This is a genomic window from Streptomyces sp. NBC_01381, from assembly GCF_026340305.1.
GTDB lineage: Bacteria > Actinomycetota > Actinomycetes > Streptomycetales > Streptomycetaceae > Streptomyces.
In genome coordinates this window covers 218,821-273,571 of the sequence record NZ_JAPEPI010000003.1, presented here as the reverse complement: position 1 = coordinate 273,571, position 54,751 = coordinate 218,821, and the positions used below count along the sequence as shown (strand labels likewise).

Annotated in this window: 57 protein-coding genes (1 of these 57 cut by a window edge); 22 read left to right on the top strand and 35 right to left on the bottom strand. The window is 71.3% G+C overall.

Annotated elements, in window-relative coordinates; all coding sequences use genetic code 11:
* On the bottom strand, positions 1-1,108 hold the 5' portion of the coding sequence (locus tag OG453_RS39485; protein ID WP_266873545.1) for a carotenoid oxygenase family protein. The gene continues 401 nt to the left of window position 1, outside the view; only the first 1,108 of its 1,509 coding nucleotides appear in the window; the start codon lies at positions 1,106-1,108; the stop codon falls past the left edge of the window.
* A gap of 257 nt (positions 1,109-1,365) precedes the next feature.
* Here OG453_RS39485 and OG453_RS39480 point away from each other — a divergent pair, with 257 nt between their 5' ends.
* Positions 1,366-1,647: a hypothetical protein gene (locus tag OG453_RS39480; RefSeq protein ID WP_266873544.1), complete on the top strand. Its 282-nt coding sequence runs from the start codon at positions 1,366-1,368 to the stop codon at positions 1,645-1,647.
* A gap of 57 nt (positions 1,648-1,704) precedes the next feature.
* On the opposite strand, the gene OG453_RS39475 is transcribed toward OG453_RS39480, so the two are convergent.
* From OG453_RS39475 to OG453_RS39460, 4 genes are all read right to left on the bottom strand, one after another.
* A complete protein-coding gene (locus OG453_RS39475; protein ID WP_266873543.1) occupies positions 1,705-2,121 on the bottom strand; it encodes a hypothetical protein in 417 nt (138 codons plus the stop codon).
* Between the two features lie 49 nt (positions 2,122-2,170).
* Entirely contained in the window at positions 2,171-2,572 is a 402-nt protein-coding gene (locus OG453_RS39470; RefSeq protein ID WP_266873542.1) for a hypothetical protein, read from the bottom strand.
* Between the two features lie 96 nt (positions 2,573-2,668).
* On the bottom strand, positions 2,669-3,337 hold the full coding sequence (locus OG453_RS39465; RefSeq protein WP_266873541.1) for a hypothetical protein: 669 nt from the start codon (positions 3,335-3,337) through the stop codon (positions 2,669-2,671).
* Positions 3,334-3,951, bottom strand: coding sequence for an RNA polymerase sigma factor (locus OG453_RS39460; RefSeq protein WP_266873540.1), 618 nt, complete (start codon positions 3,949-3,951; stop codon positions 3,334-3,336). Before OG453_RS39460 ends, OG453_RS39465 begins: the two co-directional genes overlap by 4 nt.
* 330 nt (positions 3,952-4,281) lie before the next feature.
* Between OG453_RS39460 and OG453_RS39455 the strand changes: the two genes are divergently transcribed.
* Complete coding sequence (locus OG453_RS39455) at positions 4,282-4,620, top strand: hypothetical protein (RefSeq protein ID WP_266873874.1); 339 nt, start codon at positions 4,282-4,284, stop codon at positions 4,618-4,620.
* Positions 4,621-5,368: 748 nt separating this feature from the next.
* On the opposite strand, the gene OG453_RS39450 is transcribed toward OG453_RS39455, so the two are convergent.
* From OG453_RS39450 to OG453_RS39425, 6 genes are all read right to left on the bottom strand, one after another.
* Entirely contained in the window at positions 5,369-5,986 is a 618-nt protein-coding gene (locus OG453_RS39450; RefSeq protein ID WP_266873539.1) for a TOPRIM nucleotidyl transferase/hydrolase domain-containing protein, read from the bottom strand.
* Positions 5,987-6,084: 98 nt separating this feature from the next.
* On the bottom strand, positions 6,085-6,432 hold the full coding sequence (locus tag OG453_RS39445) for a VOC family protein (protein WP_266873538.1): 348 nt from the start codon (positions 6,430-6,432) through the stop codon (positions 6,085-6,087).
* Between the two features lie 73 nt (positions 6,433-6,505).
* Positions 6,506-7,162, bottom strand: coding sequence for a maleylpyruvate isomerase N-terminal domain-containing protein (locus tag OG453_RS39440; RefSeq protein WP_266873537.1), 657 nt, complete (start codon positions 7,160-7,162; stop codon positions 6,506-6,508).
* An 85-nt stretch (positions 7,163-7,247) separates the two neighbouring features.
* A complete protein-coding gene (locus OG453_RS39435; RefSeq protein WP_266873536.1) occupies positions 7,248-7,796 on the bottom strand; it encodes a YciI family protein in 549 nt (182 codons plus the stop codon).
* A 41-nt stretch (positions 7,797-7,837) separates the two neighbouring features.
* Positions 7,838-8,506, bottom strand: a complete 669-nt coding sequence (locus OG453_RS39430; protein WP_266873535.1) for a haloacid dehalogenase type II — start codon at positions 8,504-8,506, stop codon at positions 7,838-7,840.
* Between the two features lie 172 nt (positions 8,507-8,678).
* Positions 8,679-9,401, bottom strand: coding sequence for a TioE family transcriptional regulator (locus OG453_RS39425; RefSeq protein ID WP_266873534.1), 723 nt, complete (start codon positions 9,399-9,401; stop codon positions 8,679-8,681).
* A gap of 58 nt (positions 9,402-9,459) precedes the next feature.
* Between OG453_RS39425 and OG453_RS39420 the strand changes: the two genes are divergently transcribed.
* From OG453_RS39420 to OG453_RS39400, 5 genes are all read left to right on the top strand, one after another.
* The gene (locus OG453_RS39420) at positions 9,460-10,677 is read left to right on the top strand and encodes an erythromycin esterase family protein (RefSeq protein WP_266873533.1); all 1,218 of its coding nucleotides are present in this window, start codon (positions 9,460-9,462) and stop codon (positions 10,675-10,677) included.
* A 128-nt stretch (positions 10,678-10,805) separates the two neighbouring features.
* The gene (locus OG453_RS39415; RefSeq protein ID WP_266873532.1) at positions 10,806-11,357 is read left to right on the top strand and encodes a tellurite resistance TerB family protein; all 552 of its coding nucleotides are present in this window, start codon (positions 10,806-10,808) and stop codon (positions 11,355-11,357) included.
* Positions 11,358-11,500: 143 nt separating this feature from the next.
* Complete coding sequence (locus OG453_RS39410; RefSeq protein ID WP_266873531.1) at positions 11,501-12,286, top strand: DeoR/GlpR family DNA-binding transcription regulator; 786 nt, start codon at positions 11,501-11,503, stop codon at positions 12,284-12,286.
* A gap of 68 nt (positions 12,287-12,354) precedes the next feature.
* Complete coding sequence (locus OG453_RS39405; protein WP_266873873.1) at positions 12,355-12,708, top strand: DUF4406 domain-containing protein; 354 nt, start codon at positions 12,355-12,357, stop codon at positions 12,706-12,708.
* The gene (locus OG453_RS39400; protein ID WP_266873530.1) at positions 12,705-13,385 is read left to right on the top strand and encodes an NUDIX domain-containing protein; all 681 of its coding nucleotides are present in this window, start codon (positions 12,705-12,707) and stop codon (positions 13,383-13,385) included. Before OG453_RS39405 ends, OG453_RS39400 begins: the two co-directional genes overlap by 4 nt.
* Positions 13,386-13,392: 7 nt before the next feature.
* On the opposite strand, the gene OG453_RS39395 is transcribed toward OG453_RS39400, so the two are convergent.
* Entirely contained in the window at positions 13,393-14,001 is a 609-nt protein-coding gene (locus tag OG453_RS39395) for a dihydrofolate reductase family protein (protein WP_266873529.1), read from the bottom strand.
* On the bottom strand, positions 13,998-14,879 hold the full coding sequence (locus OG453_RS39390) for a metalloregulator ArsR/SmtB family transcription factor (protein WP_266873528.1): 882 nt from the start codon (positions 14,877-14,879) through the stop codon (positions 13,998-14,000). The genes OG453_RS39395 and OG453_RS39390 overlap by 4 nt, the downstream gene beginning before the upstream one ends.
* A 145-nt stretch (positions 14,880-15,024) precedes the next feature.
* On the opposite strand from OG453_RS39390, the gene OG453_RS39385 reads away from it, so the two are divergent.
* A complete protein-coding gene (locus OG453_RS39385; RefSeq protein ID WP_266873527.1) occupies positions 15,025-15,219 on the top strand; it encodes a hypothetical protein in 195 nt (64 codons plus the stop codon).
* A gap of 95 nt (positions 15,220-15,314) precedes the next feature.
* Here OG453_RS39385 and OG453_RS39380 read toward each other — a convergent pair whose 3' ends face one another.
* Positions 15,315-16,031 (bottom strand): TetR/AcrR family transcriptional regulator, encoded by a 717-nt coding sequence (locus OG453_RS39380; RefSeq protein WP_266873526.1) that lies wholly within the window; start codon positions 16,029-16,031, stop codon positions 15,315-15,317.
* 103 nt (positions 16,032-16,134) lie between these two features.
* Between OG453_RS39380 and OG453_RS39375 the strand changes: the two genes are divergently transcribed.
* On the top strand, positions 16,135-17,322 hold the full coding sequence (locus OG453_RS39375) for an FAD-dependent monooxygenase (RefSeq protein ID WP_266873525.1): 1,188 nt from the start codon (positions 16,135-16,137) through the stop codon (positions 17,320-17,322).
* 30 nt (positions 17,323-17,352) lie between these two features.
* On the opposite strand, the gene OG453_RS39370 is transcribed toward OG453_RS39375, so the two are convergent.
* Positions 17,353-17,907 carry an SgcJ/EcaC family oxidoreductase gene (locus OG453_RS39370; RefSeq protein ID WP_266873524.1) on the bottom strand — a complete coding sequence of 185 codons (555 nt, stop codon included), beginning with the start codon at positions 17,905-17,907 and terminating at the stop codon, positions 17,353-17,355.
* Positions 17,908-18,079: 172 nt separating this feature from the next.
* On the bottom strand, positions 18,080-18,514 hold the full coding sequence (locus tag OG453_RS39365; RefSeq protein ID WP_266873523.1) for a MarR family winged helix-turn-helix transcriptional regulator: 435 nt from the start codon (positions 18,512-18,514) through the stop codon (positions 18,080-18,082).
* A 168-nt stretch (positions 18,515-18,682) separates the two neighbouring features.
* Here OG453_RS39365 and OG453_RS39360 point away from each other — a divergent pair, with 168 nt between their 5' ends.
* Entirely contained in the window at positions 18,683-20,173 is a 1,491-nt protein-coding gene (locus OG453_RS39360; RefSeq protein ID WP_266873522.1) for an MFS transporter, read from the top strand.
* Positions 20,174-20,238: 65 nt separating this feature from the next.
* Here OG453_RS39360 and OG453_RS39355 read toward each other — a convergent pair whose 3' ends face one another.
* The gene (locus tag OG453_RS39355) at positions 20,239-21,681 is read right to left on the bottom strand and encodes an APC family permease (protein WP_266873521.1); all 1,443 of its coding nucleotides are present in this window, start codon (positions 21,679-21,681) and stop codon (positions 20,239-20,241) included.
* Positions 21,682-21,725: 44 nt separating this feature from the next.
* Entirely contained in the window at positions 21,726-23,033 is a 1,308-nt protein-coding gene (lysA, locus tag OG453_RS39350) for a diaminopimelate decarboxylase (RefSeq protein ID WP_266873520.1), read from the bottom strand.
* 109 nt (positions 23,034-23,142) lie between these two features.
* Between lysA and OG453_RS39345 the strand changes: the two genes are divergently transcribed.
* The 3 genes from OG453_RS39345 to OG453_RS39335 all read left to right on the top strand — a co-directional run bounded on the left by OG453_RS39345 (position 23,143) and on the right by OG453_RS39335 (position 25,913).
* On the top strand, positions 23,143-24,378 hold the full coding sequence (locus OG453_RS39345) for a CdaR family transcriptional regulator (protein ID WP_266873519.1): 1,236 nt from the start codon (positions 23,143-23,145) through the stop codon (positions 24,376-24,378).
* Positions 24,379-24,446: 68 nt separating this feature from the next.
* A complete protein-coding gene (locus tag OG453_RS39340) occupies positions 24,447-24,773 on the top strand; it encodes a cupin (protein ID WP_266873518.1) in 327 nt (108 codons plus the stop codon).
* Between the two features lie 141 nt (positions 24,774-24,914).
* Positions 24,915-25,913 (top strand): mechanosensitive ion channel family protein, encoded by a 999-nt coding sequence (locus tag OG453_RS39335; RefSeq protein ID WP_266873517.1) that lies wholly within the window; start codon positions 24,915-24,917, stop codon positions 25,911-25,913.
* 32 nt (positions 25,914-25,945) lie between these two features.
* Here OG453_RS39335 and OG453_RS39330 read toward each other — a convergent pair whose 3' ends face one another.
* The 10 genes from OG453_RS39330 to OG453_RS39285 all read right to left on the bottom strand — a co-directional run bounded on the left by OG453_RS39330 (position 25,946) and on the right by OG453_RS39285 (position 37,791).
* Complete coding sequence (locus OG453_RS39330) at positions 25,946-26,878, bottom strand: glutaminase (RefSeq protein WP_266873516.1); 933 nt, start codon at positions 26,876-26,878, stop codon at positions 25,946-25,948.
* Positions 26,879-27,032: 154 nt separating this feature from the next.
* Positions 27,033-28,430, bottom strand: a complete 1,398-nt coding sequence (gene aspA / locus OG453_RS39325) for an aspartate ammonia-lyase (protein WP_266873515.1) — start codon at positions 28,428-28,430, stop codon at positions 27,033-27,035.
* A gap of 39 nt (positions 28,431-28,469) precedes the next feature.
* Complete coding sequence (locus OG453_RS39320; protein ID WP_266873514.1) at positions 28,470-29,525, bottom strand: asparaginase; 1,056 nt, start codon at positions 29,523-29,525, stop codon at positions 28,470-28,472.
* A complete protein-coding gene (locus tag OG453_RS39315) occupies positions 29,522-30,973 on the bottom strand; it encodes an amino acid permease (RefSeq protein WP_266873513.1) in 1,452 nt (483 codons plus the stop codon). The genes OG453_RS39320 and OG453_RS39315 overlap by 4 nt, the downstream gene beginning before the upstream one ends.
* Complete coding sequence (locus OG453_RS39310) at positions 30,970-31,704, bottom strand: FadR/GntR family transcriptional regulator (protein ID WP_266873512.1); 735 nt, start codon at positions 31,702-31,704, stop codon at positions 30,970-30,972. The genes OG453_RS39315 and OG453_RS39310 overlap by 4 nt, the downstream gene beginning before the upstream one ends.
* A gap of 110 nt (positions 31,705-31,814) precedes the next feature.
* The gene (locus OG453_RS39305) at positions 31,815-33,347 is read right to left on the bottom strand and encodes an aldehyde dehydrogenase family protein (protein ID WP_266873511.1); all 1,533 of its coding nucleotides are present in this window, start codon (positions 33,345-33,347) and stop codon (positions 31,815-31,817) included.
* A 41-nt stretch (positions 33,348-33,388) separates the two neighbouring features.
* A complete protein-coding gene (locus tag OG453_RS39300) occupies positions 33,389-34,789 on the bottom strand; it encodes a VOC family protein (protein ID WP_266873510.1) in 1,401 nt (466 codons plus the stop codon).
* Between the two features lie 32 nt (positions 34,790-34,821).
* Positions 34,822-36,015 (bottom strand): FAD-binding oxidoreductase, encoded by a 1,194-nt coding sequence (locus OG453_RS39295; protein WP_266873509.1) that lies wholly within the window; start codon positions 36,013-36,015, stop codon positions 34,822-34,824.
* 178 nt (positions 36,016-36,193) lie between these two features.
* Positions 36,194-37,147 (bottom strand): DMT family transporter, encoded by a 954-nt coding sequence (locus tag OG453_RS39290; protein ID WP_266873871.1) that lies wholly within the window; start codon positions 37,145-37,147, stop codon positions 36,194-36,196.
* 32 nt (positions 37,148-37,179) lie between these two features.
* Positions 37,180-37,791: a TetR/AcrR family transcriptional regulator gene (locus OG453_RS39285; RefSeq protein WP_266873508.1), complete on the bottom strand. Its 612-nt coding sequence runs from the start codon at positions 37,789-37,791 to the stop codon at positions 37,180-37,182.
* A gap of 169 nt (positions 37,792-37,960) precedes the next feature.
* Between OG453_RS39285 and OG453_RS39280 the strand changes: the two genes are divergently transcribed.
* The 5 genes from OG453_RS39280 (at position 37,961) to OG453_RS39260 (ending at position 43,132) form a co-directional block, all read left to right on the top strand.
* Positions 37,961-38,809 (top strand): class I SAM-dependent methyltransferase, encoded by an 849-nt coding sequence (locus OG453_RS39280; protein ID WP_266873507.1) that lies wholly within the window; start codon positions 37,961-37,963, stop codon positions 38,807-38,809.
* An 11-nt stretch (positions 38,810-38,820) separates the two neighbouring features.
* Complete coding sequence (locus OG453_RS39275) at positions 38,821-39,453, top strand: GNAT family N-acetyltransferase (RefSeq protein ID WP_266873506.1); 633 nt, start codon at positions 38,821-38,823, stop codon at positions 39,451-39,453.
* Between the two features lie 225 nt (positions 39,454-39,678).
* Positions 39,679-40,986, top strand: coding sequence for an MFS transporter (locus OG453_RS39270; RefSeq protein ID WP_266873870.1), 1,308 nt, complete (start codon positions 39,679-39,681; stop codon positions 40,984-40,986).
* Between the two features lie 89 nt (positions 40,987-41,075).
* A complete protein-coding gene (locus OG453_RS39265; protein WP_135334879.1) occupies positions 41,076-41,747 on the top strand; it encodes a response regulator transcription factor in 672 nt (223 codons plus the stop codon).
* Entirely contained in the window at positions 41,747-43,132 is a 1,386-nt protein-coding gene (locus OG453_RS39260) for a HAMP domain-containing sensor histidine kinase (RefSeq protein ID WP_266873505.1), read from the top strand. Before OG453_RS39265 ends, OG453_RS39260 begins: the two co-directional genes overlap by 1 nt.
* A gap of 484 nt (positions 43,133-43,616) precedes the next feature.
* On the opposite strand, the gene OG453_RS39255 is transcribed toward OG453_RS39260, so the two are convergent.
* From OG453_RS39255 to OG453_RS39245, 3 genes are read right to left on the bottom strand one after another with little or no spacing between them, the layout of a single operon-like run.
* Positions 43,617-44,591, bottom strand: a complete 975-nt coding sequence (locus tag OG453_RS39255; protein WP_266873504.1) for a TAXI family TRAP transporter solute-binding subunit — start codon at positions 44,589-44,591, stop codon at positions 43,617-43,619.
* The gene (locus tag OG453_RS39250) at positions 44,588-45,253 is read right to left on the bottom strand and encodes a GntR family transcriptional regulator (protein ID WP_266873503.1); all 666 of its coding nucleotides are present in this window, start codon (positions 45,251-45,253) and stop codon (positions 44,588-44,590) included. The genes OG453_RS39255 and OG453_RS39250 overlap by 4 nt, the downstream gene beginning before the upstream one ends.
* A 57-nt stretch (positions 45,254-45,310) precedes the next feature.
* Entirely contained in the window at positions 45,311-46,519 is a 1,209-nt protein-coding gene (locus OG453_RS39245) for a CaiB/BaiF CoA-transferase family protein (RefSeq protein ID WP_266873502.1), read from the bottom strand.
* 157 nt (positions 46,520-46,676) lie between these two features.
* Between OG453_RS39245 and OG453_RS39240 the strand changes: the two genes are divergently transcribed.
* Both OG453_RS39240 and OG453_RS39230 read left to right on the top strand, forming a co-directional pair.
* Positions 46,677-47,843 (top strand): acyl-CoA dehydrogenase family protein, encoded by a 1,167-nt coding sequence (locus tag OG453_RS39240; protein ID WP_266873501.1) that lies wholly within the window; start codon positions 46,677-46,679, stop codon positions 47,841-47,843.
* Positions 47,844-47,957: 114 nt separating this feature from the next.
* A complete protein-coding gene (locus OG453_RS39230; RefSeq protein ID WP_323178736.1) occupies positions 47,958-48,464 on the top strand; it encodes a substrate-binding domain-containing protein in 507 nt (168 codons plus the stop codon).
* Here OG453_RS39230 and OG453_RS39225 read toward each other — a convergent pair.
* Positions 48,442-49,011, bottom strand: coding sequence for a cupin domain-containing protein (locus OG453_RS39225; RefSeq protein ID WP_266873500.1), 570 nt, complete (start codon positions 49,009-49,011; stop codon positions 48,442-48,444). The genes OG453_RS39230 and OG453_RS39225 overlap by 23 nt on opposite strands.
* A 125-nt stretch (positions 49,012-49,136) precedes the next feature.
* Here OG453_RS39225 and OG453_RS39220 point away from each other — a divergent pair, with 125 nt between their 5' ends.
* Positions 49,137-49,634 carry a hypothetical protein gene (locus tag OG453_RS39220; protein ID WP_266873499.1) on the top strand — a complete coding sequence of 166 codons (498 nt, stop codon included), beginning with the start codon at positions 49,137-49,139 and terminating at the stop codon, positions 49,632-49,634.
* A 16-nt stretch (positions 49,635-49,650) separates the two neighbouring features.
* On the opposite strand, the gene OG453_RS39215 is transcribed toward OG453_RS39220, so the two are convergent.
* Positions 49,651-50,010, bottom strand: coding sequence for a zinc ribbon domain-containing protein YjdM (locus OG453_RS39215; RefSeq protein WP_266873498.1), 360 nt, complete (start codon positions 50,008-50,010; stop codon positions 49,651-49,653).
* Positions 50,011-50,064: 54 nt separating this feature from the next.
* Positions 50,065-51,096 (bottom strand): trans-acting enoyl reductase family protein, encoded by a 1,032-nt coding sequence (locus OG453_RS39210; RefSeq protein WP_266873497.1) that lies wholly within the window; start codon positions 51,094-51,096, stop codon positions 50,065-50,067.
* Between the two features lie 97 nt (positions 51,097-51,193).
* Here OG453_RS39210 and OG453_RS39205 point away from each other — a divergent pair, with 97 nt between their 5' ends.
* A complete protein-coding gene (locus tag OG453_RS39205) occupies positions 51,194-52,147 on the top strand; it encodes a GlxA family transcriptional regulator (RefSeq protein ID WP_266873496.1) in 954 nt (317 codons plus the stop codon).
* 20 nt (positions 52,148-52,167) lie between these two features.
* Here OG453_RS39205 and OG453_RS39200 read toward each other — a convergent pair whose 3' ends face one another.
* Positions 52,168-54,489, bottom strand: coding sequence for a LuxR C-terminal-related transcriptional regulator (locus OG453_RS39200; RefSeq protein WP_266873495.1), 2,322 nt, complete (start codon positions 54,487-54,489; stop codon positions 52,168-52,170).
* Positions 54,490-54,751 lie beyond the last annotated feature (262 nt).

Here is a 54,751-nt window from a genome sequence, read left to right as displayed (position 1 = left end):
CCTGCGGTAGATCGTCGATGCGGCTGCCGCGGACCCGGCCGGCGCGCAGATCGACCGTCCAGCGGTCGAGCGCGGGCGCGCCGGTCGCGGAGGGACCGCCGCTGCCCCGGCCCGCCGCGTAGAACGGGGCGGGCATGGAGGTGTACTCGACCACCACCTTGTCGCCCTGGTCATAGGCGTTGAGCGTGTGCGAGAAGTAGACCGGGTCGATCTCGAACCAGCGCGTGGTGCCTCCGGCCCGCGGCAGGATCCCGATGCGCATGGGGTGTCGCTCGTTCCAGATGTACGGCACCGTGGCCCCGGCCTCGGCGGCCGCCGCGTCGAACGTGATCGGGACGTCCACGATCACCACGTACTTCTCGGTGAGGGCGAAGTCGTGCATCATCGGCGCGTCCGCCACGGGGACCTTGGTGGTCCGCGCCACCCGCCCGGTCCGGTCGATCATGATGTGCCGTACGTGGTCCCAGGTCGGGTAGTACGCCACCGCGTGCAGCTCGTCCGCCGCCGCGTCGTACTTGGTGTGCGCGGTGAACGCGCCCCGCAGCGTGGACCGGAAGTCGTACGGGCGCACGGTGGCAAGCTCGCCGTCCAGTTCGTACGGCAGCGGCCCGCCCTCCTGGAGCGCCAGGATCCGCCCCTTGTAGGGGATCACATGCGTGTTGCACGCGAAGTCGTCCGGCGGCGCATCGCCCGGGTAGGGCTCGCCCAGCTTCTTCGCCACCTGCGAGGAGCGCACCCAGCGGTTGCGGTACCACTCGGCGCGCCCGCCGCGCAGCCGCACCCCGTGCACCATGCCGTCGCCCAGCATCCAGTGGTGCGCCCGCGGATCCTCCAGGCCCAGAGCGTTCGGGCCCGTGCGCAGGAAACGGCCGTCCAGGTCGCGCGGCACACGGCCGGTCACCGGCAGGCCGAACGCGGTCAACTCCTCGGTGACCGGCGCGAACGCGCCCTCCAGGAAGGGGAGCGACTTCTTGCCGCCGCCCGCCGCACCGGGCGTGGCAGCATGCGCCGCCGCTGCGCCGTGGCCGAGCCCGTACCCGCCGACCACACTGCCCGCAGCCGCGAGCGCCGCACCCTGGAGAATCCTCCGCCGCGTATGACTGGTCACCGTCTCTCCCCGTTCGTCGATTCGGGGCCCGGCCGGAACCGCCGGACCGTCCGCTGGCTACGGGAACAAGCCTGCTCCGATGGGGGCCGCGAGGCAGGAGGTCTGGGGCCCGAGCAGGGGGTGGTGCTGACGCCACCCCGACCGGCGGGAGCCTTCCGTTCTGACCGGGATGGGCAGAGTCGTGCTGGACATGCGGCCGTGCAGGACGTCTGATGGTCCTGCGGTCTTCGGTACCGGACTCCAGCGTGAGAGGACGCATGTCGCACAAGGACGACGAACCACGCGGGGGCGCACCCGGCAACCGACTGGGCGACATCGCCCTTCCCCTGGGCATCGTCGCCCTCGTGGGCTCCTTCATCCCCGTACTCGGCGACTTCGTCGCCGCGCCCCTCGGGCTCCTGGCCCTGGTCCTGGGGGCGTTGGGGGTGTGGAAGAACGAACGGGGCCTAGCGACGAACTTCGGCCCGTCGCTCATCGGCGCCACCCTCGGCGCCCTGGCCCTGCTCATCGTCCTGCTCCTGTTCGCCGTGACCCACTGAACGGCGGTCACCTCCCGCTGCCTTGGGCGGCAGCGGGAGGCGCGTGGCAGAAGGCGGTCAGCAGTCGGGCACGCCTTCGATCTTCTCCCCGCCGACCAGGTAGACATTGCTGATCCACAGGCCGTCACTGCCGCCGGGCAGCTCCACGTACGACCACCAGGTGCTCGACCCCTGGCCCGGCTCGGAGACGAAGTCGCCCTGCCGCTGGCAGAAGTCGATCAGCTTGCCGGGACCGAAGGTCGTCGGCGAGGGCGAATTGACGAGCGGTTCGACGTGCAGGCGTACGTTGCTGGCCCAGACCTGGACCTCCTTGCCCGCCTTGGCCTGCTGCTCGGCCGCGGCCGATGCGCTCTGGGTCGACGCCGACGCCGACGCCGACGCCGACGCTGATGCCGTCACCGGTGCGGCCAGCGCCAGCGCGCCGACGGCCGCCGCCAGCGCCACGGTCCGGCCCGTGCTCCTCAGAATCCTCATGTCTGTCTCCCCGTTGATTGGTTCGCTGGTCGGTTCGGTCGTGTCGGTGTCAGGCGCCGCAGATCGGTACGCCGGGCAGCTGGTCGTCGGGCGTGTCCACGAAGTAGCTGGCGATCCAGCCGCGCGAGTCGCCCCGCTCGATGAAGACCCACCAGTCGTTGCCGCTCACCGTCTCGCCCTTGCGCTGGCAGCGGGCCTCGAACTGCTGCCCGGGCTGCAACTTGCCGGACACGGTCGGGCAGTTACCCGGCGAGGGGAAGCCGTCGCAGGTCGCGGGCGACTGCGGGTTGTCGCGGACGTTCACGTCGGTCGCCCAGACGGTGAAGGCGGCAGCAGCACCGGCGTTCGGCGCCGGCTCGGCTGCGGATGCCGTACCCGCCGTCACGGCGAGGCTGCCCGCGGTCAGCGCAACGGCCGCCGCGGACCTGGTCAGAAAGGTACGTACGCTCATGTCGTTCTCCCCGTGTAGTACGTGCTCTCACGCGCTACACGGAGCGGGGCCGCTTCCCGTATGACACCCCGCACTGTGACCTGCGTCACATGTGCGTCAGTGGGTGTCGCCGCCCCGCGCGCAGTCCGGCACCTCCGCGCTGTTGCGCGTCCGCACACCGGGCAGCCAGCCCTCCACGCCGAGCGCGGTGCGCACCAGGTACCACCGGGTGGACGTGATGCCCTTCTCGTCCTGGACGAGCGTGCCGTCGGTGACCACGCACTGTGCTTCGAGCCGGTCGCCGTGCCAGACGCGGGCCGCGCGGTTTCCGGGCGCGGCGTACCGCTCGTACGGATCCTTGGCGACCCGCAACGCGCACTCCAGGGTGCGCAGTTCACGGCAGGCGGACTCCGCGTTGTGCACCGTTATCGTCACGCCCCGCGTACCTGCGGGCGGTGCCGGCCGGTCCTGCCCGCCAGGGCGCACCAGCCACCACGTCCCCAGGGCGATCGCGCCGACCAGCGCCGCCGCGACGACGAGGGTCAAGCGGGGACGGTGTCGCCCCGGCGTGCCGAGTACGGCGATGCGGTACGGCCTGCGCTGTCGGCGCCCGGCGGGGGAGTCGGCCCGGATACGGTCCCACAGCCCGTGGGGCACCTCGATCGCCTCGTCGGCGGCGCGCAACCGCTCGCGCAGCACGGCGACCGCGGCGTCATCGGCAGAGAAGCCGGCGCTCCCGGTGTCGTCCGGGGGAAGCTGCCCCGGGGGGCCCGGAGTTGAGTTCATGACGCCCTCCCGTCCTCGGGTCGCCGCCCGGGCTGCGATGTCCGCGGATCGGGCGCTTCGACCAGCATGCCGCGCAGGCTCTCCAGCGCGCGGGCGCGGTGGCGGGCCGCCGTGCCCCGGTGCACCTTCATGATCTTCGCGGCCTGGTCGATGGTGTAGCCGTCGAGGTCGACGAGGATGACGACGCCGGCCTGCCGCGGCGAGAGCCTGCTCAGCAGCCGCATCGCCTCCCACTCGCCCTGCCGCCGCTCAAGACCGCCGTCCCAGGCGGCATCGACGAAGGCGCCCCCGTGTGCGCCGCCGCTCTCGAGCGTCCGCACCCCGGTGTGTGCCTCGACGTCCTCGATGAGCACCTGCCGTTTTTCTCGACGGTACGCGTCCCGCACGGCACTCATCAGTGCCGAGAACGCGTAGGCGTAGGGCTCGGGGTGGGCGAGCAGCCGCTCGGGGCGGGTGGCGAGCTTGAGATAGGCCTCGTGCACGGCGTCCTCGGCGAGCTGCCGGGATCCGGAGAACATCACAGCCCTGCGATAGAGCCTGGGCAGCAGGCCGCAGAAGACGTCATCGAACGTTGCCCGGTCGGACTTCGCGCCATCGGTCTGGTCTTTGCGCATAGCCGCGGGAGGCTACCCCGCCACGTGCCGCTCAATCTGGCGGGCCGCCAGTTCGCCCGGAAGATGAACCGGGCGTGAAGCGCCTCGACTTGATGTACCACTATTGCCACACACAATATGCACACCAGGGTGGCCGGCTGCCGGCAAGGGAATTCCCACGCTCCTTCATTTGGGCAAGTTGCCGAATACCTGGCCATATTTGGGATGTTCCGCTGCCCGTGTAACGCGACGGCGGCCATATGGCGCAGATGTACACGGGCCCGCACGACGCCGGTGCGTGTCCCGTAAAGCGACGCGTCAGATTGGACACCCGTGAGCAATATCGACCCGATGCCAGGGCCCCACGGCTACGGCCGGCCCCCGCAGCCTCCACAGCGCCAGGAGCGGAACCCGAGCACTGCTCGGCGGACGGCCCTCGCCGTCCACACCACCGCTGACATCGCCGCCGTGTTCCTCGGTCTGTGGGTCCTGCTCTACCTGCTCGACGCCAACGAGGCCAACGTCTTTGTCGAATTCGTGCACGGGACGGCCGACTTGCTGGCCTGGTGGTCACAGGATGTTTTCACGATGGACACAGAAGGCCTTCGGGTTCTCCTCAATTACGGTCTGCCGGCCGTCATTTATCTACTGGTGGGTCATGGGATCGCCGCGCGCCTCAGCCGGGCGTGACGGCTTGCAGATCTCAAGTACGACAGAAATCAAGAAAGGGCAGCACTGTGACACCCACCTCGGCAGGAACCGATAATTTGCCGGTCTACGAGAACCTGGTTCGGGAACTCGGTGACGTCTTGACGGAGTCCCGCGTGGTGGCCGCACAGACGCTGCACCAGGCGGCGCAAGCCGTCAACGGCCACGGCGGGATTCCCCCGATGGCCGGTCCGGCAGCCGCACGCCCCGCACTGCCTGACGGGTCGGCCGGGGGCAGATAGCCGGCGAGGCCGGCCCGGTCGTCGGGGCAGCGGGTCGTCGGGGGCGGCCGGTCGTCGGGGTCAACGGTTCGTCGGGGTCAGAGGATCCGGGCGGGCCAACGTCTCGGACAGCGGCAGTCCGTCCCTCGCGGCAACGAGCCGACGCTCCCGTAGCTCGGCTCGCGTCCGCGGGCGGTACTTGGGCTCCTTGCCGCAGCCGCACACCGATCGCCCTTCGTAGCGCAGCCCTTCGCCCAGGACCGCCGCGACCACCGACCATCCGCGGGTATCACGCCTGGGAGGCGGAGCGAAGTCGTGGCCGGCGCAGACGAGGGGCCGGGCGCAGTTCGGGCACAGGTGCTCCCGCTGAGGGTCTGCATGCTGCTTGAAGCTGACACGGCATGAGACGCACGCGTAGTGCAGCTTGTAGTAGGTCATGGCGTAGACGCACACCGGATCACCGTACCGAGCAGACCCTCGAGCGGACCATCCGTTTCTCCGGGCAACGATCAGAGGCTGGTGAGCAGGTCGTCCAGCGGGGCGGGTACGCGGTCGGGTTCGAGGGCCTCGACGAGTACGCGACCGTAGTGGATCTTGCGCCCCTTCTTGGTGCCGAGGAAGCGCCGCAGTTGCCCCTCTGCGGTGCGGCCCTGCTGGGCGGGCTGGCGCAGGAAGGTCTCCAGGGCGCGCAAGTCGCCCTCCGCCCGGACGAGTTCCTTCACCCGTGCCACGCCAAGGGCGCGGATGAGCTCGTCCTCCAGATCGGCCGAGCAGACGAAGAACCCGTCCTGTGCCGCACGGGCCCGCTCCAGGCCGCGGGTGTAGAAGCCACGCTCCGCCTCGTCGCACAGGCCCGTGAGGCGCAGGCCCAGGCCGGGCGGACCGAGGAGTTGGGCGAAGCGCGCGATGCTCATCGCGCCGCCCATCGACAGGACGCAGACTCCTTCGGCCGCCAGGTTCCGGCCGCGGCGCACGGCAAGCGCGCTGACCGCCGCGGCATCACTGGGCCCTTCCAGCAGGACGACCGCCCGGACGGGCAGTTGCGCGGCCAGCTCGCGTGCGGGGTCGCCGGGGCCACCGGCCGCCCACGCGGCGACCGCCTTCTGGAACAACCCCATGTCAGCCATGAAGGGAGTCTCCGTCCTTTCCGGCCGGCACGGTAGGGAATTTCGCCGACGAGTCGATCAGCGGTGCGCACTGGACCGTCCGTCGCGGCAGAGGCTGGTCAGCGGTGGCCGAGGACATTGACCACCCGGCCGTTGGGGTCGCGGACGAAGAACCGCCGTACCCCCCACTCCTCGTCCTGCAGCGGGTGCACGATCTCCGCCCCGCTCGCTCGCACCGCCGCGTAGGCCGCGTCCACGTCGTCCACCTCGACGCTCATGTCGGGCACGACCGGCGCGGTCTTGTCCCGCGCCATGAAGGTGACCTGCGCCGTGGGGTTGTCGGGGGACGCGAGCGTCATCACCCAGCCCAGGTTCATGACCTCCTCGAACCCCAGGAGGCCGTAGAAGTCCCGGCTCTCTTCCAGGGCCTCTGACCGGATGTCGGGCATGACCCGGCGGATGGACATCGGCGTCTCCTGTCACGTGACGATGCGGGGCGATGCGGGGCGATGCGGGGCGATGAGGGGCGATGAGGGGCGATCACCCGAGGACGAGCGGGAGTTGCGCGGCCAGCGCACCGAGCTCGGCCTTCTCCGCCTCGCTCGGGGCCCGCCGTCCGGTGCCGACAAGCAGTACGTCCTGGTCGGAGAACGACGCGGGGAACGAGGCACCGGCGATCTCCTCGATCATCTCGCGGCACCGGGCAAGCCCCTCGGCGGGCGGTCCCGCCACGTCCGGGAGGTGCGCGACCAGGTCGAGGTGGTGCAGCGTCCACTCCAGGACGTACGCGGCCAGATAGTCGCCCGTGGTCAGGACGAAGTCGCGGGTGGCCACCCGCAGGGCAGGGGCGGCGAGTTCGGCGGCGCGGCCCGCGGCGGAACCGACGTCGTCGAGGTGGAACTTGAGCAGCCACGGCTCTCCGTACGCGGCGGCAAGACGGACGATCAGCGCGTCGAGCGGGTCGTCGCCGGTCGGCGGCGAGTCGGCGACGTCCCAGTAGGTCACCGCATTGCGGGTCGGTTCGCCTTCGGCCGGGGTCACCAGGGTGATCAGTACGTCCTGGGCGTCGATGACCAGATGGCACACCAGGTCCCGTACGAGCCAGCCCGAACAGCCGGACGGCTGGGCGAAGTCCGCGTCAGAGAGGTCGGCGACCGCCGTCCGCAGAGCTGTCCACGAGCGTGAGAAGAGATCCACATCGGCACGGTAGTGCGGTGCCGCGAGAGCGGACAAGCGCATTCGCCGAGCGGCGGGTCCGTGGCGGCGGACCCGCATCCCTTCGTCACCGCCGCCCGCCGAACTCCCAGGCGTGGACCTCGACGGCGGCGTAGCCGTCCCGGCTCAGGACGGCGCGTGCCGTCTCCGGGTCCGGGGCCCGGACCAGCGCCGCCGTCCCCAGCCAAGTGGTGGCGTCGTCGGACAACAGCGGCCCGTACGCGATCAACTCGTCCCGGTCGGGCGGCACGGCGACGTCGGCGGCAGGCTCCGCGCCGAGGCCGAGCACCAGATACCGGTCGCCACCGGTGCGGCCGCCGGGGAAGTCCCACATGGTGCGCCCCAGCACATTGCGCCACCGGCGCAGCAACACGTCCCGGTACGCGCCGGCCTGGTAGTTGGGCTCGTCGAAAACGAACGCGCGGGCGGCGGCGGGGTCTGGCAGGTCGACGATGTGCACGCTGCCGGTGGGGGTGTCCCCGTCGTCGGCGAACGTCGGCCCGCGAGCGATCAACTGCTTCGCGTACGCGTCCATATAGGACCAGTGGTCTTCCAGCAACTCGCTGCGCAACGCGCCGGAGCCGGGCCGGTCACGGTGGTAACAGAAGAACTCCATCCCCACAGTCTCTCCCCACAACAGGGGCAGCGCGGGGGAATTCAGATGCCCAGAAGATCTACGACCCCGGCGAGGGAGGTGACCTCGTACCCGTGGTAGAAGGGCGCCGACGGCTCGGTCCCTCTGTTCAGATACACCGTGTCTTTCACACCAAGGTCTGTTGCCGACTGCAGGTCGTAACGCGGACTGGACGACACATGCATCGTCTCCTCCGGCCGGCAGCCCAACTGTTCGTACATGAACTCAAAAGCACGCAGCCGCGGCTTGTAGGCCTGTGCCATCTCCGCCGTGTACACCGCGTGGAACGGCGCGCCGAGCTTCGCGACGTTCTGATGGGCGTGGCTGTCCGCGGCGTTGGAGATGATGACGAGAGGGAAATGCTCGGCGAGCTTCGCGAGGGGCTCCGGGATGTCGGGGTGCGGCCCCCATTCCGGGACCTCCGCGAAAACCTTGGCGGGATCGCTCGGCCGGAACTCGACGCCGGTGCTGCGGCACGCCCGCTCGAAGGCTCGGGAAACGACCTCGTCGTACGGTCGCCAATCACCCATCACCTCATCGAGTTGATAGCAGCTGAACCGGTGGAGAAAGGCGTCCAGCTTCTCGGGCGACGCCACGTCCTTGATCACCTCCCTGGCGGCGGACCCGATGGCGAAGTCCGTCAAGGTCCCGTACATGTCGAAGGTGATGAACCGAGGATCAAGACCGCTCAACGAACTTCTCCTTGTCGAAGTTGCCCCTGCCGGCAGCGCCGCTACAGCATGCCGAATCAGCGTCGCTCAAGGGTCAACTGACCTGGCCGACCCGTGATTCCCCGGTCCTGGCCCGGGGGCGGCGACGGCACATGGGCGCCGCGGTCGTGGCCCGCGGCTGACAGCCGCATTCTCATGCGCGTTCGCAGAGGTACGCCTCCAGTTCGGCGGCCCCGGTCAGCATCGCCCGCCCGCGGGCGGACAGCCGGCCGTGCCAGTCGCGCAGTGCGGCCTCCAGCGGATCGACACCGCCGGCCGCCCGCACCTGGGCGATCAGCGGGGCGATCTGCTCAAGGAGGTAGCCGCCCCGCCTGAGCTGGTGCGCAAGGCGGGCGTCCCGCACGTCGGCCTCGTCGTAGACGCGGTACCCGGTGCTCGGGTCGCGGCGTGGACGCACCAGCCCTGCGCGCTCCCACTTGCGCAGCGTCGCGGGCCGGATGCCGAGCTCCCTTGCCAGCGGCCCGATGAACCTGTCGGCAGGCCCGGACGCGGCAGTGGGCTTCCCCGGGGCCAGGCCGCGGAGGGCACTCTCCACGGCCTGGAGGGTCCGCCGGTCGTCGAGGAGCTGGACATGGCTCTCGTCGATGAGGCGGAACGCCTCATCGACCGCGCCCCGGTTCACGGACCGCATGATCGACGTCGCCGTCTGGTGGCCGTGGCCGGACACCAGGGCGAGAAACGCGCGCAGGGCCCTTGCGTGCAGCGAGGTATAGGTGCGGTAGCCGTGGGCCGTGCGGCCTGCGGCCGGAAGGATGCCGGCCTCCTCGTAGTTCCTGACGGCCTGCGTGGACAGACCGTGCCCGCGTGCCAGGTCGATCGGCCTGAGCTGCTCTCCGCTTTGAAGGTTTGGTCCCATAGTCCTGTCGATCTCGCGGAAAAGTTTCAACCGAAAGTTCAACGATAGCGTTGAAGGCATGGCTACTGACATCAAAGACATCGCCCATGCCGTCGAAGCCACAGCCGTCATGAAACTGCTCCCGACCCGGCCCCGGCTGCTCGCCGTGGGCGAGCCAACCCACGGCGAGGACACCCTGCTCGACCTGCGCAACGAGCTCTTCCGGCAGCTCGTCGAGCAGGAGGGCTACCGGACGATCGCGATCGAGAGCGACTGCATGATGGGTCTGGTCGTGGACGACCACGTCACCTCGGGCACGGGCTCCCTCGACGAGGTCATGGAGCACGGGTTCAGCCACGGCTGGGGCGCGTCCGCGGCCAACCGCGAGCTTGTGCGCTGGATGCGGGCCTACAACGTTCGCGCGGACCACGATGGCCGGCCCGCGTCCGACCGGCTCCGATTCGCCGGTGTCGACGGCCCGCTGGAGATCACTCACGCGGCGAGCCCCCGGCAGGCCCTCACCGCACTCCACGGCCACCTCGCGGCCCAGGTGGACGCGGACCTGCTCCCCTGCACCGCGGAAACGCTCGACCGCCTGCTCGGCGCGGACGACCGGTGGACCGATCCCGCCGCGATGATGGACCCGGCCCGGTCCGTGGGACAGTCGGCCGAGGCCGGTCGACTGCGGCTGCTCGCCGACGAGTTGGTCGCCCTGCTCGAGGCGCAGACGCCGCACCTGCTCGCGGCGGCCTCGCGGGACGACTGGGATCGGGCGTGCCTGTACGGGCGCACCGCGACCGGCCTGCTGCGCTACCACCACTGGATGGCCGACGCCTCACCGGCCCGCCTGACCCGGCTTGCGGGCCTGCGGGACCAGATGATGGCCCAGAACCTCCTCGCCCTCGCCGCCCGGGGCCCGGCACTCGTCCACGCTCACAACTCCCATCTCCAGAGGCAGAAGAGCACGGTGCGGATGGGCGGGATGCCGCTGGAGTGGTGGGGCGCCGGTGCGCTGGTGAGCGCCCGGCTCGGCGAGGGGTACGCCTTCGTGGCCATGGCCCTTGGCACGATCCGGCACCAGGGAGTGGACACGCCGCCGCCGGACACCGTCGAAGGCCTCCTGTACGCGCTCCCCGAGGACCACTGCGTCATCGACGCCCCACGGCTCGCCACCACCCTCGACGCCACGCGGCCCGCGCCCCGCGTATCCCCCTGGTTCGGCTACGCCCCGCTCGACCCGGCCCACTTGGCGGACAGCGAGGGGATCGTGTTCGTCAAGGACGTCGCACAGATCTAGTCGCGCAGGTCCCGTCGCACACGTCTGGTTTCGTGCGCGGCCATGGAACTTCGACGGGTGGGAAGGCGTTGGCAGAGGGACGCGCGGAAGGCGCGCGGACGAGCGAACGGTTAGCCGAGGTGGCACGGATGGCGATGTGGGACCGGATCAAGGACCAGGCCAAGGGTCTGCAGCAGCAGTCGCAGGGTGCGCGGAGCTCCGGCGGTCACGGACGGTCGGGTTCGGGGTCCGGCGGCGGGTCGAAGGCTCAGCTTGTGGGCGTGCTCAAGTCCCAGCTCGGCTCCCTCAAGACGGAACTGAAGAGCGGTGCCTACAGGGACGCCAGCATGGCCATGTGCGCCCTGGTCGCGGCCGCCGACGGGTCGGTCGACCCGGCCGAGCGGCAGCATGTGGAGTCGCTGATCCTGCAGAACGACGTCCTGCAGAACTTCCCGCCGGATCAGCTGCGTCAGCGCTTCAACAAGCACGTCGACCAGTTGACGCTCAACTTCCAGCAGGGCAAGGCCCAGGTCATGCAGGAGATCGCCAAGGCGGCGAAGAAGCCGGTGGAGGCCAAGGCGGTCGTACAGACCGGCTTCGTGGTCGCGGGTGCGGACGGGTACATCGCCCCGGCCGAGGAGCAGGTCCTGCGCGAGGCGTGCGCGGCGCTGGGCGTCTCCCCGCAGGAGTTCGGCCTCTGACCGGGATCCGCTTTGCAGTCGGGGCCCGCACCTCCAGTAGGAGGTGCGGGCCCCGACTGGGTCTGGAGCAGGGCCGCGGCTCGCACACCCGTAGCTCACGCATTCAGCTGTTCATTCGAACACTGCAGTGATAGAAAAGGGTCATGGGTGTCGCCAATCGTTTGGACCTGACCCTGCGATTGGTGCAGGGCTCCGACCGGGTTTCCGTGTCGGAGCTCTCCCAGCGCCTGGGTGTGTCGGAGATGACCGTGCGCAGGGACCTGGACGCGCTGGAGCGTCACGGGCTTGTGCGTCGCGTGCACGGCGGTGCCGTGGCGACGCGTTCGCGGGCCGAGGACGCGGGATTCGTTGCGCGTGAGCCGTGGCAGGCCGCCACCAAGGACCGCATCGGCGGCGCCGCGGCAGCGTTGGTCGAGCCCGGATCACGGGTCCTGCTCGACGCGGGGACCACGACGGTGCACGTGGCCGAGCACCTGGCGGCCCGGGCCCCGCTCACGGTCGCCGTGCTGAGCCTGCAGGCCGCGGTCTGCCTGGCCGACCGGCCGGGAATCGAGCTGCTGGTCGTGGGCGGCCGCTCGCGTCCCGGTGAGCGTTCCTTCGTCGGTCCGCTGGCGCTGCGCACGCTGGAGTCCCTGGCCTTCGACTGCTTCGTCATGTCCATCGGCGGCGTGCACGCCGAGCACGGCTGGTCGGAGTTCTCCCTGGATGACGCCGCCGTCAAACAGGCCGGACTCGCCCGGAGTGACCGCACCATCGCGGTGGCGGACGCGACCAAGCTCGGCGTGCGCGCCTTCAGCCGGGTCGCCCCGCTCGACGCGGTGGACCGCTTCGTCACCGACCGGGCCGCCGAGGACGCCGGCACACACCCCAGCGGTCCGCAGACCATGGACGCCCTGCGCGATGCGGGCGTCGAGACCGTCCTGGCGTGACCCCAAGTCCCCGCCCCTGCCCCCGTGTTGAGGAGTGTGCCGTCGTGGCCGCCGATTCCCGTTCGTTGATGATCCTTGTCGCAGGTCCCTACCGATCGGGCACCGGCGACGACCCGCGCAAGCTCGAAGCCAACGTACGGGCGATGAACGAGTGCGCCCTCGCCCTCTTCCGCGCCGGGCACCTGCCCGTCACCGGCGAAGCCCTCGCCCTGCCGCTGCTGGACACCGCGGGGAGCACCGGGCCGGGCGACCCGCTGTTCGACGAGATCTTCCACCCCGTCGCCGAGCAACTGCTCGCCCGCTGCGACGCCGTTCTGCGGATCGGCGGCCCCTCCGAGGGAGCGGACCGGATGGTCGCGCAGGCCCGCGCCCAGGGCACGGACGTCTACACCGACCTCGCCGACGTGCCGGCCGCCCGATGACCGCTGGCCTCGACACCCCCGACCGCCGCGGACGCACCGGCCTCGACCGGCACGGCCACGACCTGACGGGCAACCCGCGCGTGCGGATCCGCGACGTGGAGGTGCTCTCCTGCGACTGGTACGTCCTGCGCAAGACCACCTTCGACTACGAGCACGGCGACGGGCACATCAGCCGCGAGCAGCGGGAGACCTACGACCGCGGCGACGGGGCGACGATCCTGCTCCACAACGCCGACCACCGCACCGTGCTGCTCACCCGTCAGTTCCGCCTCCCCGCCTACGTCAACGGACACCCCGACGGCATGCTGCTGGAAACCGCCGCCGGACTCCTCGACGGGGAGAGGCCGCAGGAAGCGATCCGCCGCGAAGCCGCCGAGGAGACCGGCCACGTCATCGGCGCTCCCGAGCACGTCTTCGACGTCTACATGAGCCCCGGCTCCGTCACCGAACGCGTGCACTTCTACGCCGCCCCCTACGACCCGGCGGACACTCCCGCAGGTGCGACCGGAGTCGCCGCCGAGGGCGAGGACATCACCACCGTCGAGCTGCCCTTCGCCGACGCGCTCGCCATGGTGCGCAACGGCGCGATCGCCGACGCCAAGACCATCATGCTGCTCCAATGGGCGGCTCTCGACGGCCCGTTCCGCCCGGCCGAGCCGCCCACCGGCCACAACTGAGCCGGTATCAGCGGACGCGGTCGTAGACGAGGGCCAACGTGCCGTGTTCGCCCGCGGTCTGGCTGACGAGCTCCCACTTCCCGGCGGGCAGACCGTCGTCGAAGAGGCGCGGCCCGCCGCCGAGGAAGACCGGAAAGACGGTGAGCGCGAGGCGGTCGACCTGGTCGGCCGCCAGCAGCGCCTTGATGATGCTCGCGCTGGAGAGCACGAGGATGTCGCCGCCTTCCGTGGCCCTGAGGTCCGAGGCCACCTCGGCGGTCGGCTTGTCGACGATCGTCGCCCGCTCCCAGGGCGCCTCGCCGAGGGTGGAGGAGAGGACCACCTTGTCGGTGTCGACGAGCCACTGGGCGAAGGCCTCGTCGCGCGGGTCCGCACCCTCCATGCCGATGACGGTGGGCCAGAAGCCGAGGAACCCCTCGGCGTTGACCCGCCCGAGCAGCGCAGTCGTCGCCGTCTCCCGGAGGGCGGCCAGGTGGTCGCGGGCGACGTCGGTGACGGCGTACGGCATGACCCAGCTCATGTCGATCGGGTCGTCCGGCGCGGCGTAGTGGCCGTCGAGGGAGAGGCTCATGTTGGTGACGACCCGTCGGCCGGCCGTCAGCTTCTGCTCGGTCATTGCGCGCTCCTGGTGTCGTCGGTGTGGGGGTCGGTTTCGGCGCTGGTGCCTACGCTGTCGTGCGCGTCCGCGGCGAGTGCCGCCGCGAGTTTGTCGAGGCTCTGGCCGAAGCCGATCTCGATCCCCGCGATGAAGTCCGCGGAGTCCACCGTGCTGTCGGTGATCCGCCAGTGGGCGTCGAGGTCCGTGCCGGTCTCGGTGGGCCGCAGGTTCAGCTCGACGTGGGCGGTGAAGGCGAGGCTCCCGTCGGGCAGGAGCGGGGAGAGCCGGTAGGCGAGGCGCTCACCGGGGCGTACGTCGTCCACGACTCCCTCCGCGCGTCCGGCGGTCAGATCCGAGCCGTCGGCGTCCTCGGCATCGCGGTACTCGTTGACGATCCGCCCGCCCGGACGCGCCTCGAAGACGAGCTCGGAGACGCGGAGGTCGTCCGGCGTCCACCATCGGGCGAGCAGGGAAGCCTCGGTCAGGTGGCGCCACACCAGCTCGGGGCGCCCCGCAAGGGACCGCAGGAACGCGAAGGAACGGCCGTCGGCCCACCCCGACTCCTCCGCGGCGAGCCGCTCGGCGCGCAGGCTGAGCCCGTATCGGTCGTAGGTCCCGCGCGGACCGTCGACCTGGTCCGCGCTGTCGGCGAGCCCGTTGAGCGCGGCCGCCAGGTCCCGCAGGGGAGCGGACCGGAGTGCGTAGATGCGGCGCTGGCCGGTGCGCTGCGAGCTGACGATGCCGGCGCGCTCAAGGGTCTGCAGATGCTTGGTCGTCTGCGGCTGGCGCGCCTCGGCGAGCTGGGCGAGGACACCGACCGAGCGGGGCCGCTCGGCCAGCAGGCTTACGAGCCGCCAGCGGGCGGGGTCGGCCAGTGCGGTGAGGAGTGCGTCCATGAAGATGAGTATTCGCCATGGAGAATATTCGTGTCAAGGAATATTGCGAGGCGTGGGCCTGCCCCGTCCGGCTCAGGCGGTGCGGCCTAGTCCCGGTCGGCGACCTCGGCGCCGTCGGCGAAGTGCGTCAGAACCATCGCGACCAGTGCGTCGACATCGGCATCGGACGCGCTCGCTGAGCCGGCTCGCGGCCGAGCATGAATCGCCGCAGGGGAACAACGAACGCATCCGCACCACATGGTTCGACCCGGCCAACGCCGAAGCTCTCGGCAAGGCCCTCGACGGCCTCCTCGCCGATCTGAAGCAGCCGCTCCGGGCTGAGGAGCATCGCCTGGATTGATGCGGGGCGCTCTGGTCGGCTCGCGCCCGGCTCGGCTCGCGCCCGGCTCGGCTCGCGCCCTGTCCGTCTCGCGCGCCGGTCAGCTCGCGCCCAACTCAGCCGGCGCGCCCGGCGATGAGCAGGCCCAGGCCATCCAGGATGCGGTGCAGGCCGAACTCCAGTGCCTCGTCCTGCCCGCCGTCCTTGGCCGTCGAGGCCAGCGCGGCGGTGAGGGCGGGGTAGCGCGCGCCGTGCGCCCGCATCAACTCGCCCAGCGTGGCGCTGAGTTGCGCCTCGGGGGCGCCCGCCGGACCGGCCGCGCGGGCCTGCTGGGTGATCTCGCGTACGTGGCCCGACAGCAGGACGACCGCGTCCATCCGCTCGGCGCCCGTGAGGCCGGTGCCGTCCAGTGCGGCGAGGGCCTGCTCCATCCAGGCCAGTTCCCTGGGGCCCATGATCCGCGGGCCGACGGTCGCGTCGAGCAGCCATGGGTGCCGGTGGAAGACGGTGGCCAACTGCCGGGCCCAGTCGCCCAGTTGCTCCCGCCAGTCGCGGCGAGGTCCGTCCGGCAGGGGGGCCTCGCCGATGGTGGCCTCCACCATCAGCGCGACCAGCTCGGCCTTTCCCGGCACGTACCGGTACAGCGCCATCTTGGTCACGTCGAGCAGGCCGGCGATCCGCTGCATGGACACGGCGGCCAGCCCCTCCGTGTCGGCGATCTCGCTGCCGGTCCGCGCGATGCGGTCCAGGCTCAGCGCCGGCTTGGGGCCTCGCCTGGGTTTCGCCGGCGGGTCCCAGAGCAGTCGCGCCGTCTGGCTCCGCTCGTCGCTCATCTCGCCGCTCCCATCTGCGGTCTTGCAGGTCCTCAAAACTGTGTCTACGGTACACACTAATAATCAGTGTCCAGTGGACACAGTTTTGCGGGGAGTGCTGTCCATGACCAAGAACGTCCTCATCTCCGGTGCCGGCATCGCGGGCCCGGCGCTCGCCTACTGGCTCGGTCGCCACGGGTTCAGACCCACAGTGGTCGAGCTCGCACCGGGCCTGCGCGCCGGCGGCCAGGCGGTCGATTTCCGCGGCGAGACGCACCTGACCGTGCTGGAGCGCATGGGGGTACTCGACAAGCTGCGCGGGATCCAGACCGGCGGCAGCCCGATGAGCTTCGTCGACGAGCGAGGGCGACAACTGCTGCACCTTCCGGCCGAGTTCGCCGGCGGCGAGGTGGAAGTGCTCCGCGGAGATCTGTCCCAGGTGCTCTACGAACAGAGCCTCCCGCACACCGAGTACGTCTTCGGCGACTCGATCACCGGCCTCACCGAGACCACCGCCGGGGTGCGGGTCACCTTTCGGCATGGCGCGCCTCGGGAGTTCGACCTCGTGATCGGCGCGGACGGGCTGCACTCCAACGTACGCCGCATCGCCTTCGGCCCCGAGGAGAACTTCGTACGTCATCTCGGCTACTACGCCGCCACCTGGCAGCTGCCCAACTACATGGGCCTCGGGCGAGGTTCGGTCGGCCACAACGCGCCGGGCCGGTTCGCCGCCGTCGGCGGCGGCCACCAGGACGCGTCGCAGGCCGGTGCCTTCTTCGTCTTCGCCTCGCCCCAACTGGCTTACCGCTCCGACCCGGAGCAGCAGAAGGCCCTGATCGCCGATGCGTTCGCCGGGCTCGGCTGGGAGGTTCCGCGGCTCCTCGACTCCCTGCGGCAGGCCCCGGAGCTGTACTTCGACTCGATCAGCCGGGCGGACGTGGACACTTGGTCCACGGGGCGGATCGGCCTCGTCGGGGACGCCGCCTGCGGCGCGACCATCGGCGGCATGGGCACGGGAACCGGCGTGGTCGGCGCCTACGTACTGGCCGGCGAACTGGCGCTGGCCAACGGCGATCACCGCGCGGCCTTCGCCCGGTACGAGAACAGGATGCGCGGCTACGCCCAGGGCTGCCAGAAGGGCGGCGACCGCACCGGAAAGTTCCTCGCCCCCGCCACCGCGACCGGCCTCCGCCTCCGCAACGCCCTGCTGAGCAGGCGCTCGCTGCTGAACTGGATGCTCAAGCAGGGCGAGAAGGTCAGCACCCTCGCCCTGCCCGACTACCGGGCCGAACTCAGCAGGACCGGCAGGTGATCAGCCCCTGGCGCGCGGCGGCGAGGGGCGTCAGCTCGCGGGCGGCACCACCGAGGAGTGGTGGTTGACGATCAGCCACCGGCCGTCCCGCTTCTCGTATTCGAAGGTGTAGCGGGCCTCGACGGTGCGCTTCTCGCCGGTCTTCGCATCGGTGAGGTGGAATCTGTACAGGCCCGCGTCGATCGCCGAGTCGGAGTCGAGGATGTTGATGAGACCGCGGACCTTTTCGCCCTGGGGCTTGTTCAGCTGGAAGTGCTCGAAGTAGTCGACGATCCCGGCATGGTCGGTGCGGATCTGCGGCGAGGCGGTGGGCAGCAGCACCGCGTCCTTCGCGTACCGCGCGGCGACGGTCTCGGCGTCGCCGGACTGTAAGGCCTTGTTCCATCCGTCGAAGAGCGCGGCGATCTGCTTCTCCGTGGGCTTGGCGTACGCGTTCTTGGCGGGCTTGGCGTACGCGGACTTGGGTGCTGTCGCGTGGGCGGCGCCGTTGGAAGCGGCCATGGCGACTCCCACGGTCACTGTGGCAGCCGCGGCGAGGGCGGTGGTGGTGACGACTGTGGCACGTATGCGGCTCTTGCGGTTCATCTCAACTCCAGTGCGGTAGCGGTCACTTCCGCCGTTCGTGTCCTCTGTGGCGGGAGTGACCCCAGACTTGCCGAGCACTGGTCAGTGGGGATTCAAGAGACGTACAGGTTGTGGCCAAAGGTCGCCCATGTTCTGGTTCCCCGGTCCTGGGCGGCGGAGGGCCCGGCGGTGCTCAGACCGCGGGCTGCGCGAGGAAGACTCGCTCCAGCAGGGTGTGGAGGGTGTCGCGCTCCTGGGCGGTGAGGCGGTCCAGGCCTTCCTGCGTGGTGTGCATCTTGGCGCGGATCGCGTCCGTGGCGCGCTCGCCCTCCGCAGTGAGTACGACGTTCTTGACGCGTCGGTCGGAGGGGCTTGGCTCCCGGCGGACCAGGCCGCGCTTCTCCAGGCGGTCGATGATGCCGGTCATGTTCGACGCGTCGCAGGTCAGCGTGTCGGCCAGGGAGCGCATGGCCGCGGGGCCCCGGCGCAGGACGGTCAGGGCCTTGCCCTGGCTGGCCGTGAGGTTCTCGCTGGCCGCCGCGAGCGTGAAGTCGCCGTAGTAGGCGCCGAGCGACAGCGAGAGCAGCTCCATGAGCTGGGCCGTGTCGGTGCGGGGAGAGCCTGTCATGACGGTCACTTTACCTCGTGAAACTTGACGATCTCAAATATCGGCGTCTACGGTCGACCTCGTTGCTTGAGAATATCAAGCATCAAGGTTGTCAAGTAACTCGGCAGCCAACAGCAAGTGACAGCAAGTAACAGCAAGTAACTCAGAGAGAACTGAGAGAGAACCGCCGTGTCCCACGCACATCGCGCCGCGCCCCCGCGAGCCTCCGGGCAGACCCTGCTCGTCCTGGCGCTCGGTCTTGCCGCCATGGTCGTCTCGATGATGCAGACCCTGGTCGTCCCGGTCCTGAGCATCATCCAGGCCGACCTCAACGCCACCACGGCGAACGTCAGTTGGGTGACCACCGCCACGCTGCTCTCGGCCGCCGTCTTCACCCCGCTGCTCGGCCGCTTCGGCGACCAGCACGGCAAGAAGCCCACCCTCATCGGCGTCCTCCTTGTGATGATCGCGGGCTCGGTGCTCGCCGCCACCACCAGCTCCCTCACCTGGCTGATCATCGGCCGCGTCATGCAGGGCGCCGCGACCGCGATCTTCCCGCTCGCCCTGTCCGTCCTGCGCGAGGAGATCAAGCCGGCCAAGCTGCCCGGAGCCATGGCCCTGGTCAGCGGCACCCTCGCCTTCGGCAGCGGGCTCGCCCTTGTCGGTGCCGGACTTCTCACGCAGGGCTCCGACCCCGACTACCACCGGGTCTTCTGGCTCGCGGTGGTGCTCGCCGTCGTGGCGCTCGCCGGAGTGCTGTTCGTGGTGCCGGCCTCGCGCGCGAAGACCGGCGGACGCACCGACTGGCTGGGCGCCCTCACCCTCGCACTGCTGCTCGTGCTGCTGCTTCTGCCCATCTCCCAGGGCCACGAGTGGGGCTGGACCTCCGGCCGGACCCTCGGCGCCTTCGCCGGCGCGATCGTCATGGCGGGGGTGTGGGTCCTCACCGAGCTGCGGGTGAAGGAGCCGATGGTGGACATGAAGATGTTCGTCCACCGGCCGGTCCTCTTCACGAACCTGGCCGGGCTGCTTCTCGGCTTCGCGATGTTCGCCCAGTTCATCGGCGTCTCGTACCTCGTGCAGATGCCCGAACAGCTCACGGGATACGGATTCGGCGCCTCGGTCCTCGACGCGGCCGTCGTCTACCTGCTGCCGACCACCCTCGTCTCGCTGGTGGGCGCCCAGGTCGGCGGGCTGCTTGTGCGCCGGATCGGGGCACGCTTCACGCTGGCCGCAGGCGCCGCCTTCGGAGTGGCCGGCTTCGCCTGGCTGACCGCCGCGCACGGCACCACCGCATCGGTGATCGGCGCGGGCATGGTCATCGGCCTCGCGATCAGCTTCGGCTACGCCTCGATGCCGGCACTCATCGTCGCCAGTGTCCCGGCCCACCAGACCGGCATCGCCAACGGCATCAACTCCATCTCCCGCTCGGTCGGCAGCGCCGTCGCGAGCGCGGTGATCACCTCGCTCCTCGCGTCGAAGACCATCGAGCTGCCGCAGGGCATGCCCGCGCTGCCGCAGGAGAGCCAGTTCACGCTGAGCTTCGCCATCGCCGGAGCGGCCTTCGCCCTGGTCGTGGCCGTCGCCCTCGTCGGCCTCAGGGCGGCGCACGCGCCGCGAGCCGTCGCGGTGCGCACGGACCGGCCCGCGGCAGCGGAACCCGCCGCCGAACTCGTGTGACGGTCGGACCCCATCCTGTGGCACTGCGCCCCGCCGGACCGGCGGGGCGCAGTCGCGTCACGGCGTCATACAGGGACCTGCCCAGGGGCGGCCTCGGCGGTCGCCTCCAGCCGTGAGTGGCGGCGGCTGTACAACAGGTAGACGGCCAGGGCCAGGCACAGCCAGCCGCCGAACAACAGATAGGTGCCGAGCGGCAGTTCATAGATCAGGTAGCCGCAGGCCAGGAGTGAGAGCAGCGGCACCACCGGATAGCCGGGGACCCGGAAACCGCGGTCGAGGTCCGGGGCCGTACGGCGCAGGATGAGCACGCCGAGGGACACCACCGCGAAGGCTGCCAGAGTGCCCATGCTGGTGAGGTCGGCGAGCAGGTCCAGCGGGAAGACCGCCGCGAGGACGGCGACGAAGCCGCCGGTCAGGAGTGTGCTGAACACCGGTGTGCCGGTGCGCGGGCTCACCCGGCGAAACGCGGCGGGCAGCATGCCGTCGCGCCCCATCGTGTAGAGGATGCGGCTCTGTCCGTAGAGCACGACCAGGGTGACGCTGACGATGGAAAGGACCGCCCCTGCGGAGAGCAGCACGGCGGGCCAGCCGGCTCCGGTGACCGCGGCGAGGATGGCGGAGAGCCCGGCCTCCTGCCCCTCGAACGCCGTCCAGGGCTGCGCGCCCACACCCACCACGGCCACCAGGATGTACGTGAGGGTGACCACGACCAGGGCGGCAACGATGGCCAGCGGCAGAGTGCGTCGCGGGTTGCGGACCTCCTCCCCTGCGGTGGACACAGCGTCCAGGCCGATGAAGGCGAAGAACACGGTGGCCGATGCCGTGCCCATGCCCGCCACGCCGAGCGGAGCGAACGGCTGGAAATTTCCGCCATCGAAGCCGGTGATCCCCACCACCACGAACAGGGCGAGCACCGCAAGCTTGACCAGCACCATCACGGTGTTGAACACCGCCGACTCCTTGGCGCCGCGCACAAGCAGCAGGCAGCACAGGCCCACCAGGACCACCCCGGGCAGGTTGATCAGTCCGCCCGCGCCCGGTGGCGCCGATATCGCCTCGGGCATCCGGAACCCGAAGAGGCGCTCGGTGAAGTCGTTGAGGTACTGCCCCCAGCTCACCGCGATCGCGGCGCCCGAGACGGCGTACTCGAGGAGCAGGCACCAGCCCACCGCCCAGGCCGCGAACTCGCCGAGCGTGGCGTACGCGTAGGAGTAGGAGGAGCCGGACACCGGTACCGCCGACGCCAGTTCGGCATAGCAGAGCGCGGTGAGCGCCGCCGCGGCCGCCGCGAGGACGAACGACACCACGACCGCAGGTCCTGCCTCCGGCACCGCGCTGCCGAGGAGGAAGAAGATCCCGGTGCCGATGGTGGCGCCGACGCCGATCATGGTGAGCTGGAAGGGACCGATGGTGCGGCGCAGCCCGCCGACCCCGTCCGACTCCGTGGTGAAGGTGTGCAACGGCTTGCGCCTCAGCGCTTGTTGACGCAGCGTCGGCCGAACGGGCATCGAGGCTCCTACGGGGAAGAGGGAAAACAGGGAGAGGGCGGAGCTCAGGGGATGTCGCGGCGCAGCAGGTCGTCGTACGTCTCGCGGCGGACCACGGCCCGCGCTTCGCCGTCGGCGCAGAAGACGACCGGCGGCCGCAGCGCGCCGTTGTAGTTGTTGCTGAGCGAGAAGCAGTACGCGCCGGTGGCCGGCACCGCGATGACGTCTCCGGGACGGGGGTCGCGCAGGCGCACGCCCGTGCTGAGGCTGTCGCCGGACTCGCAGTGCCTGCCCACCAGATCGCAGGGGTCGCCGCCGCCCACGCGCGTGGCGACGGTGGCCTCGAAACGCTGTCCGTACAGGGCGACTTCCAGGTTGTCGCCCATCCCGCCGTCCACGGCGACGAACGTCGGCTCGCCGTGCTTGACGGTGACCACGCGGTAGAGGGTCACCCCGGCCTCGGCCACCATGGACCGGCCGGGCTCGATCACGATCTGCGCGTCGGCGGGCAGCACGCGGCGCGCGGCACCCACCAGCGCGTCGAGGTACTCCTCCACGCTGGGCGGGTGATCGTCGTAGGTGTAGCGGGCCCCCAGGCCGCCGCCGAGGTCGTAGACGGCGAAGGCGCCGAGACCTGCCACCGCCTCCACCGTCCGGGCGAACGGATCGGTGTCGAGGATCTGGGACCCGATGTGGACGTGTACGCCGTCGAGGCGCAGCCGGTCGCTTCCGCGCAGCCGGGCGATCGCCTTCCGGGCCTGCGGCAGCGTCAGGCCGAACTTCGATCCCTCCTGTCCGGTGGCGACCGCCGCGTGGGTGTCGGGACGGATGCCGGGGGTGACCCGGACGAGAACGGGCTGCTCGGCGGAGCCGGGGACGATCCGCTCCAGGCGGTCGATGTCGTCGAAGTTGTCGATGACGACAAGGCCCGCCCCCGCCTCCACGGCCATCCGCAGCTCGGCGTCCGTCTTGGCGTTCCCGTGCACCACCAGCGAAGCCGGGTCGACCCCGCCCGCCAGGGCCAGAGTCAGCTCACCGCCGCTCGCGACATCGATGCTCAGCCCCTCATCGGCGAGCAGCCGGTACACGGCGGTGCACGGGAACGCCTTGGAAGCGAACGCGACCCGCGAAGGGGGCCACCGTGCGGCGAGCCCACGCGCGTACCGCCGTGCGCGGTCGCGCAGCGCCGCCTCGTCGACGATCAGCGCGGGTGTGCCGAAGCGCTCCGCCAGATCGGTCGCCCGGCAGCCGCCGATCACCAGGCCGCCGTCATCGGCGAGCGCAGTCCCCGGCGGGAACAGACCAAGAAGCGCCGCCTGCGAGGCCTCCGGCGACGGGTGCGGCTGGGTGGTCGGCGCGACCGGGATGGCCATGGTCTTCCTCCGTACATGCGCTGCGGTCTCCCCGAGCCGGGGACCGGTCGCACCATGCTGGAGCCCGCCCCGCTCCAGCCGCCTTGGCGGGATCGCCTAGGATCCGGCCATGGAATGGTCGGGATCGCCAATCAGTGAAGGCGGTGACGCGAGCGGCGAGGAGCTGTTCGCGCTCGCCGACGCCATCGCGGCGGTCATCGGGGGATCGGTGGCCATCGAGGACCTGGACACCCGGGTGCTCGCCCACTCCACACTGCCGGGCCAGCGCATCGACGAGCTGCGCCGCCAGGGCATCCTCGGCCGGCAGGTCCCCGGCCAGCCGGCCGCTCAGGCCGCCCGGCAGCAGCGCCAGTACCGGGACGTCCTTGCCGCCCCTGGTGTCCTCGCGCTGCCGGGCCTTGCCGATGGCGAACTGCCGCGCGCCGCCGTCGCCATCCGGGCGGGAGACCTTCCCCTCGGCACGATCTGGGCGATCGTGGACCGGGCGCCTCTCGACGACGCCGGGCAACGAGCCCTGCTGGAGGGGGCCGGGACCGCGGCCCTGCACCTGCTGCGCCGCAGAAGCGCCGCCGCCCTGGAACTGCACGCCCGCGACCAGGCCTTGCGCGCCGCGCTCGACGGCACCGCGCCGGTGCGGGAGACGGCTCAGCGCCTCGGCCTGCCGACGGGCACGCAGGTCACCGTGCTCGCCTTCGCCCCGCTGCCTCCCACCGCGGAGGCGGGGACGCTCCTCGCACGCCTGGGCGCCGACCTCGGCAGGCACTTCTCGGCAGTACGTCCCGAGGCCGCGGTCTCCACCGGCCCTCGCTCCGTGTACGTCCTGCTGCCCGCCGACGACCTGGAAGCGGCCCGGCGGCAGGCCGCCCAGGCTCTCGCCGCCGTCTCCCGCCCGCGCACCCGGCCGCCGCGCGCCGCCGTCAGCCGGCTCACCACGGACCTGACGGAACTGTCCGAGCTGCGCGCCGAGGCCGACGACGTCCTCCGGGTCACCACCGGCGACCCCGAGCGCCCCGACGTCGCCGCGCTGACCGACGTACACGCCCAGGTGCTCATCGCCCACCTCGCGGACGCACTGGACCACCGGCCGCGGCTGCGCCACCCCGGCGTCGAGGCGCTGCTCGACCACGACCGCACCCATCACACGCGGTACGCCGCCTCGGTGACGGCCTGGCTGGACGCGGTCGGGAACGTCGGCGATGCGGCGCGCCGGCTCAACATCCACCCGAACACCCTCAAGTACCGGCTGCGGCGCGTACGGGAAGTCTTCGGCCTCGACCTCGACACCCCCGACGACCGGCTTGCCTGCTGGCTGCAGCTGCGGATCGGGGCGCGGCACGGCTCCTGATGTCCGTTCGCGACCCGTTCGGACCCGGTGGATCGCGGGGCCACGGCCCGCGCGACAGGCTGGGGCGCATGACCACGACGTACGACCTGCAACTCCTTGCCGACGAGCACCTGGCGCGGGCCGAGGGCTCCGCGCACGGGCGCAGCGCACATCTGCTGCTGAGCGAGCCTCCGCTGCGGCAGAGCGTGATCGCCCTGACGGCGGGCAATGCCCTCGACGAGCACAGCAGGCCCGTCGCCGCGACCCTGCAGGTGCTGCGCGGCACGGTGCGGCTGACGGCCGCCGCCGGGGACGTCACGCTCGTCGCGGGGCAGCTCCTCCCGATCCCGCCGGAACGCCACGGCCTGACCGCGGTCACGGACGCCGCGGTGCTCCTGACGGCCGTCACGTCCTGAGCGGGGCCCGCAACGGCCGGGCGCCCGCACCTCGTTCACCTCGCTCACACGTGCCCGCCACATCTTTTGACCGGCGTCAAGAACCGGAACTACGTTCGGCGCGCCGATCGGCACACGCACCTAGTGAGTGGAGCATTTCCCGTGTCACCCACCGACGCGTCCGCGTCGCCTCTCCTGACCCACAGTGCCGCCCCGGACTGGATCGAGGACAATATCGGCGCCGTGATAGGCATCCCGCTGCGCATCCTCGTCATCGTCGTGGCCGCGATGCTCGTGCGCGCGCTGGCCAAGCGAGCCATCACCCGGGTCGTGGAACGCATCCTGCAGCCCGCCGAAGGGGAGAACGGACGGAGCCGCTCGACCCGTGGCCCGGCCGTCCTGCAGCGTGACCCGTCCCGGGCCGACGAGCGGCGCGAGCAGCGGGCCCGCACCATCGGCTCGGTGCTCAGCAGCATCGTGACCGTCGTCATCGCCGTCATGGGTCTGGCCATGATCCTCGATCAGATCGGCATCGCGCTCGGCCCGCTGCTCGCCAGCGCGGGCGTGGTGGGCCTGGCGATCGGCTTCGGCGCGCAGAGCCTGGTCGCGGACTACCTGTCCGGGATGCTCATCATGCTCGAGGACCAGTACGGCGTGGGCGACTCCGTCGACCTCGGGGAAGCCGTCGGCGAGGTCGAACACGTCGGCCTGCGCCTCACCCAGGTCCGGGACATCAACGGCGGCCTGTGGCACATCCGCAACGGCGAGATCCTGCGGGTGCGCAACGACAGCCAGGACTGGGCCCGCGCGGTCCTCGACGTCTCCGTGGCCTACGACACCAACCTGGAGACCCTGTTCGGCGTCCTGGAGGAGACCGGGCACGCGCTGCGCGAGGACCCGCAGTTTGAGAAGGTGCTCCTGGAGGACCCCGAGGTCTGGGGTGTGCAGTCGCTGGACGTCGACGGCATCGTCGTACGCCTCGTCGTCAAGACCGCCCCGCTCAAGCAGTGGTCCGTCACGCGCGAACTGCGCCGCCGCGTGAAGGAGTCCCTCGACGCCGCGGGCATCGAGCATCCCTTCCCGCAGCGCACCGTCTGGATGCGTACGGAGGACTCGGGTGCGGAGTCCAAGGACGCGGCTACGGCGTCCGTGGGCCGCTGACCCACGGGTGGGCCTCAGCACACGGGTGGGCCTCAGAACACCGACAACCCCGTCAGCGTCGTGAACCGGTCCAGCGCGGCAACGCCCGCCACGGAGTTGCCGCGCCGGTCAAGGCCCGGACTCCAGACGCACAGCGTGCAGCGGCCGGGGACGACGGCGATGATGCCGCCGCCGACGCCGCTCTTGCCGGGCAGGCCGACCCGGTAGGCGAATTCGCCCGCCGCGTCGTACGTCCCGCAGGTGAGCATGATCGCGTTGACCTGCTTGGCCTGGCTGCGGGTGAGCAGGCGCGAGCCGTCGGCACGGATGCCGTGGCGGGCGAGGAAGCCGGTGGCGAGGGCGAGGTCGGCGCAGGAGGCCTCGATGGAGCACTGGCGGAAATACTGGTCGAGCAGCACAGGCACCGGGTTGTCGATGTTCCCGTACGACGCCATGAAGTGGCCGAGGGCGGCATTGCGGTCGCCGTGGGCGGACTCGGATGCGGCGACATCATGGTTGATGGCAAGCCGCTCGTTCCCGCTCTCGGCGCGCAGGAAGCGCAGCAGGGCGCCCGCCGCGTCGCCGGTCTGGGTCTGCAGCCGGTCGGTGACGACGAGCGCGCCCGCGTTGATGAACGGATTGCGCGGGATGCCGTTCTCGTACTCCAACTGGACCAGCGAGTTGAAGGGGTTGCCGGAGGGCTCGCGCCCGACGTGCTCCCACAGCGCGTCACCCTCGCGCGCCAGGTCGAGCGCGAGGGTGAAGACCTTGGTGATGGACTGCGTGGAAAACGGCTCCCGCCAGTCGCCCACCCCGTACACCGTCCCGTCCAGCTCGGCGACGGCCATGCCGAAGCGGTGCGGGTCGCGTGCGGCGAGCGCCGGGATGTAACCGGCGGGGCGGCCGCGCCCCGGGGTCTCCTCGATCTCGGCGGCGATGCGGTCGAGGACGGGCTGAAAGGTGAGGGACGAGGTCATGATCACCATTGTGTCGCCGGGATGATGGATGGGCGCGCCATGGGGTGGGTGGCGGAGGTCTGCGGGCGAGTGCGGGTATGCGGGGGCTGGTCGCGCAGTTCCCCGCGCCCCTAAAGGAACGGGGCTGCGCCCCTGTCCTTTTCCTGACCACGCACCCCATCGCTCACCCGGACTGCGACCCCGCCAGAACCTCAGGCCGCAGCAGCTCGGCCAGGCGCTCGGCCGGCAACAGCCCCTTCTCCAGGACGAGTTCAGCCACGCCCCGCCCCGAGGCCAGCGCCTCCTTCGCGATGGAGGTCGCCGCCTCATACCCGATGTGCGGGTTCAGCGCGGTCACCAGGCCGATGGAGTTCTCCACCGCCGCGCGCAGCCCCTCCGTGTTGGCCGTGATCCCGACGACGCACCGCTCGGCGAGCGTCAGGCAGGCGGTGCGCAGATGCGTGATGCTCTCGGAGAGGGAGTGCAGGATGATCGGCTCGAAGGCGTTCAGCTGGAGCTGGCCCGCCTCCGCCGCCATGGTGATCGTGACGTCGTTGCCGATCACCTCGAAGGCGACCTGGTTGACGACCTCGGGGATCACCGGGTTCACCTTGCCCGGCATGATGCTCGAACCGGCCTGTACCGGCGGCAGGTTGATCTCGTTGAGGCCCGCGCGCGGACCGGACGACAGGAGACGCAGGTCGTTGCAGCTCTTGGAGAGTTTCACCGCGATCCGCTTCAGTACCCCGGACATTTGGACGAACGCCCCGCAGTCCTGCGTGGCTTCGACCAGGTTCGCGGCGGTGACCAGCGGGAGGCCGGTGATCTCGGCCAGGTGCCGGCGCGCGGACTCGGCGTATCCGGCGGGTGCGTTGAGACCGGTGCCGATCGCCGTCGCGCCCAGGTTGATCTCGTGGATCAGTTCGACCGCCTCGGCGAGCCGGCTGCGGTCCTCGTCGAGCATCACCGCGTACGCCGAGAACTCCTGGCCCAGCGTCATCGGCACCGCGTCCTGCAGCTGCGTACGCCCCATCTTCAGGACGTCACGGAACTCGATCGCCTTCGCCGCGAAGGCGTCCTGCAGCACGGCCATGGCCTTGAGGAGGCCGCGCACCGCGAAGACCGTGCCGATCTTGACGGCCGTCGGGTAGACGTCGTTGGTGGACTGGCCGAGGTTGACGTCCTCGTTCGGGTGCAGGAAGGCGTACTCGCCCTTGGCGTGGCCGAGCAGCTCCAACGCCCGGTTCGCGACGACCTCGTTGGCGTTCATGTTGGTCGAGGTCCCGGCCCCGCCCTGGATGACGTCCACGACGAACTGGTCGTGCAGCTTGCCGTCGCGGATCTCCCGGCAGGCCTCGACGATGGCGGCCGCCTTGGCCGGTTCGAGCAGGCCGAGCTCCTCGTTGGCGCGGGCGGCGGCCTCCTTGACGGCGGCCAGCGCATCGATCAGATGCGGATACGCGGAGATCGGCGTCCCCGTGATGGGGAAGTTCTCCTTGGCGCGCAGGGAGTGGACACCCCAGTACGCATCGGCGGGGACGTCACGGTGGCCGAGCAGGTCGTGCTCGCTGCGGACGGACATGGCGGTGGTGATCTTCCTTCTGGAGGGGGTGAGTTGGTCTTACAAGGGGGGCGGGGGAGCGCAGGCCGCCGTAGGCAGCAGTTGGAGCGAGCGTGCGGGGCGGATGCCGCCAACCACCGCCCCGCCCCCGAGCAGCGGAGCCCCGGCGAACTCGGCGAGCGCGGCCGGGTCGACACCGCAGCGCGCGAGCGCCGCCGCGGTCACCGGCACGCGCGCCCGGTCCGCGCCGTCGGCGATCTTCACGGCGACGGCCCGGCCGTCCGGCAACGCCGCGACCTGCACGCCTTCGAAGCCGTCCTTGGCCAGCAGCCCCGGCACGGCCCGCATCAGCGCGGCGACGTCGCGGCCGGAGCCCGACGCCATCTCCGCGTACTCGCGCATCGCGTCGGCCACCCGCGCCTCGGGGGTGCCGGGCGGGGCCGTCGTGATCCGGGCGGCGGCGCGCGCGAGACCGTGCAAGGAGACGGAGAACAGCGGCGCGCCGCAGCCGTCGACCGTCACCTGGGCGATGGCCTGCCCGGTGAGGTCCTCGACGGTCCGGGCGATCGACTGCTGCAGCGGGTGGGAAGGGTCGAGGTAGTCGGCGAGCGACCAGCCGCGCAGCCGCGCCGCGTAGAGCATCGCCGCGTGCTTGCCCGAGCAGTTCTGCGCGAGCCTCGACGGCAGCCGGCCCGCACGGAGCCAGTCCTCGCGGACGACCGGGTCGAAGGGCAGGTCCGTGACGTTGCGCAGATCCGCATCGGCGAGCCCGGCGAGCTCCAGGATCCGCCGCGTCCCGGCGAGATGACGTTCCTCGCCGGAATGGCTGGCGGCGGTCAGCGCGAGCAGCTCGCCGTCGAGCGGAAGACCGGCCCGCAGCAGCGCCACGGCCTGCACGGGCTTGAGCGCCGAGCGCGGATGGAAGGCGACCTCGATGTCACCGATCTGCAGCTCCACACCGCCGTTCGCGCCGAGCACGACGACCGAGCCGTAGTGGACGCCTTCGATGACACTCCCGCGTACGAGGTGGGCGACGGGCGCGTGCAGCGGTTCCCGGACGGAGGGCGCCTCAGCGAGCGAACGGCCGTACGCGGAAGGTGTACTGAGACGGCTCACGTATCCGCCCCGGCCTTGCGCACAGCCGCCACCCTGCCCCGCACGCCGTACCAACCGGCCACCAGCGCGGCCGCGATCAGCGGCAGACACAGCACCGTCGTGCGTCCCGCGCCCCCGTCGGCGTACATCAGGACCAGGACGGACGCCAGGAAGAAGAGGGTGACCAGCTCGGTCCAGGGAGAGCCGGGCAGCCGGTAGTCCGGGCGTTCGAGGTCGCCGTCCTGGGTCTTCCGCCAGAACTGCAGATGGCAGAGCATGATCATGCCCCAGGTGGCGAGGATGCCGAGCGCCGCGAAGTTGAGGACGATCTCGAACGCGTCGGCGGGGACCACGAAGTTGAGCCCGACGCCGAGCACACAGATGCCGCTGGTGAGCAGGATGCCGCCGTACGGGACCTGGCTGCGGCTCATGACGCCGGTGAACCGGGGCGCGGAGCCGGACATCGCCATGGAGCGCAGGATGCGGCCCGTGGAGTACAGGCCCGAGTTCAGCGACGACATGGCCGCGGTCAGCACGACGAGGTTCATCACGCCGCCCGCTGCCGGGATGCCGATGTTGGAGAGCACGGTGACGAAGGGGCTCTCGCCGGAGGTGTACCTGTTCCACGGCAGCAGCATCGAGAGCAGCAGCACGGAGCCGACGTAGAAGAGACCGACGCGCCACATGATCGAGTTGATGGCCTTCGGCATGATCTTCTCGGGGTTCTCGGTCTCGCCCGCCGCGACGCCCACCAGCTCGACCGAGGCGTACGCGAAGACGACGCCCTGGATGATCAACAGCATCGGCAGCAGGCCGCTCGGGAAGATGCCGCCGTTGTCGGAGATCAGGGACGGGCCGGGGGAGTGGCCGTCCACGGGCTGCTGGGTGACGAGCAGGAAGATCCCGATCAGCATGAAGAGAACCAGCGCGCTGACCTTGACGATCGCGAACCAGAACTCCAGCTCCCCGAAGATCTTCACGGAGATGAGGTTCACGGTGAGGACCACGGCCAGCGCGATCAGGGCGATCACCCACTGGGGGATGTCGGAGAACATGCCCCAGTAGTGGGTGTAGGTGGCGACCGCGGTGATGTCGGCGATGCCGGTGGTCGCCCAGTTCAGGAAGTACATCCAGCCCGCGGTGTAGGCGCCTTTTTCGCCGAGGAACTCCCGTGCGTACGACACGAAGGCGCCGGACGACGGCCGGTAGAGGACGAGTTCGCCGAGGGCGCGGACGACCAGGAAGGCGAAGAGGCCGCAGACGGCGTACGCGATGAACAGCGAGGGACCCGCCTCGGCGAGGCGGCCGCCGGCGCCGAGGAAGAGCCCCGTTCCGATGGCACCGCCGATGGCGATCATGTTGACGTGCCGGGACTTCAGGGACTTGCTGTACCCCGCGTCACCGGCGTCGACATGCGCGGCCGCCTTCGGTATCCGCCCGGTCTGCTCGTCGATGGACTGCTCGCTCACGCTGTGGCTCCGCCTTCCGTTGGGGCGTCCGTGGGCTCGGGGCGCACGATCGCGGTGAGGGTGGTCTCGACGCGGTCGAGGTGGTGCGCCATCGCGTCGGTGGCGTCGTGCTCGCTGCCGTCGATCAGGGCCTCGACGATGGCGCGGTGCTCGCGGTTGGACTGCTCGCGGCGCCCGCCGAGTTCGTTGAGGAACGCCGACTGGCGGGCCAGCGCGTCCCGGATCTCCTCGATCACGCGGCGGAAGACCGGGTTCTGGGCGGCCTGCGCGACGGCGAGGTGGAAGAGGGTGTCCATGGCCACCCAGGCAGTGGTGTCGGTCTCCCGCTCCATCCGGTCGAGGAGGTGGGCGAGATGGTCGAGGTCCTCGGGCGTCCGGCGCGCCGCGGCGTACCCCGCCACCGGGATCTCGACATGCCGACGTACCTCGAGGAGGTCGCTGGCCGCGTAGTCGCCGAAGGTGGGGTCCTCGTCCGGACCGTTGGACACGACGAAGGTGCCCTTGCCGGTGCGGGAGACGGTGAGCCCCATGGTCTGCAGGGCCCGCAGGGCCTCCCGCAGCACGGGTCTGCTGACCTCCAGGCGACGGCAGAGCTCCGCCTCGGAGGGCAGCTTGTCCCCGACGGCGTAGTCGCCGCGCTCAATGGCAGTACGCAGATGACCGAGCACCGCTTCCATGGCGCTGACGCGCCGCGGCACCGAGTCACCTGTCTGGCTGTCTGACAGGTTCACGGGAGTGATCCTGTGGGGGAACGGGAGGGGCTGTCAAGGGAGGGCCCGGGGGGTGAGACGGGGCGGGGCCTCCGAGCAGGAGGCCCGCGCTGCGGCCGCTGGTCCGGCGTCTAGAGGAAGTTGACGTTCTGCGCGAGGGCGAGCCGGCTGGAGTAGTTGATGGTGTTGGTGGCCGGGCGCATGTACGCGCGCCAGGCGTCGGAGCCGGACTCTCGGCCGCCGCCGGTCTCCTTCTCGCCGCCGAACGCCCCGCCGATCTCCGCGCCGGACGTGCCGATGTTCACGTTGGCGATGCCGCAGTCGGAGCCCTCGGACGACAGGAAGAGCTCGGCCTCCTGCTGGTCGCGGGTGAAGATGCTGGAGGACAGGCCCTGCGGGACGTCGTTGTGCAGGGCGATGGCCTCTTCCAGGGTGTCGTAGATAAGGACGTACAGGATGGGGGCGAAGGTCTCCTGCCGTACGACGTCGGTCTGTTCGTCGACGCGGACGACGACCGGTTCCGCGTACGCGGCCTGCGGCGCCGCATTGGCCAGGCGCCGGTTGCCGCCGGCGAGGATCTTGCCGCCCTGCGCCTGTACGCGGGCGAGCGCGTCCTGCATGCCGTCGAGGGCGGCGGGCGAGATGAGCGGGCCGACCAGGGTGTTCTCGTCGAACGGGTCGCCGATGGGGAGCTTGGTGTACGCGGCCGTCAGGCGTGCGACGAGCGTGTCCGCGATGTCGCGGTGGACGATCAGGCGGCGCAGTGTGGTGCAGCGCTGGCCCGCCGTGCCCGCGGCAGCGAAGACGATGCCCTGCACGGCGAGGTCGAGGTCGGCCGACGGCGCCACCACCGCGCCGTTGTTGCCGCCGAGTTCGAGCAGCGAGCGCCCGAAGCGGGCGGCCACGCGGGGGCCGACCTCGCGCCCCATGCGGGTGGAGCCGGTGGCGCTGACGAGCGCGACGCGCGGGTCGTCCACAAGCCGTTCGCCCACCGCGCGGTCACCGAGCACGAGCCGGTGTACGTCACGGGGCGCGCCGACCTCCTCCGTGGCCCGGGCGAGGAGCCGGTCGCAGGCCAGGGAGATCAGCGGGGTCAGTTCGGACGGCTTCCAGACCACGGTGTCACCGCAGGCCAGCGCCACGGCCGTGTTCCACGACCACACCGCGGCGGGGAAGTTGAACGCGGAGATCACACCGACCACGCCCAGCGGATGCCAGGTCTCGGCGAGACGGTGGCCGGGGCGCTCGGATGCGATGGTGCGGCCGTAGAGCTGCCGGGAGAGACCGACCGCGAAGTCGCAGATGTCGATCATCTCCTGGACCTCGCCGAGCGCCTCCGAGCGGATCTTGCCCGCCTCGACGGTGATCAGATCGGCCAGGTCGCTCTTGTGGTCGCGCAGCAACTCGCCCAGGCGGCGCACGAGTTCACCCCGGCGCGGGGCCGGTGTGACGCGCCAGGCGAGGAACGCCTCGCGTGCGGCGGCAACGGCCTCATCGACTTCGGCGGCGGTCGCGGCAGTCAGGCCGAACAGGTCCTCGCCGGTGATGGGCGTCCGGGCCTGGAGGCCGGTGCCGTCCGGGACGGCGACGCCGATGCGGTCCAGGCTCGCGCGGGCGCGGGCGCGCAGGTCGTCGGTGGTGGGCAGGGCGGTGGTGCCGGTCATGGTGCTCCCTGGGTGAGGTGTGCGGGTGGGGCGGAGGGGTTTCAGCGGGGGTGCGTGCCGTCGAGGCTCAGGCCCAGTTCGCGGCCGACCCGGGTGATGGAGAGGCTCTGCTGGTGCTCGTACAGGGCGAACGGGTCGAGGACCTCGCGGTCGATGGCGCCGGAGAGCCAGTCGCTGTCGTACGCGGCGCCTTCCTGCCCGGTGTTCCGGGAGCCCTCGCCGCTGAGGTTGGACTGGAAGATGCCGGCGGCGGAGCGCGGCAGGAAGTCCTCGTAGACCACGGGTTCGGCCCGCACCCAGCCTTGGTCCACCAACTCGCCAATGGTGGCGGGTAGTTGGGTGCTCGTACGGACGCGGTCAGGGCTGACGCTGTAGGTGAAGTAGGCGAGCTCTTGGGCGGCGAGTTCGCGCTCGCTGCCGGGGACGTGCTCGGCCCACAGGGCGCGGGCCAGTGCGGTGCGGTCCGCCGCCGGGCGGGCGGCAACCTGGTCGTCGACGAGGGCGAGCAGCCGGTCGTAGAGCGCGCGGCCCGCGGGCGTGAGGGCGATGCCGCGGGCCTCGACCTCGCCGAACCGCACCCGCAGCGCGCCGCGCGTGACGGTGCCGTCCGGCCGGCGCAGGGCGCGCGGTTCGGCCAGGGCGCGGAAGGACGTCTGGCGCAGCAGCAGATCGGGACCCTTCCAGTCGGGCGGGCCCTGGATGGCGTCGATCATCTCGATGCCCCGGTCGGTCATGCGCCGGTACAACTCGTCGATGTCCAGGACGCGCGGGGTGAGGTGGTTGATGTGGGTGGAGCCGACGCCGCCGATGTCCGCGGCGACCGCGGAGACCTTCTCCAGCTCCGCGTACCATGCCTGGTCGATCGGTTCTGCGGACAATTCAAAGACCTGGACGGCCAGTTGGAGGAAACGCTCGGCCTCCGCTTCGGGCAGCTCACGCTCGGCACCGGCCCGGTCGGCCAGGGCGAGCAGCTCCGGTGGGAACAGCTCACGCCCGGCCAGGAACGTCTCCAGGCGGGCGCGCAGGTCGGCGTCGAAGAAGCGCGGGTCCGCGGGCGTGAGCAGGGAGGTGAAGACCCGGAAGGGATTGCGCGCCAGCTCCTCGGCGTCCACGGGACGGAACGCCGTCGACACGACGGGCACCGCGCTAGCGGCCGCCTCCCGCAGGTCGTAGAAGCCGACCGGACGCATGCCGAGCGCGCCGAAGACCCGTGCGACATCGCGCAGTTCGGCGGGGGTGCCCACGCGGATGGCGCCGTGCCGCTCGGCGGTGACCCGGCCGATGGAGCCGAGCCGTTCGGCGTCGGCGCCCCGAGCGCGCAGGACGTCCTCGTTCACCTCGCGCGAGACGTCCACGAGCGTGGTGTAGGCGGGAACCTCACGCCCGTACATCTCCGAGAGCCGGACGGCGAAGGCGGCTCGCAGCCGCCACTGGCTGATCATGAAAGGCCTGCCTTTCGAAGCGGGTGGACGAGTCATACGACGTGCGCCTCTGGGCGGATCGCGGCCCCGGCCCGGAACCGCTCGACGCTCATCGGCGCGATGTCGACGCACGGCTCCCGCTCCAGGTGCAGATCGCGCACGATCTCGCCGACGGCGGGTGCCTGGAGGAATCCATGGCCCGAGAACCCGGTGGCGTAAAGGAAGTTGGGCACTTCGCCGGAGCGGCCGATCAGCGCGTTGTGGTCGGGGGTGACCTCGTACAGGCCCGCCCAGCCGTCGGCGACCGGCATCGCGGCGAGCGCGGGGGCGCGGTGGCGCACGACGTCCCGGAACAGGCCGAGCCACTCCGGAGTCCACGTGGTGTCGAAGCCGTCGGGCTGGCCGGGGTCGGCGAGACCGAACAGCAGGCCGTCGTCGCTGTTGTGGAAGTACGCCGACGACGTGAAGTCGATGGTGAAGGGGATCCGCGGCGCCGACGGCGACAGCGGTTCGGTGAAGGCGAGTTGGCGGCGCACCGGCCTGACGGGCAGGTCCACGCCGGCCATGGCGGCGATCTGCCCGGACCAGGCGCCCGCCGTACAGATCACGGTGGCGCAGGCGATCGTGCCGCGGTCGGTGTGCACGGCGCTGACGCGGCCACCTGGGGTGTCCATACCGGTCACGCGGGTGTGCGTGGCGAACCGGACGCCCGCCCGGGCCGCCGCGTCGGCGTACCCGCGCACGACCAGGGCGGGGCGGGCGTGCCCGTCGGTGGGGGAGTGCACGGCGGCCACCAGACCGTCGGCGCTCAGGTAGGGGCACAGGCGCCGTGCCTCGGCCGCGTCGACCATGCGGCTGGGCACGCCCATGCCGTTCTGGAGGCGGACGCTTTGCTCAAACTCCGCGGCCTGCGTCTCACTGGTGAGCAGGAAGAGATAGCCCACGGTGTCCAGGCGGATGTCGGCGCCAGGCCGGTGTGGAAAGTCCTGGAAGGCGCGCAGACTGCGCCGGCCGAGCTCGATGTTGAGGGGGTCGGAGAAGTGGGCGCGGACGCCGCCGATCGGTTTGCCGGAGCTGCCGCAGGCGAGCTCGCCGCGTTCGAGGACGACGATGTCGCGCACCCCGGCCTCGGCGAGGTGGAAGGCGATGGAGGCACCCATCACGCCCCCGCCGACGATCACGACGTCGGCGGTCGGCGGGAGGCTGCGGAAGACGGGGGCGCTGGACGTACCGGGCGATGAGGACAAGAGACCGATCCCTTCCAGAGGCCGGCGCCCGGTCCAACTACGCCTGATGAGGCGGAGGTTCACGGGCACGGCATGGGCAGTCAGAAACTTGCGGGACGCTGATCAGCTGACGCCCGTCATCGTGACGCAACCCGACCGTTGGCGTCCATGAAGAGGTTCGCCCCCGCCCCGAGGAACCTCAGGCCCCGGGGCGTACAAGGTCCTCTCGCGCCGCATCGTCTCCCGCGGCCTGGCCCGGAACCCGCCCTCGGCGTCGGGTGGCGCCCGGCGGACTGGTGAGGACGGCCAGGCAGGCGATGACCAGGGCGATGCCGGTCCAGCCGGTGGTGGGGAGGCGTTCGCCGACGACCAGGACGGCGAGGACGGCGGCGACGGCCGGTTCCAGCAGGGTCAGGGTGGTCGCCGTGCTGGCGGGCACGTGTGCGAGGCCCCAGCCGAACAGGACGTACCCGGCGAACATGGGGACGAGCGCCATGTAGGTGCCGACGGCGGCGTTGGACCAGGAGTCGATGAGCGGCGCTCCGGTGGCAAGCAGGACGGGCAGGAGGAGCAGACCGCCGAGGCCGAAGACGGAGCCCATCGCCGCGCGGGAGGGGATCTCGCGGGTGATGAGGCGGTGCGCGGCCCAGGAGTAGAGGGCGTAGGTCGCGGCGGCGACCAGGCCGAGGCTCACGCCGAGCAGGGTGTCGGCCACCGATGACGGGCCCCCGCCGCCGGCGGCCTCGGCGACGCACAGCAGGACGGTGCCGAGCAGACCGAGGGCCGCCGCCAGCATCCAGCGGCGCGTGAGCCGGCGGCGGTCCATGAAGCGTTCGATCAGGGCCGAGGCGAGGGGAGCGGTGCCGAGCGACACCACGGTGCCGACCGCGACCCCGGCCAGGTGCATGGAGCTGTAGAACGCCAGTGGGTAGACGGCCACCGCGACCGCACCGAGCAGTACCGTGCCGCGCTGGGCGCGAAGGCGGGCCGCGTGGCGGGCGATCTGAGGCGCGGCGACGAGGGCCTGGAGGAGGCCGCCGAGGCCCATGGCGACGGCGCCGATGGCGAGCGGGCCCACGTCCGGCGCGAACGTCGCGGCCGTGCCCGTCGTGCCCCAGAGAACCGAGGCAGCAAGTACGCACAGTGCGCCCATCCCCGCGGACTGGACTCGCCCGTCGGGCCGCTTCACATCCGGTCCAGGACGGTGACCGCCATGGCGCGGGCGTGCTGGAGGCGGCCGCCGTCGCCTTCCAGGCCGGCCCGGGCCATCGCGCCCTCCAGCAGGAAGGCGAGGTGCTCGGCCATCGCATGCGCATCGTCCGGGCGCTCGGGCAGCAGCTCCTCCAGGTGGTCGGCGATCAGGCGCTCGACCTCCTCCTTGTGGGCGCGCACCACGGCCCGGCCGTCGTCGCCGGCCGGGAGTTCGGCGGCGGCGTTGAGCAGGCCGCAGCCGCGGAAGCCGTGCTCGTAGGCGAAGGCCGCGTGGTCGGCATAGGCGTCGAAGACCGCCAGAACGCCCTCGCGCGGACCCTTGGCCTGATCGAGCCGTGCCCGGTACAGGCCGAGCCACTCCTCGTGCCGGGCGTCCAGGTAGGCGCGGACCAGGTCGGCCTTCGAGGAGAAGTTGTTGTAGAGGCTCATCTTCGCCACGCCGGCCTCGGCCGTGATCGTGTCGATGCCGGTCGCCGCCACACCGTCCGCATAGAAGCGGCGGGCAGCGGTTGCGAGCAGCCGCTCGCGGGCCGGTCGCCGCCGCCCCCGCTCCGGCGTGGGCGTCCTCGCATCGGTCTCGCTCATCACAGTCCAAACTAGGTAGGTAGGTCTACCCAGATTAGATGAAGGGCGGGAATCATGGAAGCGGGGCGGGGTCGGCTCCGCGGAGCGAAATCCCACTGATGAGTGACCTATCTGCGCAGAGGAGTGATGCTCCTTGCCGGGGCGCCGACCGGGTTGTGACCATCGCCCGATGGACGGACGGAAGCGGAATGCCGAGCTGGACGGTGTCGCAGAGACGACGCTATGGACGTTGCACCACCGCGCTCTGGCCGCGAGAAACCCCGGCTCGGCCCTGACGGACCCGAAGGCGATCGAGGTGATCGACGCCGTCGACTACCCCTTTGAACGGCGGTTCGGCACCGGCAACTGGGGCTTGGCACAGGGGATGGCGGTACGGGCACGCTGTTACGACCGAGAGGTGCGCCGCTTCCTGAAGGACCACCCGGACGGCACGGTCGTCTCGCTAGGGGAGGGTCTGGAGACGCAGTTCTGGCGGGTGGACAACGGCAGGGTGCGCTGGCTCGGGGTCGATCTGCCCGAAGTCGCGGAGCTGCGGCAGCAGTTGCTGCCGGACGCGCCGCGCCACCGCACGCTGCCCTGCTCGGCCACCGACGCGCGGTGGATGGACGAGGTCGACGCCTCGCGCGGGGTGCTGATCATCGCCCAGGGGATGCTGATGTATCTCCCGCTGGACGTGGTGCACCGGCTCATCGAGACGTGCGCCGCACGTTTCCCCGGAGCGGAGTTCGTCTTCGACACCCCGCCCGCCTGGATGGCCGCCCGCACCGCACGGGGGCGGTGGAAGTACCCCGCCGGATACCGGCCGCCGCCGATGCTCTGGGGGATGACACCGGCGCATCAGCGGGGGCTCCATGCAGTGCATCCGAACATCGCCGCCGTACGAGCGGTTCGGGAGCCACGGGGCCGGGGCTTCCTCTGCGGGTGGCTGCTGCCGCTGGCCGGCCTTCTTCCCGCGATCCGCGCGCGAAAGCCGCTCTGGGTGACGCGCGTGTCTTTCGGTCTGACGGAACATCACTAAGGAGTCAACAGATGACGAATCGCCTGGCAGCCGAGCAAGTCTGCGCGCCGCGAGCACCGAGCAGGGCCGTTCTCGTCGAGGGCGCCACGCTGCGGCTGCGAGAGTTCCTGCCCGGCGATGTCGAAGGCGTACTCGGTATTTTCGGCGACCCGCGCACCACCCGCGAGTTTGGCATGCCGCCCTTTGAGCGCGCTGACGCCGCGGCGCTTGTCGAGCAGGCCAGGGCGGGCGCCGCGCGGACTCCTCGCACGCACTACCGGCTTGGCGTCAGCGAGATCGCCACGGGCGAGCTGATCGGCTCGGCGAAGCTGATCGTCGAGGACCAGTCGGGCGAGGGCGGCATGGTCCGCGTCGGCTACCGCAGCGCAGAGGTCGGTCTCGCGCTGCGCGCCGACCGCGTGAGCTTCGGCCACAGCGTCGAGATCGGCTTCCTGCTGGGCGTTCTGGGCTTCGACCGGCTCGGACTGCACCGCGTCTGGTCGGGATTCATGCCGTCCAACATCGCCGCGCAGCGGGCCATCGAGAAGGCCGGCATGGTCCGGGAGGGAGTGCTGCGCCACTACGGCCATGTGGACGGCGTGTGGCACGACATCGTCCAGTACTCGATTCTCGAGGACGACTGGAAGTCCCTCTGCGGCCGGTGAGCGGCCGGTGAGTTGCCGGTGAAGCGCCGGGGCGAACGTTAGCCGCATGTTAGATCTCGGACCCGACCGTTGTCGGATGATCCTTCGCGCGGTGAACCTGCGGGGGCCTGCTGCTCTGCCTGCGGGCCGACCTGCCCGCAACGTGTGAGGAGATGCCCGGTGACAACGTCACTTCCCGGCGCCGTCGACAGCCCGCCGCCACCCGCAAGGAGCCCCTGGAAGGCGCTGGTCGGCGGCTCGATCGGCAATCTGGTCGAGTGGTACGACTGGTTCGTCTACTCCAGCTTCGCCGTGTACTTCGCCTCGTCGTTCTTCCCCGAGGGAAACTCCACGGCGCAGCTCCTGAACACCATGGGCATCTTCGCCGTCGGGTTCCTGATGCGCCCGGTCGGCGGGTGGCTGCTCGGCCGGCTCGGCGACCGCAAGGGGCGCAAGGCGGCGCTGACCGCGACCGTGAGCCTGATGTCGGCGAGCGCACTCCTGATCGCCATCGCGCCGACGTATGACCAGGCCGGATACCTCGGCGTCGTGGTGCTGCTGGTCGCCCGGCTGCTGCAGGGACTCTCGGTCGGCGGCGAGTACGCGGCCAGCGCCACCTATCTGACGGAAGCGTCGGCTCCGGGCCGGCGCGGCTTCGCGTCGAGCTTCCAGTACGTGTCGATGACGCTGGGCCAACTGTGCGGCCTGGCCCTGCAGATGGTGCTGCAGCGGACCATGGACCCGGACACGCTCACCTCGTGGGGGTGGCGGATCCCGTTCTTCGTCGGCGCACTCGGCGCCGCGGTCGTCTTCTACCTGCGGCGCAATCTCCTGGAGACCGAGGCCTACGAGGAAGAGGAGGACGTGGCCACGGATCCTCGCGCCGGCCGCGGCACGTTGCGCGCACTTGCGCCCTACAAGCGGGAGTTGGTGCTGGTCCTCGCCCTGACGCTGGGCGGTTCGGTGTCGTACTACACGTACACCACGTATCTGACCAAATACCTGTCGAACACCGCGGGCCTCGCCAAGCAGGACGCCACGCTGGTGAGCTTCTGCGCGCTGACGGTGTTCATGTGTCTGCAGCCGCTGGGCGGCATGCTGTCGGACCGGATCGGGCGGCGTCCGCTGCTGATCGCGTTCGGGGCCGGATCGATGTTCGGGAGCGTGCCGCTGCTCTCCGCGCTCGGCGGCGTGGACGGCTTCTGGCAGGCCTTCGGTCTGATGCTGATCGCCCTGGTGATCGTCACCGGCTATACGTCGATCAACGCGGCCGTGAAGGCGGAGCTGTTCCCCACCCATGTCCGGGCCCTCGGCGTGGCGCTGCCCTATGCGCTGGCGCAGGCGCTGTTCGGCGGCACCGCCGAGTACGTGGCGCTGTGGTTCAAGAACGCCGGCGTTGAATCGGGCTTCTACTGGTACGTGTCGGGCTGCGCCGCGGTGTCCTTCGTGGTGTACCTGGCGATGCGCGAGACGCGGGACATCGCGCTCAAGCGGTCGGAGCGCGAAGCCGCGGCGGGGGAAACCAAGCCGGTGGCCGAGCCGGCCGGGCGATGAGCCGGGTCACGGGCCGTAAGGCCTGATCAGGGGCGGCGTACCCTGTCCGGGATCAAGGGGGCGGGGTACGCCGAATCGAGGAGTGACGGATGCAGGTGCTGCTCGTCGAGGACGACGACCGTCTTGCCGAGGTCCTGGGCCAGGCGCTTGCGGCGCGGGGGCACCGCACGGTGCGGGCCGGGCGGGCCGACGACGCGCTGCGGCTGAAGCAGGGCATGGACTTCGTGCTGCTCGACCTCGGTCTTCCGGACCTGGACGGGCTGCAGCTGCTGCGCAGGCTGCGCAAGGTGTCCGCCGTACCCGTCATCGTGATCACCGCGCGCTCGGACGAGGGCACCGTGCTCCAGGGGCTGCGCTCGGGAGCCGACGACTACCTGGTCAAGCCGTTCCGCATCGAGGAACTCCTTGCCCGGATGGACGCGGTGATGCGCCGCACCGGACGGACCGGCTCAGGTCCCGCGCCCGCGCCGGAGACCGTCCGGGTCGGCGACGTGGCGGTCGATCTGCGCGCCCGGGAGGTGACCGTGGCCGGGCGGCCCGTCGCCCTGACCCGGCGCGAGTTCGACGTCCTGGCGCTGCTCGCCCGTGAGCCGGGCGTGGTGCGGGCGCGCGAGGAGATCCTGGACGCGGTGTGGGGCGACGCCTACTTGGCGGTGTCGCGGTCGCTCGACGTACACATAGCCGGGATCCGCGCCAAGACCGGCTGTCCGGGCCTGATCCGCACCCTGCGCGGCACCGGCTACCGCCTTGCCGAGGACTGATGCGCCGCCGCCTGCGCCTGACGTACGTCCTCCTGATCGGCGCGCTGCTTGGTGCCCTTGCCGTGCCGCTGGGCCTTGCCTACGCACAGCAGCGCACGCATCAACTGCTCCTGGACCGCCGCGCGGACGCCACCCACCTGGCCGGTCTCGCGGAACAGGCGGTACGGGAGGGCGGCCCGGCCGAAGCGGACCTGGCGGCGGAGGTGCGCCGTTACACCTGGCTCTACGACGCCGGCGCAGAGGTCAGGGACGCCACCGGAGCGGTCCTTGCGGCGGGCGGCGGCGTCGGCGACGGCGCGCGCGACGCCCGGCACGGAGCCCTTGCCGGGCGGACCACGGAACGACTGCCGCTGGTGACGCCGTTCGGGCCGCGGCGGGTGACGGTGGCCGAACCCGCGGGACGGGACGCCCAGGTCGTCGGCACGGTCCTGCTGGTCGCCCCGGCGGACGCGGCGCGCCGGGACGTCGCCCTGGTGTGGGCGGCGCTCGCGGCGGGCGCCATCGCGATGTTCGCCGCGGCCTATGTGGCGGCGGGACGCCTCGCGCGATGGACGCTGCGGCCGGTGGCGGAGCTGGACGCGGCGACGGAGGCGATCGCCGCGGGGCAGTTGCACGCGCGGGCTCCGGTCGGCGGCTCAGGGCCTTCGGAGCTGCGGCGCCTCGAGGAGCGGTTCAACGCGATGGCCGACACCGTGGCCGCGGTGGTGGAGCGGCAGCGGGCGTTCGTCGCGGATGCCTCGCACGAGCTGCGTACGCCGCTTGCCGTGCTGACGCTGCGGGTGGAGAACCTGCGGTCGGAGCTGACCGACCCCGGATCGCAGGACTACGAGCGCGCCCTCGACGAGATCGACCGGCTCAGCGCCCTGCTCGACGACCTCCTCGCCCTCGCCCAGGTGGAGAGCGGCACGCCCGCCGCCGTGGAACCCGTGGACGTGGTGGGCGAGGTGCGGCCGAGGCTGGATGCCTGGGCGGAGGTGGCCGAGGCGCGCGGGATCGGCTTCGCGGTCCGGCTGCCCGGGGAGCTGACCGCCCGCTGTGTGCCGCAGACCGCGGGGCGTGTCCTGGACGTCGCGGTGGACAACGCGCTGAAGTTCACCCCGGAGGGCGGGCGGGTCGAGGTGAGCCTGGCCGAGGCCGCGGGGGAGGTGGTGTTGCGCGTCGCCGACGACGGACCGGGGCTGCCGCCCGATGAACTCGCCGTGGCCAGGGACCGGTTCTGGCGCTCGCCCCGGCACTCCAACGTCGACGGCAGCGGGCTCGGCCTCGCCCTCGCCGATGAGCTGGCGCGCGCGAGCGGCGGCAGCCTGGACCTGCTGCCGCGGGAGCCGCACGGCCTGGTGACGCGGTTGCGGCTGCCGATTCAGTCGTCGGGGGAGCGGCGGTAGCGGTACGCCTGCCGCTTTCAGCTGTGAGCGGTGCGGTAGTGGCGGTGTACCTGTCGCGTCAGCCGTCGGCGGTGCGTCTGTAGCGGTTGCGCCTCCTGCTCTGGCGGTAGGCGGCGCGGCAGTGGTGGTTGCGGCTGCAGTTTCAGCCGTGGGGGGGGGTGCGGTAGTGGCGGTGTACCTGTCGCGTCAGCCGTTGGTGGTGTGTCTGTAGCGGTTGCGCCTCCTGCTTTAGCGGTAGGCGGCGCGGTAGTAGTGGTTGCGGCTGCAGTTTCAGCCGTGGGGGGTGCGGTAGTGGCGGCGCCGCCCGCAGCTTCGGCCGTTGGTGGTGTGCCTGTTGCGGTTGCGCCTCCCGCTTCAATCGTGAGCGGCGCGGTAGCTGTGGATGCTCCTGCCGCGTCAGCCGTCGGCGGCGCGGTAGTAGCGGCCGCGGCTGACCCTTCAGCCGTAAGCGGCACGCCAGCAGCGGCTGCGCCTCCCCCCCCCCTCAGCCGTAAGCCCCCCGGTAATAGGCGACAGCCCCCGGGTGCAGCGGCACGCTGCCGGTGCCGATCGCGTACCGCTCGTCGAGATAGCCGCCCGGCACCTCGGGGCCCGGCAGCTGTTCCCTGGCTTCGAACATCACCCGGGTCACCGCCTCCGCCACCTGCGCGGAGAGGTCACGGCGGGCCACCAGATAGCTGGGGACGCCCACCGTGGGCACCGCGTGCGGCACCCCGTAGGTGCCGGCCGGCACCTCCACCGGGACGTAGGGCGCACCGTGGCGTTCGCGCAGGGCCGACGCCTGGCCGTCGAGCGGCAGCAGACGCACCGGCGTCCCGGCCGCGAGGCGGGTGATTGCCGCCGTGGGGATGGTGCCGCACCAGAAAAGGGCCGCGATGTCGCCGCGCTCCAGCGCCCGCGTGGACGCGTCGAGATCGAGCCGCACCTCCCGCACCGGGCGGGACAGACGGGCGGCGGCGAGCACCCGTTCGGCCACCACGGCGGTGCCCGAGCCCGCCGCGCCCACGGCGACCCGGCGACCGGCCAGGTCCGTCAGGCTCCGCAGAGGGGAGTCGGCGGGGACGGCGAGGTGGAGGTAGTTGAGGTAGATCCGGGCCAGTGCCCGTACGGGGACGGGGGTCCGGAAGCCGCCCGCGCCGGCCCGCGCGTCCGCGGCGGTGTCCCCGAGGGACAGGGCGAGATCGGCGTCGCCCGTCGCGAGGAGACGCAGGTTCGCCACGCTGGCCGAGGTGTGCAGGACATGGGCCCTCAGCCCCGGCTCCCGGGCGCCGAGCTCGCGGGCGAGACGCTCCCCGAACCGGGCGAAGGGGCCGCCCCGCGCACCTGTCGCCAGGGTGAGACGTGCCGTCGGTCCTTCGGATCCGCCCGGCAGGCATCCGGATGCGGCGGCGAGCAAGGGGAGGGCGGCCGCGGTGGCGCCCAGGACGGCCCGCCGGCCGGGACCCGGGGCCGGTGTCACTGCGCCGCGAGGATCTCGCGCAGGGTGTCGACGGCGTGCGCGCGGTGCTCGTCGAGGTGCCGGACGGCGGTCTCGACGTCACCGGCCCGCAGCGCCTCGACGATCGCGCGGTGCTCGTGGACGACGCGCTCACGGTTGGGCGATGCCACGTAGTACAGGGAGCGGTAGGCGTCCGTCGCGTCCCACAGCGTGGAGATCAGCCGGATCAGCCGGGGCATGCCGGACGCCTCGATGAGGGCGAAGTGGAAGCGCCGGTTGGCGGCGGCCATCGCGCTGACGTCGCCGGCCTCGCTCGCCTCCTCCACGGCGCGCTCGGCCTCGTCGAGCGTGTCGAGGAGCGCGGGGGAGAGCCGGGTACAGGCCTCGCGGACGGCCTCGGCCTCGAGGAGTTCGCGGATGCGGTACACCTCGCGCAGGTCGTCGAGGGACAGCTCCGTGACGAAATAACCGCGGTGCACCCGGTGGACGACCATGCCTTCGCCCTCGAGGATCTTCAGCGCCTCCCGCAGCGGCACCCGGCTCACCTCAAGCCGCTCGGCGAGCGCGTCCTGCCGGATCGCGGTGCCCGGTTTCAGCTCGCCGCTGGTGATGGCGCGCCGCAGTTCGTCCAGGACGAACTGCTGGGCGGTCGGTGGCCGCCGCCGCTGTGCCGTGCTGCTCATCACCCGTCACCTCTTCGTTTCCGGCGCCCGGTACTCGGTCACGCCGCGTCCATCTTCCTACCCGGCCGCATCCGGTGCGTCCGCGGCCCCGGCCTGCTCAAGGCCGAGCTCGGCGAGGAGCGCCGCGGTGTCCTCCCCGAGGCGTGGCGGCGCGGTGCGGTAGGCGGCGGGCGTGGCGCCGAGCCGGATGGGGTTGGCCACCTGGGCGGCGGGTGTCTCCCGGCGCGGGTCGTCGATCGCCGTCCGCGGGTCGAGCCCCAGGCGCTCGGCCAGGTCGAAGGCCGCGGCCATGTCGTTGATCGGGCCGCAGGGAACCCCCGCTGCGGTCAGGTCCTCGAACCACTCGTCCGCGGTCCGCGCGGACAGGGCCGCGGCGAGCTCGGGCAGGAGTTCCTCCCGGTGGGCGACCCGCGCGCTGTTCGTCGCGAACCGCTCGTCGTCCGCGAGGTCCGCCCGGCCGATGCTCGTGCACAGGGTGCCGAACTGCCGGTCGTTGCCGACCGCGAGGACCAGCGGCCGGTCCTTCGCCGCGATCACTTCGTACGGGACGATGCTCGGGTGCCGATTGCCCATGGCCTGCGGCACCACCCCCGCACCGACGTACGCCGACGACTGGTTGGTCAGCGCCGACAGGAGTGACGACAGCAGGGACACCTCCACCTTCTGGCCGGCGCCGGTGCGCTCGCGGTGCCGCAGCGCGGCGAGGACGCCCATTCCGGCGTGCAGGCCGGTGATCACGTCCACCAGGGCCACGCCCGCCTTCGTGCCCTGCCCGCCTGGCTCCCCGGTGACGCTCATCAGGCCGCCCATGGCCTGTACGAGGAGGTCGTAGCCGGGCAGCCGGGCGCCGGCGTCGGTGCCGAACCCGGTCACCGAGCAGTACACCAGGCCGGGGTTGAGGGCCCGCATCTCCTCGTATCCGAGGCCGAGACGGTCCATGGTGCCGGGCCGGAAGTTCTCCACGACGACGTCCGCGCGGGCCACGATCGCGCGGGCCGCCTCCTGCCCCGGCTGCTGGCCGAGGTCGAGGGTGACCGAGCGCTTGTTGCGGTTGACGCCGAGGAAGTACGTGGCCTCCCCGTCGGCGAAGGGCGGGCCCCAGGCCCGGGTGTCGTCCCCCGTGCCCGGCCGCTCGATCTTGATCACCTCGGCGCCGAGATCGGCAAGGAGCATGGTCATGTACGGCGCCGCGAGCACCCGCCCGAAGTCGGCGACGACGATCCCTGACAGGGCCCCCTGGGGGGCGGGGCTGAACTGGCCCGGCATGGCGGCTCCCTTCCTCTGGCCCGAAAACCTACGTACGGGGGAGCGGATAATCAATACTGGATCCAAAATCCGATCTAGGGCTAGCCTATGCCCGACCGACCCCGCACACCACGACCTGCACACCACGACCCGCACCCCCCGATCCGGAGGCCGCCCCATGCGCACCCACCCCTTCGACCTCTTCGCCATCGACGGCCTGCTCGCCGAGGAGGAGCGCGAGATCCAGCGCACCGTCCGCACCATGGGTGAGCGCGAGCTGCGCCCGCAGGTCGCGCAGTGGTTCGAGGACGGCGCCATACCCGCGCGTGAACTCGCCCGCGAACTGGGCAAGTTGGGGGTCCTCGGCATGCACCTGGAGGGCTACGGCTGCGCCGGCACCAGCGCGCTGTCCTACGGCCTCGCCTGCCTCGAACTGGAGGCCGTCGACTCCGGACTGCGCAGCCTGGTGTCCGTCCAGGGCTCCCTCGCGATGTACGCGATCTGGAAGTACGGCTCCGAGGAGCACAAGCAGGAGTGGCTGCCCGGGATGGCCGCGGGCGAGAGGATCGGCTGCTTCGGCCTGACCGAGCCCGACGCCGGCTCGGACCCCGGCTCCATGCGCACGGCGGCCCGGCGCGACGGCTCCGACTGGATCCTCAACGGCACCAAGATGTGGATCACCAACGGCTCGGTGGCCGACGTCGCCGTCGTCTGGGCCCGCACCGACGAGGGCGTACGCGGCTTCGTCGTCCCCACCGACACCTCCGGCTTCTCCGCCCCCGAGATCAAGCGGAAGCTGTCGCTGCGCGCGAGCGTCACCAGCGAGCTCGTGCTCGAAGACGTCCGCCTGCCCGCCGAGGCCATGCTGCCGTCCGCGCGCGGGCTCTCCGGACCGCTCGGCTGCCTGAACGAAGCCCGCTTCGGCATCGTCTTCGGTGCCCTCGGCGCCGCCCGGGACTGCCTGGAGACGGCGATCTCCTACGTCGGCGACCGCACCGTCTTCGGCCGCGCCCTCGCCTCCTACCAGCTCACCCAGCAGAAGCTCGCCGACATGACGCTCGAACTGGGCAAGGGCATGCTGCTCGCGCTGCAACTCGGCCGCCTCAAGGACGAGGGGCGGCTGACGCCCGAGCAGATCAGCCTCGGCAAGCTCAACAACGTACGCGAAGCCATCGCGATCGCCCGTGAGTGCCGCACCCTGCTCGGGGCCAACGGCATCACCCTCGAGTACCCGGTGATCCGCCACGCCAACAACCTCGAGTCGGTCCTCACCTACGAGGGCACCAGCGAGGTCCACACCTTGGTGATCGGCAAGGCCCTGACCGGCGAGGGCGCCTTCCGCTGATCTGTCAGTCCTTATGGACCTCGGCCCGGTCCACGCTCACGAACGACCCCTGGGACTGTCCGTTGTGCTCGCCGGTCACCCGGATCCGCAGCGCGTGCCGGCCGTTGTCGAGGCGTGGGCTGCGGTACTGCAGGGTCTCGCCGGTGCGGATCGCGCCGTGGAAGTCGACGCGTTGCTCGGGCTCCCGTCGACGCTGATGGCCGCGATGCCGTTGCCCGTGTCGCGTACCGAAAGGAAGGTGCGCGGCCGCCAGGGCACGGACCGGCTGCGCACGCCTACCACTGGCGCGACGGAGCCCGTGCCGCGGCCGCGCTGATGGACCGTCGGCCCCGCCCGGACGTGCTGCTGTGCCTCAACGACCACCTGGCTCTAGGTGCGCTGCGGGCCCTGTACGAACGGGGCAGTGCCGTGCCGGGCGACCTGGACGTGGTGGGTTTCGACGACATCGAGACCTCCCGTTTCAGCGTGCCCAGCCTGACGACGGTCGCCCCCGACAAGCGGGAGATCGCCCGCGTCGCCGTCTCGCTCCTGCTGGAACGCGTCGAGGGGGCCGACGGCGGTCCGCCCCGGGATCACCTGGTCGGGCACCGGCTCATGGTCAGGGAGAGTACGGGCGGTTGACGTCGGCGGCACCGGGCTCGCCGCCCAGCACGTACAGCTCCGGCAGGTTGACCACGACGGCCTCCTGTGTGCTGCGGGCGATGACCACGACCGCCTCCTCGCCGGGGCTGGGGTTCTCCTCGCGGTGCGGTACGTACGGAGGGACGAAGACGTAGTCGCCCGGTGCCGTGCGGATCCGGATCTCCTGCGGGGTCCCGCCGGAGTCGTCGAGGAAGACGAACTCCGGGTGGCCCTTGATGACATGGATGGCGGTCTCGGACGCGCCGTGATGGTGGTTGGAGGAGGCGGTGTTCGGGGCGACGTGCGTCTGGCCCATCCAGATGTGCTCCGAACCGACGCTCCGCCCGCTGATCGCGGCGAACCGCCGCATGCCGCCGGACTGCGCGGTCTCCCCGTCCAGGGCATCGGCGCGGATGTGATGCACGCGGGAGTTGAGCGGTGGTGCCCCGGCCTCATGGCCGGGGAGGTCGGGGTGGAAGGCGTCACGAGGAGCGGCGGCCGACTCGTCGTCGGAGGACGAGGGCGAGGGTGCGGTGTGTGGGGCCATCGGAGCATCCTGTCACCACGGATCATCCTCTGTGCCCCACCTCACTTCCCGCCGCGTATACGCCACCGTACAAACGGGCTATCGTCGCCATATACGCATCCGTATAAGTGAACGGAGACAGCGAGATGACACCCGCCTTCGACGAACGCGAACGCAAGGTCGATGGTGCTGTGGGAGTGCACCGTCTCCCCGAGTCCTTCCGCGCGCTGAGCTCGCTGTCCGTCATCGATTACGTCGACCGCTTCGCCATCGCCACGGATGTCGTCGCCTCGCCGGAGCGGTGGGCCCGGGCCATGTTCGGCGACGTCCCCAGCCCCGCCGCGCGGTTCATCTGGCGCGGTCTGCTCGGGATCCGGCTCAGCCGGGGGCGATCGCCGCAGACCGTGGCCGGCTGGCGGATCGCCGGACGCGGCGAGGACTGGGTGCGGCTCGAGGCCGCCTCCTGGTTTCTGACCGGCAATCTTGTCGTGCGGGCGGCCGACGGGCGGGTGTCCCTGGGCACGTTCCTGCGTTACGACCGGTGGTTGGGCCGACTGCTGTGGCCCCCGCTGTCCGCCGTCCACCGCCGACTGGTACCTGGCGTGCTGCGCGACGCGGAGGCGAAGGTACGAACCGTGCGCTGAGGCAATGAAGCGGCCCCTACGCCTTCTTGACCACGCTGGACTTGAGCTGCATCGGGCCGAATCCATCGATCTTGCAATCGATGTCGTGGCCGTCCACGCCGTCCGCCACGAGGCGGATGTTGCGGACCTTGGTGCCCGCCTTGATCCCGGCCGGGCTGCCCTTGACCTTCAGGGTCTTGACCACGGTCACCGTGTCGCCGTCGGCGAGCACATTGCCGACCGAGTCCTTGATGACGGCGGGCGCACCGCCGGAGTCGGGGGTCTCGGCGGATGCCGGGGACCACTCGTGCCCGCATTCCGGGCAGACCAGCAGTGCGCCCATCTCGTACGTGTAGGCGCCGGCGCACTCGGGGCAGGGGGGAAGGTTCTCGCTCACGGCAGCAGTCTAGGTGCTGACCAGGCAAGATGCCGCGGCGGCCGGTCCTGCCGGTCAGTGCGGAAGCTCGACCGACAGGTACGGGTGCAGCGCCCGCAGGAAGTCCGCCGCGTCGAACATCGCGCCGGCCGACGCAACTCCCGTGGTGCGGGTCTGCCCGGCCAGGATGCGCCGCACGGCCTCCACCGCCAGGGGGGCGGTGACGGCGTAGATGTCCTGGCCATGGGCCGTGGCGCGCCGCTCGACGCCATCGGCGCGGACGATGACGTCGACGACGAACGTCTGGTCCGAACGGCCCAGGTCGTCGACCGGCTCCGGCGCCGGTGTGTCCTCGTCGGCCAGGTCGCGCGCGGCGTCGGCGGCCATATACGTGCGGACTTCGGGTACGGCCACGTGGCTGGGGACGGTGACGACATCGGCCATGGTGAACTCCGCGAGCACCGCCCGCCGGCCGAGCGGCTCGGGGAAGTCCCAGTCCTGCTCCGGCAGCTTGTCGTCGTGGAACTGCAGCTCCCCGCCCGCGAACCGCAGTCGACGGCCCCCGCGCCGGTCATGGGACACCTCGCCCGCGGCTCGGGTGCCCGCCGTGGGATGCCAACTGGTCAGCCCGTAGGCGACATGCGCCTCGTCGGCGGCGGTCCACTCGCCCATCGCCGCGGTCACCAGCAGATCGCCGAGACCGCCGAAGAAGGCCATCGCGGGCACCACGGGCACGTCGGCCTTCCGGGCCGCTTCCGCGTGATCCGCGAACATCGCGACGTTCGCCTCGATCTCCGCCGCGACATCGACGTACGGGATCCCCGCGCGCAGCGCCGCCTCGACGACCGGGCCTCCCGTCACCGCGAACGGCCCCGCGCAGTTGATGACCGCCGCCGCTCCGGCGAGGGCCCGGTCCAGCGAGGCCGCGTCGTCCACGGTGGCCGGCCGCACCTCAACATCCCCGAACTCGGCGGCCAGCACGGTCAGTTGGTCTGCGTTGCGGCCGGAGACGATCGTGCCGAAGCCGCGTCTGCGCAGTTCGGCGACGATGAAGCGACCGGTGTGCCCGGTCGCGCCGTAGACCACAACTGCTCCTGCTGTACCCATGGTTCCCCCGCTCTCGATGTGCTGATGGGTCCAGTGTTGCCGCCGATGCGGCCCGACCGTGATGGTCCGGAACGACAACACCCGTACACTTTCGGACATGCCCACTGTCGCGCTGCCGGCCGCCGGTCACCTGCTGCACTTCGAACTGGCGGTGGCGTACGAGATCTTCGGCAATCCGCCGCGCGAGGCCACCCGGGGCTGGTACGACGTACTGCTCTGCGGGCCGGGACCGGTGCGGGTCGGCCCGTTCACGGTCGATCCCGACCACGGTCTCGAGCGGCTGTCGGATGCCGACACCGTGATCGTGCCCGCCTGCGCCGACATCGACGATCCGCTCCCGGCGGAGCTCGTCGACGCCGTGCGGGCGGCGCACGAGGCGGGTGCCCGGGTCGCCTCCCTGTGCACCGGGGCGTTCGTGCTCGGCGCCGCGGGCCTGCTGGACGGCCGGCGGGCCACCACCCACTGGGCTCATGCCGCGGAGCTGAGCGCACGCCATCCGCGTGCCCTGGTCGATCCGGACGTGCTGTACACGGACAACGGCAGCGTCCTCACGGCCGCGGGCAAGGCCGCCGCCGTCGATCTCTGCCTTCATCTGGTCCACATCGACCACGGCGCCGCCGTCGCCAACGCCGTCGCCCGCCGCCTCGTCGTGCCGCCCCATCGGCCCGGCGGCCAGGCCCAGTTCGTGTCCACGCCCGTACAGACCACGGGCGACCACACGCTGTCCCACCTGCTCGCCTGGGTGCAGCAGCGCCTCGACAAACCGCTGACCGTGACCGACATGGCGCGGAAGGCCAACACGAGCCCGCGCCATCTCGGGCGGCAGTTCCGGTCGGTGATCGGGCAGACGCCGCTCCAGTGGCTCCTGGCCCAACGCGTGCGCCGCGCCCAGGAGTTGTTGGAAGCCACCGACGACAGCATCGAGGCGATCGCGCTGGCCACCGGCATGGGCACCGCCACGACCCTGCGGCGCCAGTTCAAAAGGGTCGTCGGGGTCCCGCCCCAGATCTACCGGCGCTCGTTCCGCAGCGTCAGGCCTCCAGGCCCGTGATCACGCCTCCATGCCCGTGATCAGGCCTCCAGGCCCGTGATCTGCGTCCGCGATGTGAGCCCCAGCTTGCTGAGGATGTGCTCCACGTGGGCGTCCGCGGTCCGCTTGGAGATGACGAGCCGTTCGGCGATCTGCCGGTTCGTCAGTCCCTGCGCGACCAGCGCCGCCACCTCCCGCTCCCGGGCCGTGAGGCTGCCCGGCTGTGCCGTGGCGCGGTCCCGTGCCCGTGGCACCGGCGCCGAGCTCCGACGCGCAGGCGGCTCGGCCTCGGCGCGCGGCGTGGGCTCGGGGAGCACGTCCGTGTCCTCGGCCACATGCGTCACCGACTCCGCGAGGCTCAGCCCGGCACCTCGCTCGTGCTGGGCCGCGTACGCCGAATCTCCCAGCGTCGCCCGCGCCTTGGCGACGGCCGTGTCGTGTTCAACGTGCAAGATGGCCACGTTGAACAGCCGCACGCCGCCGATCCTGACCCAGATCGCCTCGGCACTCCCAAGGAGCCACGCGGCACGCTCGTCGCGTCCCGCGCGCGCCGCGGACCAGGCGAGCAGTTCCAGCGCGATGGCCGCGCCGAGCCGGTCGTCCACGGTCTGCTTCAGGGCCAGTGCCTCGCGGCCGAGTCTGTCCCGTTCCTCGGCCCGGGCGTCGTCCTGCGAGAGCCACAGTGCCAACTGCCGGTAGAGCAGGCAGTAGCTGCGGGTCCAGCACTCGCCGGGGGCCGCCTCCAGCGCCCGCAGTCCCTCGCCGGACACCTCCCAGGCATGCCCGACATCGCCGACGAGGGCCGCGCCGAACGTCTGGATGAAGCAGGTGATGGCGAGACCGTCGCTGTCGCCCAGCTTCCGGAAGGCGTGGCGAGCCGCGTCGAAGTCACGATGCGCCTCGTCCAGACGTCCGCGGAACTGGGCCAGGCAGCCGCGGAACTCGACGGCGTACGCCGCACCGCGCGCGTCGCCCATCCGCTCGGCCATGGCCAGTGACTCCAGGACGTACGGCTCGGACTCGTCGTGCCAGCCCAGGACCATCAGGATCCAGGCGAGGCGGTGCAGGCCCTCGACCCGCTCGGGGCAGTCGGACTCCACCGAGGCCAGGCCGGACTTGATCCAGCGGGATCCCTCGCGCAGCCGCCCCGTCATGATCCAGTGGGTCCACAGCCGGGTGGCCAGGCCGAGGCCGCGCCGCGCGAGTTCGGGGTCGTCGTGGCCGGTCCCGTACTCCAGGGCGACCCGGAAGTTCTGCAGGCAGCGGGCGATGGCCGTCAGCTGCTCCGGCTGCCGGTCGCTGTGGAAAGGGCGGTCGGCGCGCTCCGCGAACGCGGCGAAGTACTCCAAGTGTGCCCGGCAGTAGGCCTCTTGCTCGCCGCCCTCCGCGAGCTGCTCGGCGCCGTACTCGCGCAGGGTGTCAAGCAGTCGGTAGCGCGCCTCGTCCGATTCGACGCGCAGCACCACCGACTTGTCGACCAGACCGATGAGTTGCTCGAGCACGGCCTCTGCGGGCAGTTCGCCGCCCCCGCACACGGCCTCTGCGGCCTCGGCGTCGAAATCCCCGGCGAACACCGACAGTCTGCGCCACAGCGTCCTTTCCTGCGGGGTGCACAGGTCGTGGCTCCAGTCGATGGTGTCCCGCAGCGTCCGGTGCCGGTGCACCACGCCCCGGCGGCCGCCGGTCAGCGCCTGGAACCGGTGCTCGAGCCGGGCGGCAAGATCGCCCAGCGGAAGCACCCGCAGCCGGACCACGGCCAGTTCGATGGCCAGCGGAATCCCGTCGAGCCTGCGGCAGACGGAGGTCACGGCGGCGCGATTGGCCTCGGTGACGGCGAACCCGGGCACGACGGCGGCGGCCCGCTCCCCGAACAACTGCACCGCCTCGCGGTCACAGGGCAGCGGCGTGATCGGGTAGGCGAACTCGCCCGGCACATCGAGCGGTTGCCGGCTGGTGGTCAGGACCGTGACCTCGGGTGCCATGCGCAGGATCAGGTCGGCGAGCATCGCGCAGGCGTCCACCAGGTGTTCACAGGTGTCCAGGACGAGCAGCAGCCGCTTGCCGACGAGATACGCGACCACGAGATCCACCGGGTCACGGTCCCCCTGCTCGGAGAGTCCGAGCGCCGCTGCCACCGTGTGCGGCAGCAGCACCGGGTCGTGCAGGGACGACAGCTCGACGAAACAGGCACCGTCGGCGAAGCGCGGCAGCGCGGTGCGGGTGGTGCGCAGCGCGAGCCGTGTCTTTCCCACCCCGCCGGGCCCGATGAGCGACACCAGGCGGGCCTTGTCCACCAGCGCGCCGACCTCGCGCAGCTCTCGCTCGCGTCCGATGAAGCCCGTGACTTCGAGGGGCAGCCCCACGACATGCTCTGTGACATGTCCCCACCGCATTGTGTGTGCCCGCTTTCGCCCGCCGTGCGCCTGACTGGGAGTTCCCACGCTACGCGCCGTTGCATACTCTGCGGTGCTGTTCCGACCACTCTCCGCAGTTGTCAACGCGAAGGTGGCGAGGACGAATGGATCGAGACACCCGACGTGGCTGGAACATGTCCTTCCGTACGGTGAGTGCCTCGGGTTCCGTGGTCAGGGCGCCGGGGTGGCGCCGGCCGGGAGGGAGCTGCGG

What these genes read in the sequence shown, in the direction of transcription:
- OG453_RS39480 (WP_266873544.1), top strand. Translation starts at nt 1,366, where the DNA reads ATGTCGCACAAGGACGACGAACCACGCGGGGGCGCACCCGGCAACCGA.
- OG453_RS39475 (WP_266873543.1), bottom strand. Translation starts at nt 2,121, where the DNA reads ATGAGGATTCTGAGGAGCACGGGCCGGACCGTGGCGCTGGCGGCGGCC.
- OG453_RS39470 (WP_266873542.1), bottom strand. Translation starts at nt 2,572, where the DNA reads ATGAGCGTACGTACCTTTCTGACCAGGTCCGCGGCGGCCGTTGCGCTG.
- OG453_RS39465 (WP_266873541.1), bottom strand. Translation starts at nt 3,337, where the DNA reads ATGAACTCAACTCCGGGCCCCCCGGGGCAGCTTCCCCCGGACGACACC.
- OG453_RS39460 (WP_266873540.1), bottom strand. Translation starts at nt 3,951, where the DNA reads ATGCGCAAAGACCAGACCGATGGCGCGAAGTCCGACCGGGCAACGTTC.
- OG453_RS39455 (WP_266873874.1), top strand. Translation starts at nt 4,282, where the DNA reads ATGCCAGGGCCCCACGGCTACGGCCGGCCCCCGCAGCCTCCACAGCGC.
- OG453_RS39450 (WP_266873539.1), bottom strand. Translation starts at nt 5,986, where the DNA reads ATGGCTGACATGGGGTTGTTCCAGAAGGCGGTCGCCGCGTGGGCGGCC.
- OG453_RS39445 (WP_266873538.1), bottom strand. Translation starts at nt 6,432, where the DNA reads ATGTCCATCCGCCGGGTCATGCCCGACATCCGGTCAGAGGCCCTGGAA.
- OG453_RS39435 (WP_266873536.1), bottom strand. Translation starts at nt 7,796, where the DNA reads ATGGAGTTCTTCTGTTACCACCGTGACCGGCCCGGCTCCGGCGCGTTG.
- OG453_RS39425 (WP_266873534.1), bottom strand. Translation starts at nt 9,401, where the DNA reads ATGGGACCAAACCTTCAAAGCGGAGAGCAGCTCAGGCCGATCGACCTG.
- OG453_RS39420 (WP_266873533.1), top strand. Translation starts at nt 9,460, where the DNA reads ATGGCTACTGACATCAAAGACATCGCCCATGCCGTCGAAGCCACAGCC.
- OG453_RS39415 (WP_266873532.1), top strand. Translation starts at nt 10,806, where the DNA reads ATGGCGATGTGGGACCGGATCAAGGACCAGGCCAAGGGTCTGCAGCAG.
- OG453_RS39410 (WP_266873531.1), top strand. Translation starts at nt 11,501, where the DNA reads ATGGGTGTCGCCAATCGTTTGGACCTGACCCTGCGATTGGTGCAGGGC.
- OG453_RS39405 (WP_266873873.1), top strand. Translation starts at nt 12,355, where the DNA reads ATGATCCTTGTCGCAGGTCCCTACCGATCGGGCACCGGCGACGACCCG.
- OG453_RS39400 (WP_266873530.1), top strand. Translation starts at nt 12,705, where the DNA reads ATGACCGCTGGCCTCGACACCCCCGACCGCCGCGGACGCACCGGCCTC.
- OG453_RS39395 (WP_266873529.1), bottom strand. Translation starts at nt 14,001, where the DNA reads ATGACCGAGCAGAAGCTGACGGCCGGCCGACGGGTCGTCACCAACATG.
- OG453_RS39390 (WP_266873528.1), bottom strand. Translation starts at nt 14,879, where the DNA reads ATGGACGCACTCCTCACCGCACTGGCCGACCCCGCCCGCTGGCGGCTC.
- OG453_RS39380 (WP_266873526.1), bottom strand. Translation starts at nt 16,031, where the DNA reads ATGAGCGACGAGCGGAGCCAGACGGCGCGACTGCTCTGGGACCCGCCG.
- OG453_RS39375 (WP_266873525.1), top strand. Translation starts at nt 16,135, where the DNA reads ATGACCAAGAACGTCCTCATCTCCGGTGCCGGCATCGCGGGCCCGGCG.
- OG453_RS39370 (WP_266873524.1), bottom strand. Translation starts at nt 17,907, where the DNA reads ATGAACCGCAAGAGCCGCATACGTGCCACAGTCGTCACCACCACCGCC.
- OG453_RS39365 (WP_266873523.1), bottom strand. Translation starts at nt 18,514, where the DNA reads ATGACAGGCTCTCCCCGCACCGACACGGCCCAGCTCATGGAGCTGCTC.
- OG453_RS39355 (WP_266873521.1), bottom strand. Translation starts at nt 21,681, where the DNA reads ATGCCCGTTCGGCCGACGCTGCGTCAACAAGCGCTGAGGCGCAAGCCG.
- lysA (WP_266873520.1), bottom strand. Translation starts at nt 23,033, where the DNA reads ATGGCCATCCCGGTCGCGCCGACCACCCAGCCGCACCCGTCGCCGGAG.
- OG453_RS39345 (WP_266873519.1), top strand. Translation starts at nt 23,143, where the DNA reads ATGGAATGGTCGGGATCGCCAATCAGTGAAGGCGGTGACGCGAGCGGC.
- OG453_RS39340 (WP_266873518.1), top strand. Translation starts at nt 24,447, where the DNA reads ATGACCACGACGTACGACCTGCAACTCCTTGCCGACGAGCACCTGGCG.
- OG453_RS39330 (WP_266873516.1), bottom strand. Translation starts at nt 26,878, where the DNA reads ATGGTGATCATGACCTCGTCCCTCACCTTTCAGCCCGTCCTCGACCGC.
- aspA (WP_266873515.1), bottom strand. Translation starts at nt 28,430, where the DNA reads ATGTCCGTCCGCAGCGAGCACGACCTGCTCGGCCACCGTGACGTCCCC.
- OG453_RS39305 (WP_266873511.1), bottom strand. Translation starts at nt 33,347, where the DNA reads ATGACCGGCACCACCGCCCTGCCCACCACCGACGACCTGCGCGCCCGC.
- OG453_RS39300 (WP_266873510.1), bottom strand. Translation starts at nt 34,789, where the DNA reads ATGATCAGCCAGTGGCGGCTGCGAGCCGCCTTCGCCGTCCGGCTCTCG.
- OG453_RS39290 (WP_266873871.1), bottom strand. Translation starts at nt 37,147, where the DNA reads ATGGGCGCACTGTGCGTACTTGCTGCCTCGGTTCTCTGGGGCACGACG.
- OG453_RS39285 (WP_266873508.1), bottom strand. Translation starts at nt 37,791, where the DNA reads ATGAGCGAGACCGATGCGAGGACGCCCACGCCGGAGCGGGGGCGGCGG.
- OG453_RS39280 (WP_266873507.1), top strand. Translation starts at nt 37,961, where the DNA reads ATGGACGGACGGAAGCGGAATGCCGAGCTGGACGGTGTCGCAGAGACG.
- OG453_RS39275 (WP_266873506.1), top strand. Translation starts at nt 38,821, where the DNA reads ATGACGAATCGCCTGGCAGCCGAGCAAGTCTGCGCGCCGCGAGCACCG.
- OG453_RS39265 (WP_135334879.1), top strand. Translation starts at nt 41,076, where the DNA reads ATGCAGGTGCTGCTCGTCGAGGACGACGACCGTCTTGCCGAGGTCCTG.
- OG453_RS39260 (WP_266873505.1), top strand. Translation starts at nt 41,747, where the DNA reads ATGCGCCGCCGCCTGCGCCTGACGTACGTCCTCCTGATCGGCGCGCTG.
- OG453_RS39250 (WP_266873503.1), bottom strand. Translation starts at nt 45,253, where the DNA reads ATGAGCAGCACGGCACAGCGGCGGCGGCCACCGACCGCCCAGCAGTTC.
- OG453_RS39245 (WP_266873502.1), bottom strand. Translation starts at nt 46,519, where the DNA reads ATGCCGGGCCAGTTCAGCCCCGCCCCCCAGGGGGCCCTGTCAGGGATC.
- OG453_RS39240 (WP_266873501.1), top strand. Translation starts at nt 46,677, where the DNA reads ATGCGCACCCACCCCTTCGACCTCTTCGCCATCGACGGCCTGCTCGCC.
- OG453_RS39225 (WP_266873500.1), bottom strand. Translation starts at nt 49,011, where the DNA reads ATGGCCCCACACACCGCACCCTCGCCCTCGTCCTCCGACGACGAGTCG.
- OG453_RS39220 (WP_266873499.1), top strand. Translation starts at nt 49,137, where the DNA reads ATGACACCCGCCTTCGACGAACGCGAACGCAAGGTCGATGGTGCTGTG.
- OG453_RS39210 (WP_266873497.1), bottom strand. Translation starts at nt 51,096, where the DNA reads ATGGGTACAGCAGGAGCAGTTGTGGTCTACGGCGCGACCGGGCACACC.
- OG453_RS39205 (WP_266873496.1), top strand. Translation starts at nt 51,194, where the DNA reads ATGCCCACTGTCGCGCTGCCGGCCGCCGGTCACCTGCTGCACTTCGAA.